The 49024-nt window shown below is 73.4% G+C and carries 39 protein-coding genes and 2 pseudogenes; 20 read left to right on the top strand and 21 right to left on the bottom strand.

Annotated features, from left to right (window positions below; all coding sequences use genetic code 11):
- The 8 genes and pseudogenes from BCD49_RS44150 to BCD49_RS19500 all read right to left on the bottom strand — a co-directional run.
- A pseudogene (locus BCD49_RS44150) lies at positions 1-423 on the bottom strand (hypothetical protein); the annotation flags it as partial.
- A gap of 3 nt (positions 424-426) precedes the next feature.
- The gene (locus BCD49_RS19530) at positions 427-1125 is read right to left on the bottom strand and encodes a molybdopterin-dependent oxidoreductase (RefSeq protein WP_007518364.1); all 699 of its coding nucleotides are present in this window, start codon (positions 1123-1125) and stop codon (positions 427-429) included.
- Positions 1126-1285: 160 nt separating this feature from the next.
- Positions 1286-2260, bottom strand: coding sequence for an ABC transporter permease subunit (locus tag BCD49_RS19525; RefSeq protein ID WP_007518366.1), 975 nt, complete (start codon positions 2258-2260; stop codon positions 1286-1288).
- Positions 2257-3384, bottom strand: a complete 1128-nt coding sequence (locus BCD49_RS19520; protein WP_007518368.1) for an ATP-binding cassette domain-containing protein — start codon at positions 3382-3384, stop codon at positions 2257-2259. Before BCD49_RS19520 ends, BCD49_RS19525 begins: the two co-directional genes overlap by 4 nt.
- 285 nt (positions 3385-3669) lie before the next feature.
- Positions 3670-4314 carry a response regulator gene (locus BCD49_RS19515; protein ID WP_007518370.1) on the bottom strand — a complete coding sequence of 215 codons (645 nt, stop codon included), beginning with the start codon at positions 4312-4314 and terminating at the stop codon, positions 3670-3672.
- Positions 4311-5675 carry a sensor histidine kinase gene (locus tag BCD49_RS19510; protein WP_071041758.1) on the bottom strand — a complete coding sequence of 455 codons (1365 nt, stop codon included), beginning with the start codon at positions 5673-5675 and terminating at the stop codon, positions 4311-4313. Before BCD49_RS19510 ends, BCD49_RS19515 begins: the two co-directional genes overlap by 4 nt.
- 153 nt (positions 5676-5828) lie before the next feature.
- On the bottom strand, positions 5829-6944 hold the full coding sequence (locus tag BCD49_RS19505; RefSeq protein WP_007518374.1) for an AAA family ATPase: 1116 nt from the start codon (positions 6942-6944) through the stop codon (positions 5829-5831).
- Positions 6941-7135: a hypothetical protein gene (locus BCD49_RS19500; protein WP_007518376.1), complete on the bottom strand. Its 195-nt coding sequence runs from the start codon at positions 7133-7135 to the stop codon at positions 6941-6943. The genes BCD49_RS19505 and BCD49_RS19500 overlap by 4 nt, the downstream gene beginning before the upstream one ends.
- Before the next feature lie 122 nt (positions 7136-7257).
- On the opposite strand from BCD49_RS19500, the gene BCD49_RS19495 reads away from it, so the two are divergent.
- Complete coding sequence (locus BCD49_RS19495) at positions 7258-7944, top strand: dTMP kinase (RefSeq protein ID WP_007518378.1); 687 nt, start codon at positions 7258-7260, stop codon at positions 7942-7944.
- A gap of 186 nt (positions 7945-8130) precedes the next feature.
- On the top strand, positions 8131-9591 hold the full coding sequence (locus BCD49_RS19490) for a glutamine synthetase family protein (protein ID WP_027140250.1): 1461 nt from the start codon (positions 8131-8133) through the stop codon (positions 9589-9591).
- Between the two features lie 74 nt (positions 9592-9665).
- On the opposite strand, the gene BCD49_RS19485 is transcribed toward BCD49_RS19490, so the two are convergent.
- Both BCD49_RS19485 and BCD49_RS19480 read right to left on the bottom strand, forming a co-directional pair.
- Complete coding sequence (locus tag BCD49_RS19485) at positions 9666-10079, bottom strand: hypothetical protein (protein WP_007518382.1); 414 nt, start codon at positions 10077-10079, stop codon at positions 9666-9668.
- Between the two features lie 164 nt (positions 10080-10243).
- Entirely contained in the window at positions 10244-11185 is a 942-nt protein-coding gene (locus tag BCD49_RS19480; protein WP_071041757.1) for an acyl-ACP desaturase, read from the bottom strand.
- Between the two features lie 401 nt (positions 11186-11586).
- On the opposite strand from BCD49_RS19480, the gene BCD49_RS45895 reads away from it, so the two are divergent.
- Positions 11587-13014, top strand: coding sequence for an amidohydrolase family protein (locus tag BCD49_RS45895; protein WP_007518385.1), 1428 nt, complete (start codon positions 11587-11589; stop codon positions 13012-13014).
- Positions 13015-13094: 80 nt separating this feature from the next.
- Here BCD49_RS45895 and BCD49_RS19470 read toward each other — a convergent pair whose 3' ends face one another.
- The 4 genes from BCD49_RS19470 to BCD49_RS43630 all read right to left on the bottom strand — a co-directional run bounded on the left by BCD49_RS19470 (position 13095) and on the right by BCD49_RS43630 (position 16405).
- Positions 13095-14237: an acyl-CoA dehydrogenase family protein gene (locus BCD49_RS19470; RefSeq protein WP_007518387.1), complete on the bottom strand. Its 1143-nt coding sequence runs from the start codon at positions 14235-14237 to the stop codon at positions 13095-13097.
- A 221-nt stretch (positions 14238-14458) separates the two neighbouring features.
- Positions 14459-15079: a TetR/AcrR family transcriptional regulator gene (locus BCD49_RS19465; RefSeq protein WP_007518389.1), complete on the bottom strand. Its 621-nt coding sequence runs from the start codon at positions 15077-15079 to the stop codon at positions 14459-14461.
- A 284-nt stretch (positions 15080-15363) separates the two neighbouring features.
- Positions 15364-16035 carry a hypothetical protein gene (locus BCD49_RS19460; RefSeq protein ID WP_232793918.1) on the bottom strand — a complete coding sequence of 224 codons (672 nt, stop codon included), beginning with the start codon at positions 16033-16035 and terminating at the stop codon, positions 15364-15366.
- 202 nt (positions 16036-16237) lie between these two features.
- Positions 16238-16405 (bottom strand): hypothetical protein, encoded by a 168-nt coding sequence (locus tag BCD49_RS43630; RefSeq protein WP_007520510.1) that lies wholly within the window; start codon positions 16403-16405, stop codon positions 16238-16240.
- 581 nt (positions 16406-16986) lie between these two features.
- Here BCD49_RS43630 and BCD49_RS46420 point away from each other — a divergent pair.
- The 3 genes and pseudogenes from BCD49_RS46420 to BCD49_RS19445 all read left to right on the top strand — a co-directional run.
- A pseudogene (locus tag BCD49_RS46420) lies at positions 16987-17655 on the top strand (ABC transporter ATP-binding protein); the annotation flags it as partial.
- Positions 17656-17695: 40 nt separating this feature from the next.
- Entirely contained in the window at positions 17696-19708 is a 2013-nt protein-coding gene (locus tag BCD49_RS19450) for a sensor histidine kinase (protein ID WP_007520514.1), read from the top strand.
- Between the two features lie 3 nt (positions 19709-19711).
- Positions 19712-22180, top strand: coding sequence for an FtsX-like permease family protein (locus BCD49_RS19445; RefSeq protein ID WP_241832360.1), 2469 nt, complete (start codon positions 19712-19714; stop codon positions 22178-22180).
- 159 nt (positions 22181-22339) lie between these two features.
- On the opposite strand, the gene BCD49_RS19440 is transcribed toward BCD49_RS19445, so the two are convergent.
- Together BCD49_RS19440 and BCD49_RS19435 are read right to left on the bottom strand one after the other, a co-directional pair.
- Positions 22340-22726 (bottom strand): response regulator transcription factor, encoded by a 387-nt coding sequence (locus BCD49_RS19440; RefSeq protein ID WP_007518162.1) that lies wholly within the window; start codon positions 22724-22726, stop codon positions 22340-22342.
- An 82-nt stretch (positions 22727-22808) separates the two neighbouring features.
- Positions 22809-23555: a response regulator transcription factor gene (locus BCD49_RS19435; protein WP_007518163.1), complete on the bottom strand. Its 747-nt coding sequence runs from the start codon at positions 23553-23555 to the stop codon at positions 22809-22811.
- Positions 23556-23877: 322 nt separating this feature from the next.
- Here BCD49_RS19435 and BCD49_RS19430 point away from each other — a divergent pair, with 322 nt between their 5' ends.
- The 3 genes from BCD49_RS19430 (at position 23878) to BCD49_RS45890 (ending at position 29538) form a co-directional block, all read left to right on the top strand.
- Positions 23878-24507 (top strand): DinB family protein, encoded by a 630-nt coding sequence (locus tag BCD49_RS19430; protein ID WP_007518165.1) that lies wholly within the window; start codon positions 23878-23880, stop codon positions 24505-24507.
- A 259-nt stretch (positions 24508-24766) separates the two neighbouring features.
- Complete coding sequence (locus tag BCD49_RS19425) at positions 24767-27163, top strand: glycosyltransferase family 39 protein (RefSeq protein WP_007518167.1); 2397 nt, start codon at positions 24767-24769, stop codon at positions 27161-27163.
- A gap of 368 nt (positions 27164-27531) precedes the next feature.
- Complete coding sequence (locus BCD49_RS45890; protein WP_071041756.1) at positions 27532-29538, top strand: serine/threonine-protein kinase; 2007 nt, start codon at positions 27532-27534, stop codon at positions 29536-29538.
- Positions 29539-29542: 4 nt separating this feature from the next.
- Here the strand turns inward: BCD49_RS45890 and BCD49_RS19415 are convergent, their stop codons facing one another.
- Both BCD49_RS19415 and BCD49_RS19410 read right to left on the bottom strand, forming a co-directional pair.
- Positions 29543-32959, bottom strand: a complete 3417-nt coding sequence (locus tag BCD49_RS19415) for a pyruvate carboxylase (RefSeq protein WP_007518170.1) — start codon at positions 32957-32959, stop codon at positions 29543-29545.
- Between the two features lie 302 nt (positions 32960-33261).
- Positions 33262-35634: an Hsp70 family protein gene (locus BCD49_RS19410; protein ID WP_071041755.1), complete on the bottom strand. Its 2373-nt coding sequence runs from the start codon at positions 35632-35634 to the stop codon at positions 33262-33264.
- A gap of 547 nt (positions 35635-36181) precedes the next feature.
- Here BCD49_RS19410 and BCD49_RS19405 point away from each other — a divergent pair.
- Together BCD49_RS19405 and BCD49_RS19400 are read left to right on the top strand one after the other, a co-directional pair.
- A complete protein-coding gene (locus BCD49_RS19405; RefSeq protein ID WP_007518174.1) occupies positions 36182-36460 on the top strand; it encodes a hypothetical protein in 279 nt (92 codons plus the stop codon).
- A 453-nt stretch (positions 36461-36913) separates the two neighbouring features.
- The gene (locus BCD49_RS19400; RefSeq protein ID WP_007518175.1) at positions 36914-37162 is read left to right on the top strand and encodes a DUF6158 family protein; all 249 of its coding nucleotides are present in this window, start codon (positions 36914-36916) and stop codon (positions 37160-37162) included.
- Here BCD49_RS19400 and BCD49_RS19395 read toward each other — a convergent pair.
- Positions 37159-37851, bottom strand: coding sequence for a nucleotidyltransferase family protein (locus BCD49_RS19395; protein ID WP_269799848.1), 693 nt, complete (start codon positions 37849-37851; stop codon positions 37159-37161). The two genes, BCD49_RS19400 and BCD49_RS19395, sit on opposite strands and share 4 nt — an antisense overlap.
- A 216-nt stretch (positions 37852-38067) precedes the next feature.
- On the opposite strand from BCD49_RS19395, the gene BCD49_RS19390 reads away from it, so the two are divergent.
- From BCD49_RS19390 to BCD49_RS19375, 4 genes are all read left to right on the top strand, one after another.
- On the top strand, positions 38068-39336 hold the full coding sequence (locus BCD49_RS19390) for an XdhC family protein (protein WP_027140245.1): 1269 nt from the start codon (positions 38068-38070) through the stop codon (positions 39334-39336).
- A gap of 240 nt (positions 39337-39576) precedes the next feature.
- Positions 39577-40842: a DUF3089 domain-containing protein gene (locus BCD49_RS19385; protein ID WP_007518182.1), complete on the top strand. Its 1266-nt coding sequence runs from the start codon at positions 39577-39579 to the stop codon at positions 40840-40842.
- 77 nt (positions 40843-40919) lie between these two features.
- Positions 40920-41579 carry a phosphoribosyltransferase gene (locus BCD49_RS19380; RefSeq protein WP_007518184.1) on the top strand — a complete coding sequence of 220 codons (660 nt, stop codon included), beginning with the start codon at positions 40920-40922 and terminating at the stop codon, positions 41577-41579.
- A 314-nt stretch (positions 41580-41893) separates the two neighbouring features.
- Positions 41894-42448 (top strand): DoxX family protein, encoded by a 555-nt coding sequence (locus BCD49_RS19375; protein WP_007518186.1) that lies wholly within the window; start codon positions 41894-41896, stop codon positions 42446-42448.
- 96 nt (positions 42449-42544) lie between these two features.
- Here the strand turns inward: BCD49_RS19375 and BCD49_RS19370 are convergent, their stop codons facing one another.
- Positions 42545-43042: a MarR family winged helix-turn-helix transcriptional regulator gene (locus BCD49_RS19370; RefSeq protein ID WP_007518188.1), complete on the bottom strand. Its 498-nt coding sequence runs from the start codon at positions 43040-43042 to the stop codon at positions 42545-42547.
- Positions 43043-43801: 759 nt separating this feature from the next.
- Between BCD49_RS19370 and BCD49_RS19365 the strand changes: the two genes are divergently transcribed.
- The 3 genes from BCD49_RS19365 (at position 43802) to BCD49_RS40815 (ending at position 45441) form a co-directional block, all read left to right on the top strand.
- Positions 43802-44218, top strand: a complete 417-nt coding sequence (locus tag BCD49_RS19365; RefSeq protein ID WP_007518190.1) for a DUF2795 domain-containing protein — start codon at positions 43802-43804, stop codon at positions 44216-44218.
- Between the two features lie 348 nt (positions 44219-44566).
- Positions 44567-45136 carry a hypothetical protein gene (locus BCD49_RS19360; RefSeq protein ID WP_007518191.1) on the top strand — a complete coding sequence of 190 codons (570 nt, stop codon included), beginning with the start codon at positions 44567-44569 and terminating at the stop codon, positions 45134-45136.
- A gap of 74 nt (positions 45137-45210) precedes the next feature.
- Positions 45211-45441, top strand: a complete 231-nt coding sequence (locus BCD49_RS40815) for a hypothetical protein (RefSeq protein WP_083401564.1) — start codon at positions 45211-45213, stop codon at positions 45439-45441.
- 276 nt (positions 45442-45717) lie between these two features.
- Here the strand turns inward: BCD49_RS40815 and BCD49_RS19355 are convergent, their stop codons facing one another.
- Positions 45718-47700, bottom strand: coding sequence for a CoA transferase (locus BCD49_RS19355; RefSeq protein ID WP_198535937.1), 1983 nt, complete (start codon positions 47698-47700; stop codon positions 45718-45720).
- Positions 47701-48007: 307 nt separating this feature from the next.
- Between BCD49_RS19355 and BCD49_RS19350 the strand changes: the two genes are divergently transcribed.
- Both BCD49_RS19350 and BCD49_RS19345 read left to right on the top strand, forming a co-directional pair.
- Entirely contained in the window at positions 48008-48622 is a 615-nt protein-coding gene (locus BCD49_RS19350; protein WP_007518195.1) for a J domain-containing protein, read from the top strand.
- 109 nt (positions 48623-48731) lie between these two features.
- Positions 48732-48962: an FmdB family zinc ribbon protein gene (locus tag BCD49_RS19345; RefSeq protein ID WP_007518197.1), complete on the top strand. Its 231-nt coding sequence runs from the start codon at positions 48732-48734 to the stop codon at positions 48960-48962.
- The last annotated feature ends 62 nt before the right edge of the window (positions 48963-49024 follow it).

Below are 49024 nucleotides of genomic sequence, written 5' to 3'. Positions count from 1 at the left end.
GGCTTCGCCATCGTCGCGCGGGCTTTGGCTGTGTCGGCTGAGTTGCCTCCGCCCGCGCGTGGCTTCGCCATCGTCGCGCGGGCTTTGGCTGTGTCCGCTGAGTTGCCTCCGCCCGTGCGAGGCTTCGCCGCGATGGCTGAGCAGCCAGCCGAGCAGGGGCGGGATGGGGAGTGCCAGGCCGCTGTAGAGATGGATGGTCATCACCAGTGCTCGCCGGCCGACCAGGATCGAAAGCTGTGGCAGGTAGAGGACGGCGRCCGTCGCGATGCACACGCCGAACAGGAACGCGGTCGTGCGGTGCACCCAGCGGGTGCTCGGCCCGAACCGCCGGATCTCTCCGTCGCGCGGCCCCGTCGCCGTTTCTCCATATCCCTGGGACACCTGGCGGTCCTGCTTGTCCCGGCCCTGCCGGGTGGCGTCCATGGCTCAGACCGGCTCGTCGTCGCGGCCGTTGGACTTGCCGATCCAGGCGTCGACGTCGTAACCGCGCACTTCCCACCAACCCGGCGTCACCTTGTCCACCAGCTCGATCTCGCCAAGCCACTTGATCGACTTGTAGCCGTACATCGGGGCGACGTAGAGCCGGACTGGCCCGCCGTGTTCGTAGCTGACCGGCTTGTCCAGCATGCGCAACGCCACGAGCACGTCCCGGCGACGGGCCTGCTCGATCGTGAGGCTCTCCTCGTAGAGGCCGTCGAACGAGCGGAAGGTGACGGCCCTGGCCGAGGACTGGGTCGCCACGTGGTCGAGCAGGTCGGGGAGCAGGATGCCGGACCAGTGAACGTCGCTGACCCGCCAGCCGGTCACGCACTGGAAGTCCTCGGTCATCGCGGTCTGCGGCATGGCCTCCAGCTCGGGGAGCGTGAGCGTCATCGGCCGGTTCACCAGGCCATGCACCTTGAGCTGGTAGTCGGCGGCGGTGAGCCGCGGCACCGACGACGCCACTGAGTAGATCTCGAAACCGGTGCCCGGGATGAGCTCGGTGAGACCGGTCGGGTCCCGTTGGCGCAGCGGCGCGGTGACCTTGTCGACGCCCTCCTCGACCTCCGCGCCGACGGCCACGCCGGCGGCACCCAGGGCGATCAGCCCCAGCACCACCCGGCGACCCACCGGCGCGCCCTGCACCACGGCTTCCAGTGAACACCGTCCCGGCGGCGCGGTGAACCCACCCGGCAATCCGTTCGACTTTCGTAATAGTCGGCGCGTGGGCGGTGGTCAGCCAGGCGACGGCGGCGGCGGGCCGGTGGCCGGGCGGCAGCCCGGCCCACCGGCCTGTCGGCTGGGACTACGCCGTGACGTCGCGCCGCGCCAGGCTGGTGATGCCGGCCGTGGCGAACGCGACCGCGTAGAGGATCCCGAGCAGGAGCGGGCCGCGGTAACCGGAGTCCGAGGTGCCGCCCGTGCTGATGTTGGCGAACACGAGACCAGGCAGGTACTTGATCGCATCCGGCCAGGCGTTCTCGATGATGTGCTCCAGCGGGCCCGTCCAGGCGAAGGCGATGAGCACGGCCGCCGTGGTCGAGCGGATGAGCAGGCTCAGCGCCGTGCCCGCGATCGCGAAGCAGGTCGTCCCGACCAGCACGTTGAGATAGTCCTTGCCGGCCCGGCGCAGCGCGTCGTCCGTCCACCACTGCCCGGTGTCCACTCCCCGGATCCGCGCCATCAGCACCGCCGTCGCCGCGCTGATCACGAACGCCCCGATGAGCGCCACCACGAGGACGGAGAGGAGAGCGCCCATCCTGCCGACGAGCCAGGAGACCCGCCGCGGCTCCCGCATGAAGATCATTCTGATCGTGCCCTGGCCGTACTCGGTCGCGATCATCGCCGCGCACAGCAGGAGCAGCAGCAGACCGGTGAAGGTCGAGCCGATCCGAAATCCCAGGACGAGCCCTGCCGGCGTGGCCAGGGCGGACAGTGGCGGCAGCAGCCCGTCCGAGCTGCCGAACGCGCTGGGCGGGCCGTCCTTGGCGAGTGCGAAGGTCAGGACGGTCGACAGGACGGACAACGCGGCGAGCGCGCCGACCGCCGCCACGGTCGTCGGACGGCGCAGCTTGTGCGCCTCTGACCGGTAGCTGCGGGCTATGGCGAGYAACGGGCCGCGATCCGCCGATCGGCTTCGGCCAGCGGCAGGTGGGGCACCGTCGGTCCGGGCGGCGCCCCGGCCGTTGTCGGCCTGGTCGTCGAATGCCCGGACGCCCGTGGTCCGCTCGGCGCCGGCCTGACCGTCGAGGGGTTGTGTGGTCAGATGCTGGGCGGTCATGCCGCGTCTCCCATCAGCCGGCCGGCACCCTGGGCGACCAGGCCGGTGTAGCGCTCCTCCAGGGTCACCCGGCTCGGGGCGATCTCGACCAGCGTGATCCCATGCGCGTGCGCGGCCCTGTTCAGGTCGCCGAGCAGCGCGTGCATCGCCTGCCGGGGATCGTCGAGCTCGCTGTCCGGCGTGCCCGGCGCCGGCGGCCGTGCCGATCGGCCCGGTGCCCCTTCGGCGGGCAGCACCGCCGTCACCAGGTCGCCGGCACGCTCGACCGTGAGACCAAGCCCCGCCGCGAGGTCGGCCAGCATGCCGAGGTCGTCCAGGTGCTCGGGACGCAGCGTCACCCGTGCCGCGCCGGCGGACAGCAGCCCGTCCGGCGGGCCCTGGTAAGCCAGCTCGCCCCGGTCGACGACGATGATCCAGTCGCAGATCTGCTCGACCTCGGCGAGCAGGTGGGACGAGACGATGACCGTTCGCGGCCGGGCGACAATGGCGGAGCCTCGCCCGGCCGCGGACCCGTCAGCCGATATGGTTCGCGGCCGGGCGACAATGGCGGAGCCTCGCCCGGCCGCGGACCCGTCAGCCGATATGGTTCGCGGCCGGTTGTCGCGGACCGCCAGGTCACGGATCAGCTCGCGCATCAGCCGGATGCCCATCGGGTCCAGGCCGTTCGTCGGCTCGTCGAGCACCAGCAGGTCCGGGTCGCCGAGCAGCGCGGCGGCGATCGCGAGCCGCTGCTTCATGCCGAGGGAGTACGACCGCACCTCGTCGTCGGCCCGCTCGGCGAGTCCCACCTCGTCGAGCACCTCCTCGATCCAGGCGGGGTGGTACTGGCCGGCGAGGATCGCCAGGGCCTCGAGGTTGCGGCGGGCCGACAGCCGCGGGTAAAGCGCCGGGCTCTCGATCAGCGCGCCGACCCGCGGCAGGTAGCCGGCCGGCTCCGTCAGCGGGCGGCCGAGCACGGTGCCCCGCCCCGTGGTCGGGCGGACCAGGCCGAGCAGCATGCGCAGGGTGGTCGTCTTCCCGGCCCCGTTCGGGCCGATGAAGCCGGCCACCGCGCCGACCGGGATGCGCAGGTCGAGGTCGTGGACGACGGTCCGCCGGCCGTACCGCTTCGACAGGCCGCGCACGTCGATCGCGGCGGGATGCGCGTCCTCGACAGGCGGCGCCTCGCCGAACGGTGGGCCGGGCCGCGCGGCGACCTGAGCCGGAGGCCCTGCGGGCGGCGAGGCGGGAGGCGAGACGGGCCGGCTCTCCCCGCGTCGTCGTTGATGCGTTGACTGGGTCATGCCGATCAGCGTGCGGCGCGCGCCAGCTCCCGTCGTCGCCCCAGCATCGGCATCCGCCCTACGCCCACCGCCGTACCCGACCTACCCGCCCTACCGCTCAGGCCGAACGGGCGACGAAGGAGGGGCTCAGACGAGGCCGGCCTGGTTGGCGAGGACGGCGAGTTGAGCGCGGTCCCGAGCGCCGAGCTTGACCATGACGCGGCTGACGTGGGTCCGGGCGGTGGCGGGACTGATCACCAGGCGGCCGGCGATCTCGTCGTTGGACAGGCCATGGCCGACGAGCCCCATCACCTCCCGCTCCCGGTCGGTCAGCCCGTCGAGGTCGGGGGCATTGGGCGCGACCGGCCGGCGCGCGAACGCCTCGATCACCCGCCTGGTGACGGCCGGCGAGAGCAGCGACTCGCCGGCGGCGACGACCCGGATCGCCCGCAGCAGGTCGGCCGGCTCGCTGTCCTTCAGCACGAAGCCGGAGGCGCCGCCGCGCAGCGCCTCGAACACGTACTCGTCGAGCTCGAAGGTCGTCACCATGACCACCCGGGTATGACTCAGCGCCGGATCGTCGGTGATCTCCCGCAGCGCCGCCAGCCCGTCGAGCACGGGCATCCGGATGTCGAGAAGCGCGACGTCCGGCCTCGCGCGCCGCACCAGCTCGACGGCGGCCCGGCCGTCCTCCGCCTCGCCGACGAGCTCGAGATCGTCCTCGGTCTCGACGAGCACCCGCAGCCCCAGCCGGATCAGCGGCTGGTCGTCGGCCACCACGACCCTGATCAACGTTTTCCTCCACTACGGCTGCCAGCGCCGCCGGGACTGCCGCCAGGACCGCCGACCGGTCGCGCCCGGGTGACCGGGAGCTGCGCGCGCACGCGCCAGCCACCGCCCGGGCAAGGGCCGGCGGTCAGGCGCCCGCCCAGTTCCTCGGCCCGCTCGCGCAGGCCGGTGAGCCCGTGGCCCGGGGGTACCACCGGCTGGGCGGCCGGCGGGTCCGGAGCGTCGGCGACGTCGATGGACACGGCGCCGCCGGAGACCGTCACCTCGATGGTGACCCGCGACGCGGCGGCGTGCCGGAGCACGTTCGTCAGCGACTCCTGCACGATCCGGTAGGCGGCCAGGTCGACGTCGGCGGGCAGCGTGTCGAGTGGCCCGCTGGTCGACGCCTCGACCGGGATTCCGCATAGCCGGACCTCGGCGAGGAGGCTGGGCAGCCTCCCGAGCCCCGTCAGCGGCGTCCGGTCGGCCRTCCGCTCGGCGGCCCGCTCGGTCGCCGAGGACGGCGGCGGCGGCGACACCGCTCGCGGGGCGGGCACGGCCTGGTCCGCGGGTGATGGCTCCGGGCGTGCTGGCTCCGCCAGCGGCGGCTCCAGCGGGGCCGAGCCGCGCATGAACTGGCCGGCGCGGGTCAGCGCGAGGGTGGCGCGCAGCTCGTCGAGCGCCTCGATCGCCGTCCGGCGGATCGCCTCCAGCGAGAGCTGCGCCTGCTCGGGCCGGCGGTCTAGGACGTGCAGCGCGACGCCGGCCTGCAACGAGATGATCGACAGGCTGTGCCCGACGACGTCGTGAACCTCGCGGGCCATGCGCAGCCGTTCGTCGTCCACGCGCCGGCGGGTCGTCTCCTCCTCCGCCTTGGCCCGCCAGGCCCGATGCTCCCGGAGCAGCACGCCGCCGACGACCGGGAGCACGCCGAACAGCAGAACCACCCCCAGCCCGACGGAGAGATCCCAGCCGCCGCCCGTGTATCCGCGCAAGAAGCTCGTCAGCTCGCCGGTCGCGATCAGGATGGTGGCGCAGATCGCGCCCGCGGCGGCCACTCGGCGCTGGCTCGTCCGGCCGACGGTGAGCCCGGTTATCGCCACCGCGAGGAAGTAAGGGCCGTGCGGGTAGCCCGCCGCGAGGAGGGCGCCGACGAGCAGGCTCTGCGCGCCGAGCACGTACAGCGGCAGCCAGCGGCGGACCAGCATCCCGGCCGCGATCGCGGCGAGCAGGGCGTACCCCGCCGCGTCGATGGCCTGGTGCGCGGGGACCTGCGTCTCGCTCCATCTGGGTGCGGTCAGGAAGAACAACATCGTGAACGCGGCGGTGACCAGCAGGTCCCTCAGCAGGAACCGAAGGTTCCGCCGAAGCCACGTTCCGTCCATCCCGGCGACGGTAACCCCCAAAGCCGCCCCTGACATCCGGTCCGGCGCGTATCCCGCGCTACGCGCCGGGCCGTATCCGTTCGCGCTCCCGCCGTCGATCACGGGACGCTCGCGGATGCCGACGAAGCCGGCCGGCTTCCGACCGCCCGGTGGCTACCCGGCCGGCGGGCCGAAGGTGGCGGCCCGAGCGAGCGCGGCGTCGACCGCGCGGATGGCGAGGTCGAGACGGTCTGGCAGCGGACCGGTCAGCGGGATCCAGGAGTGGCCGGCGACGGTCAGGGCGTCGATGAACCAGGTGGTCATCGTGGCGCGGATGTCAAGGTCTCCCTCGCGCATGCCGTCGTCCTCCCAGGGCACATCCCGGTGGTCCGTGACCAGGTACAGCGCACGCGGCGGGAGGTTCGTCGCCCACGGCCGCGGGGGCCGGGCGTCCGGGCCGAGGTAGCGACGTTCCCAGATCATGGTGGCGAACGCGTCGGTGTCGCAGACGAGCAGGGGCGAGCCAGCCAGCGCCGCCGCGTTCTCCCTGCGGGTCTGCTCGCCGCCGACCTCGTCGAAGTCGTCGGCGGTCCAGGTGATGTCGGCAAGCTCGGGCGGGCGTTCGCCGCGCTTGGCCGCCGCGGCTCGCTCGGCGGCCCACTTACGCTCGGTCAGCTCGCGCCCGAACTCCTCGACCCACCKGGTGCGCGCCCAGGCCCCGCCGCGGGCTCGGTAGTGCTCGGCGAGCGTCCGGGAGATCGTCGTCGTGCCGGTCGACTCGGCGCCGACCACGACGATCCGGCAGGTAAGGCCGGCCCGCACCGGGGGCTCGAGCAGATCCCAGCCGGCGGCGAGGTCCGCCCGTACCCGGGTCGCGGACACCGGTATCCGCTCCCGACCAGGGTCGACCGGCACGTGGGCGCGCGCCCCGAGCCGGGCCGCGAGCTCGTCGCCGTAGGCCTCCGAGGAGAGGACCGCGTCGATGGGCGGCCGGCCGTGCTGTCGCAACGCGGCCCGCATCACCTCGACCTGTGCCGTCCACACGGTCGGGTTGGCCATGTCCACCGGCACGTCGCAAGAAATCCCGATCACGGTCACGTGCGGCGTGTCGGCGTGCGTCTCACGGAGCCAGGCCATTCGATCGGCGAGCGGGATCGTCTCGGTCGCGCCGGCCTCGACCAGGACGGTGACCTCGTCGCAGGTCCGCGCCGCCGTGTCGATGAGCTGGCGGTGACCTTGGTGCGGTGGGTAGAACTTGCCGACGATGAAACCGTGCCGATAGCGCGTCACCGACCGTCCGCTCCCGTCGTGGGGGTGGGTCCGGTCCGCCAGGACGAGCCACCGTAGGGCGATCCGTCGGCCGCCGCCTCGACCGCCGCGGACGTGACCGCGGCCGAGGGTGCCGCCGCCCGCCGCCAGTCGCGCAGGCCGAGCACGCACAGGCCGAGGAACAGCGCATAGACGGCATGGGACCGGGCCATGGGGTGTGGCGCCGGACGAGCCGTTTCAGGCGCCCCAGGCGCTGAAGTTCGGTCTCCGTTAGCGCGCCGGTAGCGTGGACCTCTTTCCCGGACGTTCCCGGGGGAGTACAAGGGGGCCGCGCGTGATCGTCGCGATCGAGGGGATCGACGGGGCGGGTAAGAACACGCTGACCAGGGCGTTGGCCGCCGCGTTGACGGCGGCCGGGCGCCGGGTCGGCACACTCGGGTTCCCGCGTTACTCGGTCGCCCCACTCGGGCCGGTGGTGCGGGCGATGCTCACCGGCGACCCGGCGCTGGCACCCCTCGGGGCCTCGGCGCGCGCCGGCGCCCTGCTGTTCGCGCTCGACCGGGCGAACGCGCGAGCCGAGCTCGACGCGGCGGCGGCCGGTGACGGGGTGGTACTGGTGGACCGCTACGTCGCCTCGAACGCGGCCTACGGCGCCGCCCGGCTACCGGCCGAGGAACGCGCCGGCTTCCGCGACTGGGTCGCCGCGATCGAGCTGGGCGACCTGGCGCTTCCTCGTCCGGACCTGCAGGTGCTGCTGCGGGTGCCTGTCCAGGTCGCCCGAGCTCAGGCGCGTTCCCGCGCGGCGGCGGACGCTGGGCGCGGCGTCGACAGGTTCGAGGCGGACGACGCGCTGCAGGCCCGGGTCGCGCACGAGTACGACGAACTGGCCCGCTCCGGCTGGGTCGCGCCGTGGCTCACCGTCGACCGCGCCGAGACCGCGGGCGCCTCGGCGCCCGGTGTCGACGCCATGGCGGCCACCGTCGACGCCGCCGTCGGGAAAGTGCTGCACAACCTGCGCTGACGCGTGGGTTGTGCCCTCCGGCGGGCTGTCTCAACTCGGCCGCGCGGCCGCGATGGTCTCCACCCGTCGTCCGCGTGTTGGTGCGTTCGGTGGTCGTGGCGGCACACTGACGGAAGTGGCCCGCGCGCGCGGGCTTCTGTGTCACCCATCTGGCCATGAGGGGTGCCCGTGAGCGATGGCGTCGGCATGTCGGCGGATGAGGACAAGGCGGCGCATATCGCGGCGGATCTGCGTTCGCGCGGCGTCGCGGTGGTGGCGTTGACCTGGGTCGACAACAGCGGCATCACCCGGGTCAAGGGCGTGCCGGTCGGCAGACTGGAACGAGCCGTCCAGGCGGGCGTCGGGGTCTCACCGGTGTTCGACGCGTTCGGGCTGACCGACGGGATCGCGTCCGGCCGCTATGCCGGGGGCCCGGTCGGCGACCTGCGACTGCGCCCGGACCTGGACCGGCTGGTGCCGCTGGCCGCCCAGCCGGGCTGGGCCTGGGCGCCGGCCGACCGGTTCGACCAGCTCGGCCGGCCGCATCCCCAGGACGCCCGGGAGGTCCTGCGCCGCCAGATCGACGCGCTCGCCGGCCTCCACGGCGGCGACGGCTTCCAGGCGCGGGCGGGCATCGAGATCGAATGGAACGTCTACGCCGAGGGCTGGCAGCACCTCTCGGCGCCAGGCTCGATAGCCAGGGGGCCCGCCTACGGCATGGATCGGGTGATCGAGCTTTCCGACTACCTGCGCGATGTCGTCCAGGCGCTGACCGAGCAGGGGCTGGTGGTCGAGCAGATCCACCCTGAGTACGCGCCAGGTCAGTTCGAGGTGTCCGTCGCGGCCGAGGACCCGCTCGGGGCGGCCGACAGCAGCGTTCTGGTCCGCCAGACCGTGCGCGCGGTCGGCGCTCGGCACCAACTGCGTACCTCGTTCTCACCGGCGGTCGTCCCAAACGGCGTCGGTAACGGCGGGCATGTGCACCTGAGCCTCGGGATGGAGGACAACCCACGCTGGAACGTGCTCATCGACGGGAGAGGCCCGGCTGGACTGAGCCAGCTGGGCGAACGGTTCGCCGCCGGGATACTCGACCACCTGCCCGCGCTGCTGGCGGTCGGCGCGCCCAGCGTCGCCTCCTACCTGCGGCTCGCGCCGTCGCGCTGGTCGGGCGCGTTCGCCTGCTGGGGGGTGGAGAACCGAGAGGCCGCGCTGCGGCTGGTGACCGGCCTCGCGGTCGGCGGACGGTCGGTGCACTCGCCGGACGTGGAGGCCGAGCTGGGCGTCAAGCTCAGCCCCGAGCGATGGGCCGCCGCGTCCCCGAACCTCGAGGTCAAGTGCTTCGACCTGACCGCCAACCCGTACCTGCTGCTGGCGGGCCTGCTGGCCGCCGGGCGGTCAGGTGTCGCGGCCCGCGAAGCGCGCCTGCCCGAGCCGGTCGACGTCGACCCGGCCTCGCTGGCGGAGGACGAGCGAGCGCGGCGCGGCATAGTGCCGTTGCCGGCCCGGCTCGCCGACGCCGTGACGGCGTTCGAGGCGGACGCCGTCCTGCTCGATGCGTTCGGCCCCGAGCTGCACGACACGATTCTTCTCGTCCGTCGAGCGGAGATCGACCAGTTCGCGGACGCCACCCCTGACGAGGTCGTCGCCCAGACGCTCTGGCGGCACTGACCAGCCGGCCAGAGGCGCAGCCGAACCGGTGGGGGCTCGCGTAGCCGGACCGCACGCCGCCCAGTGGCAGCGGCTCAGTGGCAGCGGAGGCCGTGGTCGGTCTGCACGCAGGTGGGCAGGTCGATCGGGGGGAGCTGTATTCCGCCTCCGCCCCCTCCGCCGTCGCCTGGTCCGGTGTCCGGGTCAGGCGACGGGGACGGCGTGGCGGTCCGCCGCGGGGTGGCGCCGCCTGACGGGCGGGTGGCGGGCGACGCGGCCGGGCTCGCCGTCCCGGTCGAGGTCGCGTCGTCTGACGCGGTCGAGGACGACGTCGGCGTGTCGCGCGCCGAGAACGAGGACTCGCGAGCGGGCGAGACCGAGATCTTGGGTGAGGGGCTCGTCAGCAGCAGGTCGGTGTTCTCGCTGCCGCCACCCAGTCCGCCGAACATCAACCCGATGGCCAGGGCGACGACGCCGAAGGTCGCGACCACGACTGGGAATGTGGTCACGTGCCATTTCCGGCGGCGATGGCTGCCCACGAGGAGACACTATGGACTACCTCACGTACCCGGCCRCCGTTGGGGCCGGCACGACCGTTTGAGCTGGCACCGCGCACCGGTGGGCCGGTCGCCCTCCCCGCGGCTGCGGAGGGAGTGGCCAGATCCTGCCCGGCTCAGGCCTGGGCGGCGAGCTCGCCGGTGGCCCGGCCGGCTCGGGCGGCCCGGGCGGCGCGCTTCTCCTCCTGGAGGGTGGCGAAGGCGTCGAGTCCCTCGAGGAAGGTCGCGACCTCGGCCCTGGCCTGCTCGGCCTCGCCGCCCAGGCCCTCCAGCGCGAAGAACTGCCACTGCCGCAGCACTGGCGTCACCACCTCGTCGTGGTGGACGCGCAGGTTGTAGATGCCGGCGTCGGCGATCTGGCGGGCCTTGCTCTTGAAGTCGAGGATGCCGGTGCCGGGCATGTCGAAGTTGAGGACCTCGTCGCGGATGGCCAACACGGTCAGGTCCGGGGCGAGCTCCAGCGCGGCGGTGACGAGGTTCCGATAGAAGATCATGTGGAGGTTCTCGTCGGCGGCGATCCGGGCCAGCAGCTTCTCGGCCACCGGCTCCTGGGTGAACCGGCCGGTGTTGCGGTGACTGATCCGGGTGGCCAGCTCCTGGATGGTCACGTAGRCCATGACCCGCAGCGGGGTCTTGTTGCCGCTGTCGTAGCCGAGCTCCATCTGGTGCATCCGGCCGCGTTCCAGCGCCACCGGGTCGACGCCGCGGGTGACCATCAGGTAGTCCCGCATCGCGATCGCGTGCCGGCCCTCCTCGGCGGTCCACCGGCCGACCCAGGTGCCCCAGGCGCCGTCGCGGCCGTACGCCGAGGCGATCTCCCGGTGGTAGCTCGGCAGGTTGTCCTCGGTGAGCAGGTTGACCTCGAAGGCGATCTGGGCGACGTCGGACAGCGCCGACTGCTCCGGCTCCCACGGCAGGGTGTCGAAGTCACGCCCCAGACCCCACGGCACGTACTCGTGCGGCATCCACTCGGCGGCGAGACCCAGGTGCCGGTCGATGTTCGCCGCGGCGACCGGCTCCAGCTCGCGCAGCAGATCCAGTTCCGTGGGTGAGGTCATGAACTGACCATCGCAGCTGGATGCCGGCCCGGCCATGTCCCAGCGGAGTGGACTTTCCGRGGCTGAACTGTTCCCGGGGAACAGTTACCTTGGATTGGTGACGTTCAGCGGTAGGTGACCGTGTGGGCGCGGAGGTCCCTCGGGAGCGAAGCGAGTGAGGGGCCGGAGCGCGGTGCCCGCACGGAGCGAACCAGAGACACTGTCCACAGCCGTCCACAGGTGACGGGGCGTTGGAAACCCCTGCACAGAGGACGGTCGAAGCCGGTAAGCCCGGTAGCGGGAGGCCGGTCGGCCTACTTGTACACAGGCCACCCCCACTTCTCCACAGGTTATCCACAGGCTGAGCTCGTGCGGAGGGCCAGCCATGCTTGCGGCGTGGCGATCCGGGGGAAGCCCTCGGCGTGTCGGTGCCACGGATCGAGACGCTCGAAACGCTCCCGCTGGTCGACCACCACTGCCATGGGCTGGTGCGGCGCGAGCTGGACCGCCCGGACTTCGAACGGGTCATGACGGAGGCCGACCAGCCGGGCCCGCCGGGTACCTCGTTCTTCGACAGCCAGCTCGGCTTCGCGTTGCGGCGTTACTGCGCGCCGGTGCTCGACCTGCCCGCGCACGCCCGGCCGGACGACTACCTCGCCCGCCGGGCGGAGCTCGGCGCCGACGAGGTGGCTGCGCGGATGCTGCGGTCCGCCGGCATCGTCGACTTCTGCGTCGACACCGGGTTCGCCCCGGAGCGGCTCACCAGCGCCGCGGATCTCGCCGCGGCCGCGGGCGGCCGCGGGCACGACGTCGTCCGACTCGAGCCGCTCGCCGAGCAGGTGGCGCTCGACATCGTCACCGGCCAGGTGGGCGTGGCCCACTTCCCCGACCAGGTGCGTGCCCGCCTCGCGGCGCGGGCGGCGGCCGGCGGCGGGCCGGGGGCCCGCCCCGCCGCCGGTGACAGGGCTCCCGTCGTCGGGGTGAAGTCGGTGGCCGCGTACCGGGTGGGCCTGGAGCTGCCCGCCGAGCGTCCCACCGACCGGGTGGTGATCGCGGCGGTACGGTCCTGGGTGGGCCGGCTGCGCGCCGGCGCCCCGATCCGGCTCGCGGATCCGGTGCTGCACAGCTTCCTCATCTGGACGGGCGCCGACCTGGGTCTGCCGATACAGATCCACACCGGCTACGGGGACACCGACCTGCACCTGACGCGGGCCAACCCGCTGCTGCTCACCGAGCTACTCCGGGCGCTCGCAGCCACCGAGGCACCGGTGCTGCTGCTGCACTGCTACCCGTTCCACCGGGAGGCGGGCTACCTGGCGCAGGTGTTCCCGCATGTCTACCTGGACGTAGGCCTGGCGACCCACAACGTCGGGCGGGCGAGCGCGACCGTGCTCGCCGAGGCGCTGGAGCTTGCGCCGTTCGGCAAGTTGCTGTTCTCCACGGACGCGTTCGCTCTTGCCGAGCTGTACCTGCTGGGCGCGCGGCTGTTCCGCCGGGCCCTCACGGCCTTCCTGGCCGCGGGCATCGCGGACGGCGACTGGACGACCGACGACGCGGACCGCGTCGCCGTCATGGTGGGCGCGGGCAATGCGCGCCGGGTCTACGGCCTGGCGGAGCCGGCCGGCGAGCCGGCGGCGGTGAAGCGGCCAGCCGGCGCGGCGAGCAGGCGGGCCCCGGCCAAGCGGGCGCCGGCCAAGAAGGCGGGACCCGCGAAGCCGGCCGTGGCGAAGCGACCGGCGGGGCGGCCGAGCGCGGCCGAGCCGGCCAAGCGGGAACCGGCCAAGCGGGAACCCGCCAAGAAGCCAGCCGCTGCCAAGCGGTCGGCGAAACCGCCATCCGGCGCCGGCTGAGCTCGTGCCGGCCGAGCTCGTGCCGGCCGAGCTCGTGCCGGCCGAGCTCGTGCACGTGAGGGTCGTTCACACAGCGCGGGTCACACCCCGAGGCCGCGGCCGATGATCTCCTTCATGATCTCGGTGGTGCCGGCGTAGATGGTCTGCACCCTGGCGTCGAGGTAGGCGCGGGCGACCGGGTACTCCGTCATGTAGCCGTAGCCGCCGTGCAGCTGCAGGCAACGGTCGATGAGCTTGACCTGCAGCTCCGTCGACCACCACTTCGCCATCGCCGCGTCCTCGGCCGTCAGCTTGCCGGCGACCAGCTCCTCGATGCACCGATCGATGAAGGTGCGTACCACCTGGGTCTCGGTGGCGAGCTCGGCGAGCAGGAACCGGCTGTTCTGGAAGCTGCCGATCGACTGGCCAAAGGCCTTGCGGCTCTTGCAGTACTCGACGGTGTACTGGAGCACCGCCTCCATCGACGCGGCGGCGAGCACCGCGACCGAGAGTCTTTCCTGGGGCAGGTTGCCGACGAGGTGCAGGAATCCGGCCCCCTCCTCGCCGATCAGGTTCGCCGCCGGTACCCGGACGTCGTCGAAGAACAGCTCGGCGGTGTCCTGCGCCTTCATCCCGACCTTGTCGAGGTTGCGCCCGCGGGTGAAGCCGGGCATCCCGCGCTCCACCCCGAACAGCGAGAGCCCGCGGCCGCCCTTCAGCTCGGAGGTGCGCGCGGCGACGACCACGAGGTCGGCGTGAATGCCGTTGGTGATGAACGTCTTGGAGCCGGAGAGAAGCCAGTCGCTCCCGTCCCGGCGGGCCGAGGTCCGCATGCCGCGCAGGTCGCTGCCCGCGCCCGGCTCGGTCATCGCGATCGCGGTGACGATCTCGCCGGAGCAGAAGCCGGGCAGCCAGCGCCGCTTCTGCTCGTCGGTGCAGAGCTTGATGAGGTAGGGCGCCACGACGTCGTTGTGCAGCGCGTAGCCGAGGCCGGTGGTGCCCGCCCGCCCGCACTCCTCGGTGACGACGGCGTTGTAGCGGAAGTCGTCCTGCCCGCCGCCGCCGTACTCCTCGGGAACGTCGAATCCGAGGAAGCCCTGCTTGCCGGCCTCCGTCCAGACCGCCCGGTCGACGATCCCGGCCTTCTCCCAGTCGGCGTGGTACGGCGTCACGTGCTCGGCCAGGAAGGCGCGGAACGCATCCCGCAGGAGTAGGTGTTCCTCGCCGAACAGGGTGCGCCGCATGATTTCCTCCGAGTACCCGCCGGCCGCCGGAGCGCGGCGGCCGTCCGAGGCCGCGCGCCGCGTCGCGCCCGGCCTCGTTGGACAGTGGCGGACTAGACGATAGCTAACAACTGTTATGCGATTCTCGTGATCGGCTGATCGGCTGATCGGCGGGGGCACGCATGCCCCGGTTCCCGCCGGGCGCGAGGCGATCGGGAGGTCCGGGGCGCGAGGCGCTCGGCTCAGCTGGCCGCCGGCGGGATGCGCAGGCCGCTGACGACGGCCTCGAAGACCGCGCGCAGCTCGTCGAGATCGGGGCCGGCCAGTCCGGCGGCCCGGCCGGTGAGCAACCCGATCGGGGCCAGGTAGAGGAACCAGGCGACGGCGTCGGGGGAAAGATCGTCGCGTAACTCGCCGTCCTGGCGCGCCTGCTCGATGGCGCCGCGCACCAGCTCGAACCGCTCGCGCAGCACCTCGCCGAGCGCCTTGCGTAGCGTCGGCTCCCGGCGGGCGGCGACGATGGCCTCGAGCAGCAGCGCCTGCTCGCGGGACAGCCGACGGCCGGCCGCGGTCGACGTGGCGGCGGCCAGCAGCGCGTCGCCGAGCTCGCCGTGCCCGACGTGCGCGACCGCCTGCACGGCATGGTCGACGGCCCGTCCGGCGGCGTCGGCGAGCAGCGAGGCCATGTCCGGGTAGTGCGAGTAGATCGCGCCGGTGGTCACCCCCGCCCGGTCGGCGATGTCACGGACGCGAACGCCGTCATAACCCCGTTCGGCGAACAGGTCGACGGCGGCGGCGAGCAGCCGGTCCCGGGTGACCTCCGGCTGGCGACGGCGCCCGGCGGCGGGACTGCGCAATGCCATCAGCCCAGTCTGCCTGCCAAAACGCGCGTTCGTTGTGAGCGCGCACTGTTGGTCGTGGATCGGGCGGGCCTGGTAGTCATCCCGGGATGGAAATCCCGACACCGGTAACGATGGGTTGATCTCGGATGGCGCTGTGGCGTCGGGCCAAGGCCCTCGCCGGCCGAGGACGCCGCCGGCAGCCAGTGGACCAGACGTCAGGGGACCAGCCGTCAGGGGAACAGAGAATCGGCCGACCGGTCAGGTGACCGGTCGGCCGAGCCCCGTCGGCCTACGTGATGGCCGGCCTAGGCGCTGTAGGTCGTGGCCGAGGGCGGCGGGCAGTCGAGCGCCAGGTCGGCGCGGGCCTGGGGCGGCACGAGCGTGCAGCCGACCTCGAAGCTGCCGAGCTGCGCCAGCTGCCAGCCGGACGCGGTCCGACGCAGCACGCCGTAGGCGCGGTCGACGTCGGCGGTGACCGGCGTCAGCTCGGCCCGCGCCCAGTTCGGGTCGCTGCCGGCGATCTCGATGTCGGCGACCTCGTAGGAGGTCGGGGAGACCAGGCTGGTCAGCTCGCTCGACCGGATCGCGGCAGTGATCGCCGCCGCGTCCGCGGGCGACGGCGCGACCGCCGCGCCGGCGGTGGGCTGGGCCGCGCCCGAGGCGGCGCCGACGGCCCCCGCCGCCGGCGGCGCGCTGTTCGGGGCCGTCGCGCCGGTGGGCGCGTTGCTGATGGACGTGGTCGCGTGCGTGGCGTTGGTGGCGCCCTGCGAGCTGGTCGCGAAGGCGACGGCGCCGCCGATGGTGACCACGCTCGCGACCGCGACCGTGGCCGCGGGCATGGCGATGCGCCGCGCAACCACGGCCCGGGAGGTCGCCTGGGTCGCGGGGCGAGCCGCGTGCCGACCGCCGGAACGGCGGTGGGGCGCGGCGGTGGCTACCCGCGGGGCGGTCCGGGAGTCGACTCGGTGTCGGGCCATGGTTTGCACATCCCCAAGTGTGCTCGGCTCATTCAGGTGAATCGCGGCGAGAAACGGTCGGACTGCTGACAGACCACTCTGGTATTTGGCGCACGACTGTGTACGAAGCGTCGCGGATGCGGAATACCCGATCAATAGCCCGCTCGTGTCCCGGTGTGGGCGCCTCGATGCCGCGGCGCCCAGGAGTGCCCCTCGGACGTGGTCAGGCCGCGCGGCTGACGGCGTCGGCCGTGGTCCGGTCCGCGGCGTCGTCGGTGCTGACGTCCGCGCCCGCGGCCGAGGGGTCCTGGCCGGTCGAGGCGACCTTGCCCGCGGCGGGCACCGCGGTGACGTCGCCGTAGGGGAAGGTGGTCGGGCTGGTGCTGGTCATCGCGGTCTCCTCGTTGAGACGTCGGGGCGGAAGTCGCTGTGGTCCGTTCGTTGCCGGCCGTGCGCCGATGGGCTCAGCGGGCAGCGGGCAGCGGGACGACTGTGCGTCAGCGCGGCACCGCGGAGCGACGGTGCCAGCCAGCGAGCCGCCGGGGAGGCCAGCACCACCCAGGTGGGGCGGTTATCCCGCTTCCCCTCGGCGCGAGAACACGTTGGAATCCTGGTGTCCCCGAACTACGGGGTGATCCGCGCTGTCCGGACCAGGCCTGCCAGCCCGCCAGGGGCGCGATCATGCGGTTGGAAACACGCCCCCGGAGGCGGACGTCCTTGGGAACATGGGAACGCGACGCCGGCCGTCGCGAGGTGCGGGAGCTGGGCCGGGGAGACGGGGTGTGGATGCGTACCGCTGTCGGCGCGATCGCGACGGGCCAGGGCTCGGCCGGTCCAGGTGGCGCGGGCACGCCTGCCGCGCCCACGCCCGGTGAGGGCATCCCCGCCGAGCACACCCGCGCCGAGGGCGTCGCCGACGACCCGGCGGGCGGCCCCGAGCGGTGGGAGCCCTCGTCGGAGCCGGTCGTCGCCGTGGTCGGCGTGCACCGGACCTTCGACGCGGAGGTGGCCCCGGTCCAGGCGCTGCGCGGGGCGTCGCTCACGGTCTGGCCCGGTGAGTTCGTCGCCGTCACGGGTCCGTCCGGCAGCGGCAAGTCCACCCTGCTCAACGTCATCGCCGGGCTGGAGCGCGCGGACGACGGCTCCGTGGTCGTCGCCGGGCAGGCGCTCGGCGAGCTGTCCGAGACCAGGCTCGCCCGGCTGCGCCGCCGGYACGTGGGCATGGTGTTCCAGTTCTTCCACCTGCTGGAGAGCATGACGGCGGCCGACAACGTGGTGCTCGCCGCGCGGCTCGCCGGTCTCGGCCGGCGTGCCGCGATCCGCCGCGCGCAGGACCTCCTCGACGTGCTCGGCCTGCTGGAACGAGCCGAGGCGCTGCCCGCGACGCTGTCCGGTGGCCAGCGTCAGCGGCTCGCCATCGCCAGGGCGCTCGCAGGGAGCCCGACGCTGCTGCTCGCCGACGAGCCGACGGGCGCGCTGGACTCCGCCGGCGCCGCCGAGGTGCTCGACCTGTTCACCAGGCTGCACGCGCGGGGCCAGACCATCGTGATGGTCACCCACGACGCCGCGGTCGCGGCCGGCGCGCAGCGGATCGTGACCATGCGCGACGGCCAGGTCGAGAGCCCGTCCGTCCGCGAGGACCTGCCATKACCGGACGGCCTGGACGCGGCGAGGTGCGCCGGTGAGCCTGCTGCCGCCCGCCGCGGCGCCGGGCGCGCGCGAGACGACGCCGCGGCCGCGGCGCCTGCTGCTGATCGCCGCCGTGCTCGCCGCCGCCGGCATCGCCGCGCTGTGCGCCGTGCCGCGGCTGTTGGGCGCCGGCTACCCGCCCTGGTGGTTGCCGATCGCGGCGGCGGTGCTGCTGCCCGTCGCTGGCACGGTCGCCGGTTGGTTCGGCGGCCCACGGCGGCACGCGGAGCAGGTGCTGCTTCTCGGCGCTGACGTCGCCTCGTTCGCGCTGGTCGGGGCCGGTGCGCTCGCCGCCTCGGTGGTCGCGCTCGGCCGGATCCCCGCCGACAACGGGGCCGGCTTCCTCATGCCCGTCCTGGTGAGCGCGGCGACCGCGGCGACGCTCAGCGTCGCGCTGCGGATACCGGCCAGGCGCGCGGCCCGCCGAGCCGTGCGCGGCGGGCGATTCCGGCCCGACGACGTGCTGGCGACGTTCGGCGAGCAGACCAGCCGGGACGTGCCGCTGGAACAGGCGCTCGTGCAGCTCGCCGACGCGCTGCGCCGCACGCTGACGCTTCGCCGCGTCGAGATCTGGACCGGGGCCGGCGGACGGCTCACGGCCGCCGTCGTGCTGCCGGAGCCCCCGCCGCGCCGGTCCTTCGATCCGCCGCCGGCCACGCCCACACCCACGGCGGCCACGGCCACGGCGGCGGCGGCCAACCAGGGCAGCGGGTCCGAGCGCGTCGACAACGGCCTGGGCCGGGGCCGGCCGGGCGGCACGCTCACCCTGTCCGCCGGAGACCTGGTAGCCCTGTCGCGAGCCAGGGTGGCGGGTCCCGGCTGGCTGACGCTGTGGGTGCCACGGCTGGTCTGGGCGCGGCCGGGCACCCAGCTGCGCGTCGTCCCGGCGCGGGCCAGCGGCGCGCTGCTCGGCCTGCTCGTCGTCGAGCGGACGGTGGACGACCCGCGGTTCAGCGAGGCCGAGGACCGGCTGCTCGCCGAGCTCGGCACCCGGTTGGGCGCCGTGCTGCACAACCGGCAGCTCGACGCGAACCTGCGGGATGCGCTGGTCGACCTGCGCCGGGTGAACGACGAGCTGCGGGTGTCCCGGGCCCGGCTGGTCGCCGCCGCCGACGCCGAGCGGCGCCGGATCGAGCGGGACCTGCACGACGGCGCCCAGCAGCAGCTGGTATCGCTCGCGATCGGCCTGCGGCTGGTGCGCGACCTGGTCACCGAGGACGCCGAGGCCGCCGATGAGCTGATCGGCGAGATGGCCGAGCAGGTGAGCGCCGCGATCGCCGAGGTACGCAACCTCGCGCAGGGCATCTACCCGCCGTTGCTGCGCTCCTCCGGCCTGACCGAGGCGCTGCGGGCCGCGGCCGCTCGCTCCCCGCTGGGCGTGCGGCTGGCCACGGACGGCGTCGGCAGGCACGGGCCGGACGTCGAGGCGGCCGTCTACTTCTGCTGCCTGGAGGCACTGCAGAACGCCGCCAAGCACGCGCCCGGCAGCCAGGTGGAGATCGTCCTGACCGAGCGCGAGGACGCGCTGGCGTTCACGGTCGCCGACGATGGCCCCGGTTTCGACCCACGGCGGCGGCTCGCTGGCCAGGGCCTCACGAACATGCGCGACCGGATCGGCGCGATCGGCGGCTCGCTCGTGATCGAGTCGGCGCCGGCCGCGGGCGTGCGGCTGGACGGCGTCGTCCCGCTGGCCGACAACACGGGCAGCGTCGCCAGCGGCCTCGCCGCTCCTTCCACCGGTCGCGTGACCCCGTCCGCCAGTGCCAGCGTCAGTGCCGGTGCCGGTGCCGGTGTTGCCGGCCGTGGTGATGGCGCCCCGGACTCGGTCGCCGCGGTCGCGTCGGTGGCCGTCGCTCCTTCGGCGGCTGGCGGGGCGACAGCCGCTGGCGGGCCGGCGACCACAGGCGGCGGCGACGCGCTGACGGGCGGCGTTCCTGCCGGCGCGGCCGAGCCGGACGAGCGCGCGACGCCGGTGCCGGGCGAGCCCGGTCGGAACGGCGGCTGAGACATGGCAGCCCCGGTGTTCGGCGCCGTCCGCATGATCGCCCTCGGGCAGCTGCGGCGCCGCTGGCCCAGCCTGGTCGCCCTCGGGCTGCTCGTCGGGCTGGTCGGCGCGGTCGTCGGCGGCGCGGCCGCGCTGACCCGGCGCACCGGGACCGCGCCGGCTCGGCTCGAACGCGCGACCGCCGTGCCGGATCTGCAGATCACCGTGCCCGCCGGGCCGGGGCTCGCGGCCAGGGCCGCGGCGGTCGTACCCGGCCTGCAGTCCGTCTGGGTCACCGCGGCGTCCGMGGCCCGGGTGGAGAACCGGCCGGGCGTCGTGTACCTCGGGATGCTCGCCGGCCACCCGGTCGGCTCGGACGTCGGCGTGTACACGCCGGTCGTCGTGAAGGGCCGGAACTACGACCCGAACGCGGCGGAGGCGGTCCTCGACGAGCGGACCGCCAGGTCACTCGGGGTCAAGGTCGACGACGTCCTGACCCTGCGGGCGCTGACCAGGGACGACTACTTCAACTTCGACACCGGCTTCGGGACGCCGCACGGGGCACGGTTCACGGTGCGGGTGACCGGCCTTGTCCGGATGGCCGGCGCGACGGCCCAGCAGACACCGCTGCTGCTCTCGCCCGCCGTCGCCGGCGACATCGCCACCGTCGGCATCACCGTCATGATCAAGCTGGTGTCGGCGCCGGACGCGGTGGCCCGTGCCGACACGGCGCTCGCCCGCGCCGCGGCGACGGCCGGCGACGAGCAGGACCCCCAGGCGGCCGAGTTCCCGCTCCTGGAGGTGCAGCATCCGGCGACCGACTCGGACGCCCGGGTCGGGGCCACGACCCGGGTGCTGCTGACCGGCCTGGTCGCGTTCGCCGTCGTCGTCGGGGTGACCGGGCTCGCCACCGCCGCGGTGGCGTTCGGGCGCCATCACTACGCACGGCTGACCGAGCAGCGGATCGAGGCCGTGCTCGGCGTGACGCCGGCCGGCAGGGCGGCGGCGCGGGTGCTCGCGGCCGTCCCGGCGGCGGCGCTCGCCGGGCTGGTCGCGGCGACGGGGCCCCTGCTCGCCGGCCGGCTGGAACCGATCGGCCCGCTCGCCGACCTGGAACCCCATCCTGGCTACACGCCCAACCTCGCGGTCGCGGGGATCACCGCGGTGGCCGCCATCGGCGTCGTCCTGGCCCTCGCGGGCTGGTCGGCGGCGCGCGCCGGCCGCGGCCGGGCCGCCACCGGGGCCGCGCGCGCCGCCGGCCCGGTGCGGGCCAGCTGGCTGAGCCCCGGCCCGGCCTGGGCGGGCCCAGCCTGGCTGTGGGTGGGCACGCGGTTCGCGCTCACCGGACACCGGCCGTCGTCGGGCCGGCGCCCATCGGTCATCACCGCCATGATCTCGGTGGCCGCGCTGGTGGCGGCGGCGACGGTCGCGCACGGCATCGACCGGCTCATACGCGATCCCAGCCGTTACGGCTGGACCGCCGACCTCGACCTGCTGGATGCCCGGCCCGACATCGTCGCGCGGCTGAAGGTGGACCCCTGGATAGCCGCCGTCAGCCTGGTCGCCCGGTCGACGGTGCTGGCGGGCGACGGCTGCGACCCGGCGGATACCGCCGATGAGGGCCCCAGCAAGGGGAGCCGGGCGGCGCCCGCGGCGAGGCCGGGTCCCGGCTGCGTGGAGGTCACCGCGTACGCCGTCCACTCGGCCACCGGCCAGCAGGGCTGGACGATGCTCTCCGGGCGAACTGGCCGAGGCCCCGGCGAGGCGGTGGTCGGAACGCACGCCGCCCATGACCTCGGCGTCGAGGTCGGCGACGTCCTCAACCTCGCGCCCAGCCCAGGCGACGGCGACGGGGCACGGGTCACCGTGGTCGGCATCGGCCTCGGGCCGCCGGTCGGCGGCGAACGGCTCGGTGACAACCTGCTGCTCGACCCGGGCGTGCTGGAACGGACCCAACGGACGGCACCCTGGTGGGACGGCCTGGTCACCGCCGCCGACGGCGTGCCGGTGGCGTCGCTCGTCGGCGACCTCGGCGACGAGTACGAGGTGGCACCGCGGCAGCCGCCGACGGAGGTCGCGAACCTGGGCGGCATCGGCAGGCTGCCGGAGGTGCTCCAGATGGTGCTCGGCGGCCTCGCGGCCATCGCGCTGGTCCATTCGGTGACGACCAGCTGGCGCCGGCGCGCCGGCGAGGCCGGCGTCCTGCGCACGCTCGGGAGCACGCCGGCGCAGACGGCCGCGGCCGCGGTGACGGCGGCCTGCGTGACGGCGCTCGGCGCGGTCGGCGTCGGGATTCCCCTCGGCCTCGGGGTCGGGCGCCTGGTGTGGTGGGAGATCGCGAGCGCGACCGGTGTCGGGGGCGACGCCGCGTTCCCGGGCGGGCTGCTGCTGATGTTGCCGCCGGCGGCGCTGGTCATCGGAGCGCTCGCCGCTCTCGTCCCGGCTCCGCGCAATGCCTGGCTGCGGCCCTCGGTCCACTCGCGGTCCGGCTAGGCCAAAGGCCACGCGACGATGGCGGAGCCTCGCGTGGCCGGAGGCCGTCAGAGGCGACCTAGGAGGCGGTCGGAGGGCGGGGCGGCCGCGGCGCGGGCTGTCCGCCGGCGACAGGTGGCCGGTGGGCGGTAGCCGGTAACTGGTGGCTGCTGGCTGGGGTCAGTCGCCGTCGAAGGGGCGGCGTTCCCAGAGCGCGCGCAGGACGGCGGGCGCGAGATCCGCCTTGTGCAGGTAGTCCATGCCACTCTCGGCGACGGTGGCCGGGAGCTCGGTCTTGCCGTAGGTGGAACAGAGGATCACGACGGTATGCGGGTCGGCGTCGCGGATCCGGCTGCCGGCGGCGACGCCGTCGATGCCGGGCAGGTTCACGTCCATCAGGACGAGGTCCGGGCGTAGCGACTCGGCGGCGGCGACACCTGCCTCGCCCGTGTCCGCCTCGCCGGCCAGGACGAATCCCGGCGCGCGCCGGACGACGGCGCGTACCGCTAGGCGAAAGGGCCGCTGGTCGTCCACGACAAGGACCGAGACGGCGGAGGGGGAGGTCATGAATTCAGTGTGTCCGCCCGTCCCGTTCTAACCCAGGATGCGACCACCCAAGTCGAGGGGTGTGGCTAACCCCCCCGCTGCTTCAGCCGCCGCGGGCCGCGCGGCCGGCGCCGGGGCGCGTCTGGCGGGCGCTCGACGATCCGTCCGGGGCGTTGGCGGTGCTCTGCTGCCCCGAGTGCAGGTAGAGCAGGACGGCCTTGACGCGGCGGTTCAGGTCCGGCTCGTCGGTCAGACCCAGCTTGGCGAAGATCGAGTTGCTGTGCTTCTCGACCGCGCGCTCGGAGAGCACCAGGCTCGCGGCGATCGCCGCGTTGCTCCAGCCCTGGGCCATGTGGCTGAGCACCTCGCGCTCTCGCGGCGTCAGCCGGTCGAGCTCGGAATGGGTGCGCCGGGTGTTGGCGGCGACGAGGCCCTCGACGACGGCCGGGTCGATCACCGACTCGCCGGCCGCCACCGCGCGGATCGCCCGCAGCAGCTCGTCCAGCCCGGCGACGCGCTCCTTGAGCAGGTACGCCCGCCCGGCGGAGCCACCCTCCAGCAGCGCGAGCGCGTAGGTGGCCTCGGCGAACTGGCTGAGCACGACGACCCCGACGTGCGGATGCTCGCGGCGCAGCCAGGCGGCGACCTGGATGCCCTCGTCGGTACGCGTCGGCGGCATCCGGATGTCGGTGACGACGACGTCCGGGGACAGCTCGCGGACGGCCTGCTCCACCGACGGCCGGTCCGTGGCGGCGCCGGCCAGCTCCACCCCGTCGGTCCGCTCGATCAGGGTGGCGAGGCCATGCCGTAGCAGCGCATCGTCCTCGGCGAGCAGTACTCGGATGGCCACCGTCTAACCCTAAGCGCACGATCGCGTCGACGTGGCGGTCGCCCATGCGCGGACATATGTCTCGTCGGCGACGGAGCGCCGAAATCGGCCCAGGGGTGGTGTTGCTCCGGGTAGCGCGCGGGCCGGCGCGGCGGGATCTGGTCCGAAATCACGTCGCTCGAAAATCCCGGTCGATTGAGGACAGGATCTGGCCGCTATCGCTTCTAGCGTCGGTTCTGACGACGACGGCGGCGGAGCCCCCGGGCCTCGGGAACGTGCTGATCCCACGGCGTCGGACGTCATCTCCCGACAGGCGCAGGACATACAGGAAGGACCAGCGACGATGGCGACCATCACGAGCACCACCGCCGGCACCGCCACCCTCGAGGTCGGCGCCGCCGACCCCGCCGGCGCCGGCGAGGCCGCGACCGGTGAGGTCGGCGCGGTCGGTGAGGTCGGCGCGGTCGGTGTCGGCGCCCCCGCGCTCGCCGACGAGCGCACCGACCTGCTGGAGACGCTGGCGCGCCACCGGTTCTTCCTGCGCTTCACCACGAAGGACCTGACCGACGAGCAGGCCGCCGCCCGCACCACGGTGAGCCAGCTGACCCTCGGCGGTCTGGTCAAGCACGTCGCGCTCACCGAGAGGCGGTGGCTGGACTTCGTGCTGCGCGGCGCGGACGCGTTCGCGAACGGCTTCAGCGAGCGTGACACCGAGTTCCGCCTGGTGGAGGGCGAGACGCTCGCCGACGTCCTGGCGAGCTACGAGGAGGTCGCCCGGCGCACCGAGGAGATCATCGCCGGCATCCCGGACCTCGGGGCCGGCCACCGGCTGCCGGAGGCGCCCTGGTTCGAGCCGGGCGCGAGCTGGTCGGCCCGCCGCATGCTCCTGCACCTCATCGCCGAGACCTCCCAGCACGCCGGCCACGCCGACATCATCCGCGAGTCCCTCGACGGCGCCCGCACCATGGGCTGACCCCGGCGGGCCCCCGCCCGATCGCGCGGACCCCGGGAGGCGCCGATCCTTCGCGCGCCCCGGTGGACCCGCTCCATGATCTGGTGGGATCTTCGGCGCCAGAGGTCGGAAAATCTCACCGGATCATGGAGCGGCGTCGCGCGGGACCGGCGAGGGCGACGCCCGGGGCCGACGGACGGCACGCCGCGTCGCCCGGGCTGCTGGCAGCGTTTAGGAACTCGTTCAGCAAAACCACAGCCGCCCCGGCGACCCTGAACACATGACAACGCACGAGCCGATGTCGCGCGCCACCGCCATGGTCGCTCCGGCCATGCCGACGGGTCTGGACGAACCGGTCGGCCAGCCGGGAGCCGCGGATCAGGCCGATCGGGCGGGGCAGCCCGGCCTGAGAGACGGCGGCCAGGGGTGGCGAGGACGGCTCGCGCGGGTCGCTCGGGGGCGGCCGGACGACCCGCGGTGGGCCCGGCCGGCGTTGCTCGCGCTGCTGGCGGCGACGGCGGTGCTCTACCTGTGGGGGCTGGGCCGGTCCGGATGGGCGAACGCCTTCTACTCGGCGGCGGCGCAGGCGGGCGGGCAGAGCTGGAAGGCGCTTTTCTACGGGTCCTCGGACGCCGGCAACTCGATCACCGTCGACAAGCCGCCGGTCGCGATGTGGCTGATGAGCCTGTCGGTACGGATCTTCGGGCTGAGCTCGTGGAGCATCCTGGTGCCGGAGGCGCTGTGCGGCGTCGCCTCCGTCGGGTTGCTCTACGCGACCGTCCGGCGGGCCTTCAGCCCGGCCGCCGGCCTGATCGCCGGGCTCGTCCTCGCGACGACGCCGGTGGCCGTACTGATGTTCCGGTTCAACAACCCGGACGCGCTGCTGGTGCTGCTGCTCATCGGCGCCGCGTACGCCACGCTGCGGGCCGTCGAGCGGGCGAGCGCGCGCTGGCTCGCGCTCGCCGGCGTGCTGGTCGGGTTCGGCTTCCTGACCAAGATGCTGCAGGCGTTCCTGATCGTGCCGGTGCTCGCCGCGGTGTACCTGGTCGCGGCGCCGACGGGGATCGGCCGGCGGGTGCGCGACGTGCTGCTCTCCGGCCTCGCGCTGGTCGCCTCGGCCGGCTGGTACATCGCCGTCGTCGAGCTCGTTCCGGCGTCGGCCCGCCCGTACATCGGCGGCTCCCAGCACAACAGCATCCTGGAGCTGACCCTCGGCTACAACGGCTTCGGCCGGCTGACCGGCGACGAGACAGGCAGCGTGGGCGGGGGTCCCGGCGGCGGCGCCGGCGGCGCGGCCGGACGGGTGTTCGGCCCACCGACGGCCGGCGGCGGCTGGGGCCAGACCGGCTGGGGCCGGATGTTCAACAGCGAGATCGGCGGCCAGGTCGCCTGGCTGCTGCCGGCCGCGCTCGCGCTGCTCGTCGCCGGCCTGTGGGTGACGTGGCGGGCCACGCCGCCGTCGGTGCCCTCCGCGGCCGGCGACGAGGCTGCCCGGCAGCCGCGTTGGGCGCCCCGCACCGACCGGGCGCGCGCGGCGTTCCTGGTGTGGGGCGGCTGGCTGCTGGTGACGGGCATCGTCTTCAGCCAGATGCAGGGGATCTTCCACCCGTACTACACGGTCGCGCTCGCCCCGGCGATCGGCGCGCTGGTCGGCATGGGGTCGGTGGCGCTGTGGGAGCGCCGCGAGCACCTGGCGGCCGCCGGCACGCTCGCCGCTGTCACGGCCCTCACGGCGTGGTGGTGCGCCCACCTGCTCGGCCGCACCGCCGGCTGGCACGACTGGCTGCGCCCGGCCGTGCTCGTCGTGGGGCTCGCAGGCGCGGTGCTGCTCCTGGGCGTGTCCCGGATGCCGGCTCGCGCGGGTCTCGCCGTCGCGGGTCTGGCTCTGGTCGGCTGCCTGCTCGGTCCGACCAGCTACGCGCTGGCGACCGCGGATGCGCCGCACACCGGCGCGCTCCCGAGCGCGGGCCCGGCGGCCGGCGGCCGGAACGCTCGTCCCGCCGCCGGCGCCTTTCCCGGCGGCCAGGGCCAACTGGGCCAGGGTCAGGGGCAGCAAGGTCAGGGACAACAGGGGCAGGGCGGCTTCCCGTGGCAAGGCGGCACGGCACCCGGTGGCGGCTTCGGCCGTGGTCTCGGTGGCGGGACACCAGGCTTCCCTGGTGGCCAGGGCGGCACCGGTGGTCAGGGGGGTACCGGTGGTCAGGGGGGTACCGGTGGTCAGGGCGGCGGTGGGTTCCCCGGCGGGGGCGGCGGCATGGGCGGCCTGCTGGGCGCGACCGACCCGGGCGCGGACCTGGTGGCGTTGCTGAAGCAGAACAGCTCCGCGTACACCTGGTCCGCGGCCGCCGTCGGCTCGAACAACGCCGCCGGGTACCAGTTGGCGGCCGATGAGCCGGTCATGGCGATCGGTGGCTTCAATGGCACCGACCCGTCGCCCACACTCGCGCAGTTCCAGAAGTACGTCGCCGACGGAAAGATCCACTACTTCATCGGTGGTGGGCTTTCCGGGCGCGGGAACGGCGGTAGCCAGCAGGCCTCCGCGATCACCGCGTGGGTCCAGCAGAATTTCACCGCCTCCACGGTCGACGGCGTCACCGTCTATGACCTGACTACCAACCCTGACGGGGCGACGAGCAGCGGTGGCGGCACGGGCAACGGCGGAACGACGGTGACCTGAGGTCGGCGCTGAGGCCGGCCCGTGGCCCGTTGCCCATGGCTCTGGCTCTGACGCCGGCGTTCGGGCCGGTGCTGGCGCTGGCAGATCCGCGATGCCCGCCGTGCTCGTCCGGCCACGGCGGGCATCGCGGAACGTGGAGAATTAGGGGCACCTGGCGCATCGTGTCGGGTGAGAGACGGTTGATCCGGTCGAGCGGCGCGCGGGCGCGATGCTTGGGTGCGTCGAAGGCGGGCTTTCGGCCGAGCCGCCTCTCGCTCGCGATGGCGTCGGCTCTCGCCGGTCGTCGGCCGGCGAGGCGTGGTGCCTGTGGGGAGGCGCGGCGCCGGCGGGTGGGCGCGAGCCCCGGGAGATGGGAGACGTGTTCTTCCGTGATCGTGGATCGGACGCTCGTCGAGCGGGCCCTTCCGGGCTATGCGCTGGGCGCGCAGGTTGGTCGCGGCGGGGCCGGCACGGTGTTGGCGGCCAAGGACCGGCTGCGCCGCGACGTGGCCATAAAGGTGCTGCCGAGCGCTCCGGAATCGGGCACGCACCCCGAGGATGAGGCGCTCATTCTCACCAGGCTCGAGCATCCCCACATCGTGCGGGTGTACGACTTCGTACCCGCTGGCGAACTGGCCCTCATCGTCATGGAGCTGCTGGCGGACGGCGACCTCAAGGCCAAGCTGAGGCAGTCGCGGGCCGCGCCGGAATGGGCCTGCGCGGTGGTGCTCGCCGTGGCGGGAGCATTGGAGACGGCGCATCGGCGGGGGCTGCTGCACCGCGACGTGAAGCCGGCGAACGTACTGTTCACGGCGGACGGCCGGGCGAAGCTTACGGATTTCGGCATCGCGAAGGACATCGCTGGCACGGCGTCCGTCACCAGCTCCATCGTCGGGACGCCGCGTTACATGGCTCCAGAGCAGTTCCTGGGGCAGCCATTACGTCCCACCGTCGACGTGTACGCGCTCGCGGTCGTCGCCTACGAGATGGCCGCCGGCATGCCCCTGTTCGGTGGCGACACGGACAGCTACCTGAGGCTGCGCGATGCGCACCTGCACACCCCGCCCCCACCGCCGCCCGGCGTGCCGGCCCAGGTCAGCCAGGCACTGCTGACGGCCCTGGCCAAGGACCCGGCGCACCGCCAGCAGTCCGCCCGGGCGTTCGCGCTCGACCTCGCCGAGGCCGCCGCGGCCACTCTCGGGCCCGGCTGGATGGACCGAGCCCAGACCCCCGTCGACCTCGACGACGACGTCCGCGCCGCCGCGAGGGGTTCCTCCCGCCTGGCCATGCCAGCGGCTGGCCTGCCCGCGACACCAGCACCCGCGACACCAGCACCCGCGACGCCAGCACCCGCGACGCCAGCACCCGCGACGCCAGCACCCGCGACGCCAGCGCCAGCGGTGCCGGCACCTCCGATGCCGCAGCTTCCCGCGCTGCGGCCCTCCGTTCCGCCGCGCTCCACGCCGCTGCCCCCAATGCCGTCGCCCTCCCCGGTACCGCCCTCCCCATTTCCGCCGGTTCCGACCGGCCTCGCCCCGACCACCCCCTATCTCCCGGGCGTGGGATACGGAACGCCAGCCCACAACKCCGCGAACCGGCCGGCACCCGGCGGCGTCCGACAGATTCCGCCGGCGGGCTTCGGTGGCTATTCAGCGGGGCCTGGATACGGGAGCCAGCCGGCTTCCGGCCCGGGCGGATACCAGGGCGCTCCGCCTCCAACTCCGACGCCTCCGCCGCCGCCCGCGCGCGACAACAGCCGGCGCAACCTCATCATCGGCGGTGTCGCCATCGGTGCCGTACTGGTGGTTCTGATCGTCGTCCTGGTGATCGTGGCCAGGCCGAAGGACGACACCGGAACGGTGGTGAGCGGCGCGTCGCCGGGCGCGACCACGTCGGCGAGTCCTCCGCCCACGACGGCGCCGACAACTCCGGTCAAGGCTCCGCCCTCCGCCCCGCCGTCGACGCCGACCGCGGCGCTCAGCCTGGCGGAGCAGGCGCTCGTGGCCAAGCTGGACTCCGGCTCGCTGTCGGGTTGCAAGCCGGCGGCCAGCCAGGAGAACTTCACCGTCCAGGCCGCCGTCACCTGCATCTCGACGGGGGAGAAACACGCGGTCGCCGCGTTCAGCTTCTTCGACGCGGATTCACTGGCGCAGTTCACCAAGACCCGCGACGACGAGGTCACGGACTCCGGCTCCTGCAAGAACGGCAAGGACCACGTCGGCCGGTGGAACTACACCGGCGAGACCGCCGAGCAGGGCGCGCTGATCTGCGGCCACGAGAACGGTGACTTCTACATCTACTGGACCTACGACGCCGACCTGGTCGCGTTCATCACCTTCGACGAGGACGGCCGCGGCCTCTACGAGTGGTGGACCGACTTCGACGCCCTGCCCTGAGCCCCTAGGGTTGGATGACGGCCAACAGGTCGCCGACCTCGACGGAGTCGCCGGTGGTGTGGGCGAGTTCGGTGATGGTGCCGGAGATGGAACTGGTGACGGCGGCCTCCATTTTCATGGCTTCGACGACGGCGAGTCGGGCGCCCTTCTCGATGGTGTCGCCGACCTTGACGGCGTAGGTGACGATGCCGGGGAGGCCGGCGGCGATGTGGCCGGGGTCGTTCGGGTCGGCGCGGCGGGCGGCGGCGGAGACGGCGGTGATCGACTCGTCGCGGACGCGGACGGGCCTGGGCTGGCCGTTGACGCGCAGGTAGAGGGTGCGGATGCCGGCGCGGTCGGGTTCGCCAATGGTTTCGAGCTCGACGATGATCTCGACCCCGGGTTCGAGGAAGACGCTGGCGGGTTCGCCGGGCAGCAGGCCGTAGAGGAAGGCCTCGGTGGGGATGACGGAGCTGTCGCCGTACTGCTCGAAGGCCTTGTTGTAGTCGCGCCACGGTCCGGGGAACAGCAACCGGGACAGTGCGGCCCGCCGGTCCTCGCCGGCCAGCGCGGTCCGGTCGTCGGATGCGAGTTCGGCGTCCGGCGGGGCTGGGCGCCGGCCGGCGAGCGCCCGCTCGCGGAACGGCTCGGCGAAGCCGGCTGGCGGGGTGCCGAGCTCACCGGCGAGGTAGCCCAGCACGCTCGCGGGCAGGTCGAACTTCTCCGGTTCGGTGCGCAGGGTGTCCGGGTCGATGTTGCCGCCGGCGATGAACAGGGCGAGGTCGCCGACGACCTTGCTCGTCGGCGTCACCTTGATCGGCTTGCCGAGGAGCTCGTTCGCGATCGCGTAGCACTCGGTCACCTGTGTCCAGCGGTCGCCCAGACCCAGTGAGATGGCCTGCTGGCGCAGGTTCGTGAGCTGGCCGCCGGGGATCTCGTGGCGGTACACGGCGCCCGTCGGTGCGCGTAGGCCGGCTTCGAAGGGTGCGTAGAGGTCGCGGACCGCCTCCCAGTAGGCCTCCAGCGCCGACAGCGCGGCAAGCGGGATGCCGGTGGCGCGATCGGTGTGGTCGGTGGCGGCGACCAGCGCGGACATGTTCGGCTGGCTGGTGCCGCCGGACATCGGGGCCGCCGCGGCGTCCACCGCGTCGACGCCGGCGTTCGCGGCGGCGAGCAGGGTGGCGAGCTGGCCGCCGGCGGTGTCGTGGGTGTGCAGATGGACGGGGACGTCGAACCGCTCCCGCAACGCGGTGACGAGCCGGGTCGCCGCCGGTGGGCGCAGCAGCCCGGCCATGTCCTTGATCGCCAGCACGTGTACGCCGGCCTCGACCAACTGCTCGGCGAGGCGCAGGTAGTAGTCGAGGGTGTAGATCTGTTCGCCCGGGTCCGTGAGGTCCCCGGTGTAGCACAGGGTGCCCTCGACGATCGCGGCCGTGTCGTTCACGACGGCGTCGATGGCGGGGCGCATCTGCTCGATGTCGTTGAGCGCGTCGAAGATCCGGAACAGGTCGATGCCGGTGGCCGCCGCCTCCTGCACGAACGTCTCGACCATCTCGTCCGGGTAGGGCGTGTAGCCGACGGCGTTGCGGCCGCGCAGCAGCATCTGCAGGCAGATGTTCGGCGCCGCCTCCCGCAGCGCCGCCAAGCGGTCCCACGGGTCCTCGGACAGGAACCGCAGCGCCACGTCGTAGGTCGCCCCGCCCCAGCACTCCAGGCTGAGCAGGTTCGGGGTAAGCCGGGCGAACGCGGGGGCGGCGGCCAGGATGTCGAAGCTACGCAGCCGGGTCGCCAGCAACGACTGGTGCGCGTCCCGCAACGTCGTGTCCGTGACCGCCAACGCGGTCTGGGCCCGCAGCCGGGCCGCCCACTCGGTTGGTCCGACCTCGGCGAGCAGCTGACGCGACCCGGCCATCAGCCCGTCCAGCCCGTCCGAACCGTCCAGCCCGTCCGGGCCGTCGGTCGAGTCCAACGGCGGCAGCAGCCGGCGCGGGTCGGTGAACGCCGCGCCGACCGGCCGCTTGTGGCCGTTGACCGTCGCGTGCGCCAACCGGGCCAGCATCCGGCTGGTCTTGTCCGCCCCGCCATCCCCGGCCAGCAGCCACGGCCGTTCCTCGATGAACGACGTCGTCACGCCGCCTTCGAGGAACGACTCGTCGGCGAGCAGCCGGGACAGGAACTCGATGTTGGTCCGCACCCCGCGGATCCGGAACTCCCGCAACGCCCGCCGCGCCCGCCGAGACGCCTTCTCCACCGTGACGCCCCGGCACGTCAGCTTCACCAGCAGCGAGTCGAAGTACGGGCTGACCTCCGCGCCGGAATAGGTCGCCCCATCCAGACGTACCCCCGGACCGCCCGGCGACTGGTAGTACGAGATCGTCCCCGTGTCCGGCCGGAAGTCCTGCGCCGGGTCCTCGGTCGTGACCCGGCACTGGATCGCCACACCCCGGATCGTGATGTTGTCCTGGGACAGGTTGAGGTCCGCCAACGTCTCCCCGGCGGCGATCCGCAGCTGCGCACCGACCAGGTCGACGCCGGTGACCTCCTCGGTCACCGTGTGCTCGACCTGGATCCGCGGGTTCATCTCCATGAACGTGTACGTGCCGTCCGCGCTGACCAGGAACTCGACGGTGCCCGCGTTCACGTAGCCGACGTGCCGGGCGAACCGCACCGCCGCGTCGCACAGCCCGGCACGCACCGCCGGATCCAGCCGCGGCGCCGGCGCGATCTCCACGACCTTCTGGTGACGGCGCTGTACCGAACAGTCCCGCTCGAACAGATGGATGACCGCGCCCGTCGCGTCCCCGAAGACCTGMACCTCGATATGCCGCGGCCGGTCCACCGCCTGCTCCAGGAACACCGTCCCGTCGCCGAACGCCGCCGCCGCCTCCCGCACCGCCGAGGCCACCGCGTCCGCCAGGTCCGCGGACCGTTCCACCCGCCGCAGCCCGCGCCCGCCACCACCCGCCGACGCCTTCACGAACAGCGGGAACCCGACCTCCTCCGCGGCCGCGGCCGCCCCGGCGCCGTCCACCAGCGGAACCGACGCCCGCAACACCGGCAACCCCGCCGCGATCGCCGCGTTCCGCGCCGCGACCTTGTCACCCGTCAACCTCAACACCGCCGGCGGCGGCCCGACGAACGTCACCCCCGCCGCCGCGCACGCCTCCGCGAGCGCCGCCGACTCCGACAGGAACCCGTACCCCGGATGCAGCGCATCCGCCTCGGCGTGCTTGGCGACCCGCAGCAACTCCTCGATGTCCAGATAGCCGCGCACCGGATGCCCCGGCTCACCCAGCTCATAGGCCTCGTCGGCCTTCGTCCGGTGCAGTGACGACACGTCCTCGGGGGTGTACACGGCGACCGTGCGCAGACCCAGCTCATGGGCAGCACGTGACACCCGGACCGCGATCTCACTCCGATTGGCGACCAGGACCTTGTGCACGCGCGCTCCTCATCGGGCTTGGCGTCTCTGGCGCCCTGCGGGCGCCGGCGTCGGACAGACGGACGGGGAACCTGCGGTTAACGGCCCATTCTGGCCGGCGTCAGAAGGGGGGACCAGGGCAACGTGGGGTGACTCACCATGACGGGTCGACACACCACGTAGTCATTAGGCCACGCGGACGATTCCATGCGTGGTTCCGGGCGTCGAGAGCTGGCCATCGGAGCGTCAACGATCAGCCATCCGTCGGCTACGCGTCAAGCGACGCGGTACCCGACGGACGGCGTCCGGCGGCTGGACCGTGCCTAGCGGGTGTAGATGATCTCCCAGAGGCGGGCGGTGGCATCGGTGCTCGTCGTCGCCAGCAGCAGGCCGAACGGGGCGAACGCGCAGCTCATGACGGTGCCGCTGTGGCCGGACAGTGTTGCGACCTCGACTCCGGTGCTGACGTCCCAGAGGCGGGCGACGTCGTCGGTGCTCGCGGTCGCGAGCAGCTGGCCGTCCGGAGAGAACGCGCAGCTCTGCGCCGAACCACCGAGCGTCATCGTCGTCGTGCCGGTCGGGACGTCGGTCACCCGCGTGCCGTCGTTGCTGGTGGTCGCGAGCAGCAGGCCGTCGGGCGAGAAGGCGCACCCGTTCGCGAAGTTCGTGTGCCCGGGCACCTTCATGATGCTCTCGCCGAGCGCGACGTCCCAGAGGAAGATCGCCTCGGCGCCAGCCGAGACCAGCAGCCGCCCATCGGGGGAGAACGCGCAGCCGTAGATCGAGCCGCGGTGTTCGCCGGTGAGGCTGGCGATCTGTTTGCCGGTCGAGACCCCCCACAGCCTGACGGTCCGGTCGGTGCTGGTGGTGGCCAGCAGGGTCCCGTCGGGGGAGAAGGCGCAGCCGTAGACGGGGCCCTTGTGTCCGGAGAACGTCATCGTCTCGGCCCTGGTCGCCACGTCGAAGAGTCGAATGATCTTGTCGCTGCCGGTGATGGCGAGCAGTTTGCCATCGGGGGAGAACGCGCAGCTGTTCGGGATCGAGCTCTTGCGGCCGGGGACGACCAGCTCGTCCACCGACCGCCCGGTGGCCACGTCCCAGAGCTGGATGCCGTCCTTGCTGGTGGTGGCCAGCACCCGGCCGTCGGGAGAGAAGTCGCAGCTCGTGACGTCGCGTTCGTGGCCGGCCAGGGTTGCCCGCATGCTGACCTCGACGAGGTGCGCCGGCCGGTGYGAGCGCTCCATCGTCCCGCCGCGCAGGTCGGCGCCCCCGYGGTCGGCGCCACCGCCGCCGYCACCCCGCGACTGGCCGAGCGGCACCGGCGAGGTCGGCAGGGTGGTGGCGATCCAGTCGTGCTCGGTGATCGACATGCCCGGTCTGGCGTGCGTGTGCAGCAGGCTGCCGGACGCCTCCGCGGCCAGGTCGAACAGCGAGCCGTCGGTCAGCCGCACCCGGGCGAGCACCGTCCCCGCCTCGAACCGGGCGCCCGGCTCGGCGAGCCAGCGGACCATCGTCGCCGTGCCGCCCGGGATCTCCCAGCGGGCCGGCTGGACGACGGGGCTGGGCCGGGCCGCGACCGTGCGCCGGGTGGAGACCGACGCGGCCCAGGCCGCCGCGCCCCGTACGACCGCGAGTTCCGGGTCCGACGGGACGAACAGCTGCTGGGACGGCCAGTCGGTGGCGACGCCCAGCTTGCCGGACAGGATGTCCGCGACCACCGGCATCCGCGAGCCGCCGCCGACGAGCAGTACCCCGCCCAGCTTCTCCGCCGGGATGTCGGCGGCGTCGAGCAGGTGCTGGCAGCAGGCCATCGTGCGGGCCAGCGTCGGCGAGGCGAGCTGGACGAAGCGCTCACGGTCGATGCCGACGAGCAGCCCCGCCGGGCCGAACACGTCCTCGACCATCGGCACGTCGGTGAGCTGGTGCTTCAGCGTCCTGGCGAAGTCGATCAGTTCGTGGCGGGTGCGCCGGGCGGCTGTCTGGAAGACCTCGCCCGGGCCCGTCGGGTTGAGCAGCGGCTCGAGGCTCGGCCCGTGGATGCTGAGGATCTCGTCGAAGAGCAGCTGGTCGAGGTCGCGACCGCCGCAGTCGAAGAGCGAGGAGTGCCCGATCACCTCGTGCCGGCCGGATGAACCGACCGCGATCAACGCCGCGTCGAACGTGCCGCCGCCGAGGTCATAGACCAGCATCAGGTCGCCAGGGTGCGGGCGGCCCGCGCCCAGGGGCGCCCAGGCGGCGGCGACCGGCTCGGCGAGCAGGTCGACGTCGACGAACCCGGCGGCCTCGGCGGCACCGATCATGAGCCGGCGCAGCGGGCCGGTGGGGTCGTAGACCGCGGGAATGGTGACGACGGCGCGTGGCAGCGGCCCGCCGAGCTGCGCCTCCGCCTCGGTCTTCAGCGCGGCCATCGTCGCGGTGACCAGCCGGGCCGGCGGGTAGGTCCRCCCGTCGAGCACCACCGGTGCCTCACGGCGCAGGTCCCGCTTGACCTCGCCGCGGTACGCCGCGGGCCAGATCCGCTTGCKACGCTCGGCGAGCGTCCCGATGATCAGATTCTCGCCGTCCGCGAACACCGAGGACGGCCAGGACACCGCTCCGCTGGCGGACTCCCTGACCAGCTCGACCTGACCGTCGACCACGTACGCCGCGGACGCACGGAAGGTGCCGTAGTCGATCGCGAGGATCGGCTCAGCCACCGCGCCCTCCGTCTGTCTTGCCGGGCCTCGCGCGCGAGCCGCCGGTGCTCGAACAAATACCGCTGACCCGTTGCGTCTGCCGCCTGGTATCAGCGCGCCATCCGCTCCGGGCCGCTGTGTGCCCTCCACCCCGTCGCGGTTGGGGCTCCTTCCGAATCGGCTTCGCCGGTCCAGGTTGTCACCCATCACCGGCACAAGGCCGGCCCACCATCCGCTACGGGTGGCCCCCGTGGTCGTCGGCCAGCATCATCGCCAGGCGGTCGACTTGTCCGGCCGATCCTAGCCGAGTGCCGCATGGACGCCTTCGCGCGGGTAGTCACCCCCTTTTCGTGTTGGCCCCATCGCTCAGTGTGGCCGATTTGGGCCAGCGTTTGGCGAATGCTCCGGAACGGGCTCGGCCGCCGACGCCCGTGATCATCGGCGTCAGGTAGGGCGGGCGGAGCGCGGCCGGACCCCAAGCGCCGTATTTCGCTGTGTTGGTGGGCATGGGGGAGCGAGATCGGCGGTAGAAGGGTGACGTTGGGTAGGTGCAGTAGAGGAGGCCGATATGAGCTCCACAACACTCCCAAGCCGCACGAGGATGACGGCCCGGGCCGCGCGCCTGGCGCCGACGGCGCCGCCGCCGCGCCGCGCGGTGCTGCCGCCGCCGTCGCCCGGTCCGACGCCGGGCCCCGGCGAGCCGGTTCCCCCGGGGCCGGGCCCGGACCCCACGCTCCCGGTCCCCGATCCGGACCCGGTCCCGCCGTCACCGGCGCCGGACCCGTTCCCGCCGGTGCCAGGCCCCGACATTCCCGTTCCGCCGATCCCTACGCCGGAACCGCTGTGACATTGGTTCGCTCCGTGCGGGCGGCGCGCTCCGGCCCCGTACTCACGACCTCCGAAATCGGCTTCGCCGATTCCGCAGGGACCCCGTCGCTCCCACGGGACCTCCGCGCGCCGTCCTCCTCCGCTCATGGGCGCTGCGGCGACCTCGCTGCGGCCCAACCCCGTTCGCTTCGCTCCGGGGCCGGGCCTCCGCGAGGCGCGCCTCCGCGCCAGCACGGTCACCCACCGCTGAACGTCACCAAACCGAAGCCGCGACGCTCGCGGGGCCACCTCACGACCTGCGGAATCGGCTTCGCAGATTCCGCAGGGATCCCGTCGCTCGGGGCCGCGCCTGCGCCAGCTCGGGTGCGTCGCGGGTTCGGAGTCGCCGTGGTTGAAGGGTGATCTTGAGTACGGTTGGTGCTGGTTCATTGACAGGGGGTTGATGGGTTGGGGTGGGGGGTAGCTCTGGAGAATGAGCCACCGCCCAGACGGCATCCCCGGCCGCGAGCTGTCCGACGCGGCTCTGGTTCGTGAGGTGCGCCAGCTGCACCGGACCCGGCACGCGACGTTTCTCGAGGGCAGCGAGGACGCGTTCGAGACGCATACCCGGCGGATGATGGAGCTGGAGCGCGAGTATCTGCGCCGTTTCCCGGACGCGGCCAGCCCCGACCCGCGCCGCACCCGCGCCGGCCGGCGCCGCGCGGCGGGCCTTCCCGCCTAGCCCGGGCCCTCCCGCCGCTCGAGCTGGAGCCTGGTGTCCGCCGTCAGGCGGGTCAGGTCGGCGGCGGTGTCGATGTCGTCGGGACTGCCGACGTCCTCACAGGGCACCTGGAGCACGCGGTCCGGGTTGGCGCGCAGCCAGGCACGGGCGCCGACGTCACCGCGAGCCAGCTGGGCGACGTCCGGCCAGACCTCACGGCGCAGTAGCACCGGGGTGCGCGGCCGGCCCGCGTAGCCGGCGACGATCGCCGCCGGCCTCGGCCGCTCGCCGGCGCCCTCGGCGTCCGTACCCTCGGCGGCCGTGTTCGCCGCGCCGATGAGGCGGCGGATGAGCGCGGGGCTGACGAGCGGCTGGTCGACGAGCGCGACGACCACCGCGTCCACGTGATCCGCCGTGAACGCGGCGAGGCCCGCGCGCAGCGACGCACCCATGCCCTCGGCCCAGTCGTCCACCCGGACGACCCGTGCCGGCGCCACGGCCGGCGGGCCGCCGTCGGTGGCGCCCGCGCCGGCCAGGGCGGCGGCGACCTCCTCGGCCGCCGCCCCGACGGTCACCGCCAGCGGTGAACAGCCCCCGGCGGTCAGCAGGCGGGCGCCCCTCACCACCAGCGGCGTGCCGGCCCACGTCAGCAACCCCTTGGGCATCCCAAGGCGCCGGCCGGCTCCCGCCGCCAACAGAAGCCCCGCCACTCGCACAGGTGGTTCTTACCGGTCCGCGCCGCGACGGTCACTCCAAAACCTCGATACCGAGACCTCGATACCCGGGCCCATGGCGGCATGCCTCGCTAATGTTGGGCGATAGCCCAATGTGCCGAAGGCCGGCACGGAGGCGGATGCGTGTGTCCGGCGAGCGCGCAACCCTTGAGGCACCCGAGCGGGCTGGCGATGGCGGAGGGTGACGGCACGATGCGGGAGTTGACCGAGCAGCTGCGCGGCTGGCGCCGCGCCGGGACGTCGTTCGCGGTCGCGACGGTGGTGGGGGTGCGCGGCAGCGCCCCGCGCCAGCCCGGCGCGGCGATGGCCGTCGACGCGACGGGCGAGGCGCTCGGCAGCGTGTCGGGCGGGTGCGTGGAAGGCGCCGTCTACCAGGTGGCGACCGACGTGCTCGCCACCGGCACGGCCGTGCTCGAGACCTACGGCATCTCCGACGACGACGCCTTCGCCGTCGGCCTGACCTGCGGCGGCGTGATCGACGTGCTGGTCTCGCCGGCGGGCGAGCCGCTCTTCGAGGTGCTGGACGCGATCGCGGCCGACGTCCCGGTCGCCCTCGTCACCGTCCTCTCGGGCCCGGCCGACCCACCGACCAGCGCGGACCCATCGACCAGCGCGGAGCGGTCGACCAGCTCGATGCCGGTCGGCCGGCAGGTGGCCGTCTGGGCGGACCGGGTGGTGGGCAGCCTGGGCGCGCCGGGGCTCGACCACGCCGTCATCGACGACGCTCGTGGCATGCTCGCCGCCGGCCACACCGGCCTGCGCCACTACGGTCCCTCGGGACAGCGCTCCCCGGTGGACGCGGCCGCCACCACTCCCTCAGGTCCTGGCACCACCGGCGAGGAACGGGAGCCGCGGATCGCCGCCCCCGGCATCGCGGCCGAGGCGGCCGGCCTGCCGGCGGACGCGGTCACGGTGTTCGTGCAGTCGTTCGCGCCGCCGCCGCGGATGCTCGTGTTCGGCGCGATCGACTACGCCGCCGCGGTGGTCTCGCTGGGCCGCTTCCTCGGGTACCGGGTGACGGTCTGCGACGCGCGGCCGGTCTTCGCGACCACCCGGCGCTTCCCCGCCGCGCACGAGGTGGTCTGCGAATGGCCGGCGCGGTATTTCGCCCGGGTCCCGGTGGATGAGCGGACGGTGGTCTGCGTGCTGACGCACGACCCGAAATTCGACGTTCCGCTGCTGCGCGCGGCGCTGCGTTCGCCCGCGGGCTACGTCGGCGCGATGGGCTCCCGCAGGACGCACGAGGACCGGCTGCGTCGCCTGCGCGAGGACGGCCTCGCCGACCACGAGCTGGCCCGCCTGCGCTCTCCGATCGGCCTGGACATCGGCGGGCGAACCCCCGAGGAGACCGCGGTCTCGATCGCCGCCGAGATCATCCAGACGATGTGGGGCGGCACCGGTGCGCCGCTGGGCCGCACGGCGGGTCGCATCCACGGCGTCTCCGTCGACGTGGCGGGCTGAGACGCCCTTTCGGGGAAATGGGTTGAGGCGCCCCCACGAGGTGGTGGGTTGAGACGCCCCTTCGGGCGGCGGACCGGCATCCGGTCGAGAGCGACGGAACGGGCGGTGCATACTGTCCCGCAACGCGGTGATCTGTTCGGTAAAGCGGTGGCCGACGGACGGCCAAGGGCCGCCGGTTTTCTTTGTCGCCCGCCGCCGGCACCGGCACGATCGACCTTCGTCAACGATTCAGAGGTCTCGATGCGCCGCTGCTCGGCCCGTCCGCCCGCCGTCCTGACCCTGCTGCTGACCCTTCTGCTCGGTTCCGCCTGCGGCCGGACTCCGGCCTCGGACCCGGCGACCGCGCCGGCCTCGCCGACGAATCCCGCGATCGACACCGCCGACCTCACCGTCGCGCATCCGACCGTCTGGGTGTGCCGGCCGGGGACGGTCGACGACAACTGCGCCGCCGGGCTGGACGCCACCACCGTCGGCCCGGCCGGACCGATGGGCACGGAGCCATTCGGCCCGGCGGCGAACCCGGGCGCCGACTGTTTCTACCTGTACCCGACCGTCTCGCGGGTCGCGGCCGGCAACGCGCCGCTGAAGGCGACCGACACCGAGATCGCGGTGGTCCGGGCACAGGCGGCCCGGTTCGCGACGGTCTGCCGCGTGTTCGCGCCGGCCTACGAGCAGTACTCCGTGGTGTCCCGACTGCAGCCGGACGGGCCGTCCGACATCGCCCGCTCCATCGCCTTCTCCGACGTCCAGTCGGCCTGGAACGACTACCTGCTCAACGACAACCAGGGCCGGCCGGTGGTACTCGTCGGCGACGACCAGGGCGCGGAGATGCTGCTGCGGCTGCTTCAGGAGGAGATCGAGCCCGACGCCGGCCAGCGGGCGTTGCTCGTCTCGGCGCTGCTGGTCGGCGCGGACGTGCGGGTCGCGGCCGACGCGGGCGCGCTCACCGGCGGCGACCTGACGAAGATCCCTGCCTGCCAGCGGCACGACGAGTTCGGCTGCGTCGTCGCGTACTCGGCCTACGAGGGGGACGCGCCGGCCGACGCTCGGTTCGGCCTGCCCTCGGCGCCGTCGCGCGGCACCGCGGCCACGGCCGACCTCGAGGCCGCCCCCACCGACCTGCGGACGCTGTGCACCAACCCGGCGGCGCTCGGGGGCGGCAAGGCGGTGCTCGAGCCCTACCTGCCCACCGCCGCACTCATCGGCGCCTCCCTACCTGGGCTGTCGCCCGCGAACCTGCCGGCCGCCGGCACCGGTTTCGTCACCTATCCGGACTTCCTCACGGCCGAATGCCAGCAGGCGGGCGGGCGAGCCTGGCTCACGGTGACGCCCGAGCCGGCCCCGAACGGCGACACCCGGTCGCTGCCGGCCATCGAGTCGCCACCGTCCTGGGGTCTGCACTTCGACGAGTTCTCCCTGACGCTCGGGGACCTCGTCGAGCTCGCCGGCCGCCAGACCGCMGCCTACCTGGGCGCGCACCAGCCGCCGGCTGGCAACCACGGGTAGCGCGCGCAGCGAGTAGGCGGATCGGCGGGTAAGGGGATGGCGGATCGGGCAGATCGATCGGGGGGAGGGAGTTCGGCATGGCTGGCTATTCGGACCGGCGGGCGGCGGGGCTTGCCCTGGCCGACCGGGTGGCTCTCGTCGTCCCCGAGGGAGAGCCCGTGGTCGTGCTCGGCCTGCCGCGCGGTGGTGTTCCGGTGGCCGCCGAGGTCGCGCGTCGGCTGTCCGCGCCCCTGGATGCGTTCGGGGTGCGCAAGCTGGGTGCCCCCAGACAGCCGGAGTTCGCCCTCGGCGCGATCGCGACCGGCGGGATCAAGGTGGTCAACGAGACGATCGTCGGCCGGCTCGGTCTGACCGATGGCGAGGTGGAGGCGCTCGTTGTCCGGGAGGCGGCGGAACTCGCGCGCCGCGAGCACGCCTACCGGGACGGCCGCCCGCCGCCGGCGCTCGCCGGCCGGACGGTGGTGCTTGTCGATGACGGCCTGGCCACCGGCGCGACGATGGTCGCCGCGGCGCGTGCCGCCCGGGCGGCCGGGGTGAGTCGGCTCGTGGCGGCCGTTCCCGTCGCCTCACCCGAGGGTGCCGACGCGGTGCGCGCCGAGGTGGACGAGCTCGTCTGCCCGCTGTACCCACCCGACTTCCTGGCCGTCGGCCAGTTCTACGACGACTTCGCGGCCACGTCCGACGACGAGGTCCGTGACCTGCTCGGGGCTCTCATGCCCCACCGATCGGCCAGGTGACGGTCTGGCGCCCGCCGGGTTCGGTGGGGTCGGTTCGGAGATCCGCGATGGCTGGCGGCTGGTAGGCGCGCCGGACGCGTGACGTGTGCCAAGCTCCCGACTAGCCAATCGGCGGAGAAGGGGTGATACGGGCATGTCGTGCCCGGGTAAACCCGGCTTCGGCGAGCGAGTGAGCGCCCACAAACTATAGATTCCCGGCTGATGGGCTCGTGTTGTCGTGTTCGCTCCCCCCGGCGATGGCTCGCGCACCGGCAGGCGGCCGGCCGCGGCGGAGCCGGCGAGGCAGTTGACCACATAGGGAAGGAGAGATCCTCGTGACCGCAGCGGACACCGCGGACCTCGTGCTACGGGTCGTCGTCGGGCTGACGATCGTCGCGCACGGCTACAACCACATTTTCGGGCCGGGCGGCATCCAGGGCACCGCGGGTTGGTTCGCGAGCATGGGGCTCAAGCCTGGCATCATGCACGCCTGGGCGAGCGGCCTGATCGAGCTGGCCGCCGGTGTGGGTCTGGCCGTCGGGTTCCTCACGCCGGTCAGCGCCGGCGCGATCATCGGCATCATGGTCGTCGCCGGGATGACGGCGCACCGCAAGAACGGCTTCTTCATCTTCAAGCCGGGCCAGGGCTACGAGTACGTCCTGATGATCGCGGTCGTCTGCCTGGCCATCGCGACGTTCGGTCCCGGGTACGCCTCGCTCGACCACGCGATCACGATCGATGACAACGTCGACGGCTGGCTTGGCGGTTTGATCGCCCTGGTGCTGGGCGTGGTCGGCTCGGCCGGCCTGCTGATCACCTTCTGGCGCCCCGAGTCGCCGAAGCCGGCCCCCGTGGCCACCACGGACGCGCAGGCCAAGCAGGACGCGTAACGCGCGTATCGGCCGGGCCGTACGCACGTGGAGGCCCGAGCACGGAGAAGGGAGCTGTCGCGCCGAGGCCGGTGGGATGGCTCCCTTCCCCCGTTTCTACGTCTCGCCAGCGGGTTCCGCCGGCTGGGAGCCGGATCGGCTCATCGGATGCGCCTCGACGACCCGGCCCAGCAGGGACACGAGGGCAATCCGCTCCTCGCTGGCCAGCGGGGCCAGCAGCTGTTCGTTCATCGCCTCGGCGCGTTGGGCCACCTCCGTGTGGGTGTTCTCTCCGCGCACCGTCAGCCGAAGCACGTTGCGCCGGCCGTCGTGCGGGTCGCGCACGCGGCGGATCAGCCCGCGCTGGACGAGCCTGGCCACGACGTCGGCGACCGTGGAGCGGTCGAGGCAGGCACGCTCGCCGAGGGTCCGCTGGTCGATGTCGGGCGACGCCCGCAGGCTGTTGAGTACGACGAACTGCGGTGGAGTGGTCTCCGTGGAGACCGAGGCCGTCCACAGCTGGTGGATCACCTGCTGGAGGCGGCGGGCGAGGTGCCCTGGGTTGGCCGACAGGTCCGCCGCGCCGTCGACGGCGGTTCCGGACGGTTCCGACACGGTGGTCCGTCCACCATTCCCTGCCGAATGGTCGGGAAGCATCTGCGTGTTCAGGGTCTGCGTCCGTTCGCTTCGGGCACCTAGGACGGGGCGCGGGGAGCGCCTCGTCATCGGGCGCTTCGCGCCCCGGACCTACCAGGTCGGCTTCGCCGATCCGGCAGGAACCCCGGCGCGGTCTCGGGTTGAGGCATATAGCGGTCGGCGGTACTGGGCTCGGGCCGCTGAGGGCTGGGCTGATGGCGGTGCTTGGCCCGGCGGTCCCTAGTAGKGGCATATGACGGGCCGGACTCGCTCCGAGGGCTGCGATGTGGTTGGACAGGGTGCTTACGGGAAGTTGGTCGGTGTCGGGCCCGGCGGTCGGCGGCGCGCTGTGTTGATGGGTTGAGATCATAATCGTCCGCATCAGGTCGTGCTGTGGCGGAATCGCCGGAGAAGAGGGCCTCGACCCCAGAGAAGGTGGCGTGTCGGCCGAAAATGTACGAACATTCCGCTTTCAGTACCCAAGCGGAGTGGATGTCTCCAATTTGACACCGAGTGCCGCCCTCTTGGCGTCCAGGCGACAAGGCGACGATGCCTGATCGTCCTGACGGGGTGAGCCGCTCTGGGAACGTCGGCGCGAGCACCGGATCTACCGCCCAGCAGCACCGTCGACGACTCTTCCACGATTTGCCGATACCCGTCCGGGTAGATCCAGCTCGTGGCCTGGCAGCGGGCCGGGCCGAGGTAGTCGGCATCAGCCGGATGTGACGGGAGCAGCCGATGGATCGAGGCAGCGCCAAGCACGGCCCGCAGCTCGATGAGGCGATGGCCGGGGAGGTGCGTGGATATGTCCGGGCGCGGCGGGATCCTCGTGCGGTCGAGTGGAGGTCGCCCGAGCCGCCCACGGACGACGTGCCGGAGGCTCTCGATCGCCAGGACGGGATCGGTCGCGGGAGCGCGCCCTCCGGCATGACCCTCTCCGACGTCGAGGAGCGCTCGGAGCTGGCCCGATGGCTCGGTCGGGCGGTCTTCCCCGCCGACCGCGCCGAGGTGCTGGCGCATCTGCGCGGCCAGAACGCCCCGGACCACATCGTCGAGGAGATGCGGGCGGCACCGCCGGAGGCGCGGTTCGGGTCGCTTGGCGAGCTCTGGCGGGCACTGCACGACGGGGCGCACGTCGAGGCCAGACGCTACTGACTCCTTGGCTGGCCTCGGCTAGGTGAACCGTTGTTTCGTTCTACCTGTTTGATCTTTTATGTCAGCCTGTCGGCTCGTCTGTGGGGCCGTCGGCGCTCTGAAGCCGGCGACCCACGGGCGGGTCCGCGGCCGACTGTCGTCCGCTTCTGACCGCTTCTGACGGCTTCCAACTGCTTCATTGCCGAATCATCGAGAATGACGGCTGAGCATGGAGGGCACGGATGGGCGGGGCATCGAGCCGACCCGACCAACCGGTGGAGTGCGATCTGGTTTCGGCGGCGGCGGCAACATCGGGCCGAAGGTCCCTGTGTCGACATAGCGGGCGCGCCGCTGGGCAAGAGCGGTCACATGAAGCGATACGCGGGTGTGCGGGACCGGGCCACGGCCAGCCGCCGAGACGTCGGCCGGCTGGTGGTCGTGTGCCTGGTGCTCGGGGTGGTCATTCTCGTGCTGTCCGGGCTGGTCGGGGCGCTGGACCTGCTCGCGGTGGGCGCTGTCCTCGGCGTCTGGGCGCTGTGCGTGGCGGCCAGGCTGATCCTCGGGCGTTACGGCGAGGACTGGGCCCTGCCCGCCGACACCGGCGCCGCCGACCTGTGGCCTCGGCTTCGGGCCAGGGTGAGCCGGCGAGGGTCCGCGTCGCCGGCTGGGCCTGGCGCCGGCGGCCGTCTGCCCTGGGACAGGGCTCGGAGCTACCTGGATGCCCGCCGGGGCCGGCGCGCGGCGGCCCGCCTCCCGCTGCCCTCGCCGGCCTCCCCGTCTGGTGCCATGGGTCCTGGTGCGGTCCGGGCGGACGCGGCCCGGCCTGCCCGGCCCGGCGGCGCGGCGCGGGCCGGGGCCAGGAGGCCCGAGGCCGCCGTGGGCGCGTCGGCGGGGAAGCGGCCGGCGGTTCCCGACCGGAGTCCGTCGCGGCGACCATGAACCGACCTCGGCGACCATGAACCGTCCTCGGGCCCGGTGAATAGCCGTCGAATGACCCGGGTAGGTCCTCAGGTATGGGTGCGACGAGTGAATATGGCCGACGGCCGGCTTCTGATGGTTTGTTTCACACACTTGCGGCGGGGTTGGATCAGACGGAGCGGGAGCAGACCCTCAATCTGATCAGGCAGCGCCTTTATGCTGACCGTGCCGCCGCGGCGGCCGGGCAACGGGAGCGCCAGGTCGATGTCGGCACGCGCACGCGTGCGCGCCGCCGCCGCGACAACCCCGACGAACCCAAGCGCTGAACATGCGCCTGACATGCGCCTGCCAGCCGTCGGGCGCGGCGGGAGGTACCGCKGGGCATCGTTCCACCCCCAGGGCGGCGTGCATTTCTCGGGCTGATCCGCTTTTCCTGAGCCGTGGTTTGTCGAATGCCATGGCCTGGCTGCGTGATCGCCTTAGGTCAGGACTCCCGCCCACTCTGAGCGTGGGAAACCGCCGGCCTATGCGCTCACACACGCTGAAATGCCGATACGCCGCCTGGTGGACCTAATGGTCGAGAAGTGCGGCGTATCGGCATTTCAGCGGATGGGTGCCCAGCCCGCCTGATGCGCGCCGAGGGAGCTCGGCGGACGGTCGTAGCCATGAATCGCGCCGCCGACGGAGCCCGCGGGCGCAATGTAGGAGAGCTCTCCGAACTCGCTGCGCATCGTGCGCCGGTACGAGTCGAGGTCGCCGTCCTTGGGCTCGGCCAGGTCGAAGGTGTCGCGCTCACCCAGCGACGTGAGCCAGCGGGCGGTCTGCGCGAGCGAGACCCGCACATGCCAGCTGCCGCCCTCCCGCTCGCGGCGGGCGAGCGCGTCCAGCACGCCGTAGGCGGCCAGGTAGCCGGTGGCGTGGTCGAGCGTCTGCGCGGGCAGCGGCACCGGCCGGTCCGACCCGCTGGCGCGAGCCCCCGCCAGCGCGATGCCCGCCGCGGTCTGCACCAGGCTGTCGAAGCCGCGCAACCCGCTCCACGGGCCGACCCGGCCATAGGCGCTGATCGTCGCGCAGACGATGCCCGGCCGGATCCGGGCCAGCGCCTCCGGCCCGAACCCGAGCCGGTCGAGCGCCTTGGGCCGGTAGGCCTGCACCACGACGTCCGCCTGCGTGACCAGCTCCCGCAACCGGCGCGCGTCCGAGGCCACCCGCAGGTTGAGGAAGGCGCTCCGCTTGCCGAAGCCCGTGTCGATCACCAGTGCGCGCGCGTCCGGCAGGTGCGCGGCGCCGACCCGCAGCACGTCAGCCCCGAACGAGGCCAGTACCCGGGCGCACACCGGCCCGGCGATCACCCTCGTCATGTCCAGGACGCGCAGGCCGGCCGCCGGGCGGGCCGGCGACGGACGGGCCTGTGCCTGCGTGGACAGCGCCCGGGCGGGCGTGGCCGGCGCCCGCGTCCCCCTCGGCGGGCTCACGGCGGACGGCCCGCCGCGCGCGGCCGCGCTGTCGGCGATCTGCGAGGTCTCGGTGAGCGGCAGCTCGGCCACGGCCCGCCCGGCGGGGTGCGCCCACCAGTCCCGCTCCTCACGCGCCATGGCGGCACACATGCCCATCGCGTGGAGTTCGGCCTCCAGGTCGGCCGCGTTGTACCGGGCCACCGCCCGGGCGACCGCGGCCGGGTCCGCGCGGGTGTGGAGCAGGTCCAGCACCCCGGCCCGGTGGTGCGGCAGGTTGCAGTGCAACTGGACCCAGCGACCGTCGCCGGCCCGGTAGTAGCCGGAGAGCGCGTCCCACGGGCTCGGCGCGGGCCGCCCGCTGATCCGCAGCAGCCGCTCGCTGCGGAACGCGGCGGCGGCGTGCCGCGTGTCGATGCTGACCGGCAGGACGTCCTCGCCCGACCGCGCGGCCCACAGTTCGGCGGCGCCGTGCGCGGCCGCGGCGACGGAGATCGTGGCCGCGGCGGTCACCCGGTAGAGGCTCGGCAGGACGTCGACCGGCCCGGTGATCGTGAGGCGCGAGGCCGCTCGCGGGTCGCCGACGACCTCGGCGAACTCGGTCAGGATCCCGGCGGTCTCCCTGACCGTGTCGGGGTCCTCCTGCGCCTCCCGTGCCGTGCCTGCCGTCGCAACCGTGATCGCCGTGGCGGCCGCCGGGTCAGGAGCCGTCGCCGGCAACGTCTCGGCGTCGGCGTCCGCGCTCGGTTCGCCGTTCTCGCCCGTCTCGGCGGTCTCGTCCGCGCTGGTCGTCGCGAGCGCCTGATCCGTGGCGTCCGTCGCTGTGGCCGCGGGGTCGGTGCCGGCGGCCTCGCCGTCGACCACCGCTTCGGTCAGGTGGGCGTCCGCGCCGTCCGTCACGTCGGCGTCGCCCGCGCCGATGCCGTCGCCGTCGACCGGCTCGGCGCCACCTGCCAGGGTGTCGCCGTCAGCCGCGACCGCATCGTCCGTGACGGCTACATCCTCCGAGAGGTCGCCATCCGACCTGGTGGCGCCGTCGGAGACGGCCTCGTCGGTCGCCGTGGCGACGGCCGCTGGGGCAGGGCGAGCCGTGTCGCCCGACCGTGGTCGTTCATCCAGCTGGTCCGCCATCTCCCCATCCACCTCAGCGCCCGTCCGGATCACCGCTGTCTGTCCACACCTGATGTCCGACAGTGGGCGGTTCGCCACGTACAGCATCGCACCAGTCGTGACAGCATCCGGCGCAACCGCCCAACCAGGACCATCATGACTAGCGGAAGTGCCCCCGCGGCGCTCGGGGAGACCTGAGGCGTCAATTCGGGGAAAAGCCGGCCTGAGTGTTGGACGTGGAGGAACTTAGGGGGCGGGACCGGGGAGGCCGATCGAAGAGGTTCGGCCGACGGACGGGCGACGCGATGCGCGTGGGAGGGGATGGCGCATGGCCAGGCGGACGTCGTTGTACGACCTGCTCGGCGTGTCCCAGGCCGCGACTCTCGACGAGATCAGAGCGGCCTACCGGCGCGGCGCGCGCGTGCTGCACCCGGACGCCGGTGGCTCGGCGGCAGCCTTCGAACGGATCACCCTCGCCTACCAGATCCTCGCCGACCCCGCTCGCCGCTCCGCCTATGACCACTACGTCGCCGCCGGTGGCACCGTCACTGCCGGCGGAAGCACGACGGCGCCACGGCAGGGCTTCCCAGCAGGCTCGGACACGTCAGGCTGGCCCGGTGGCACGGCCGGCGGCGCGCCGGCCAGGGGAGACGCCGTCGGCCGGCACCGACCGTCGGGTGATCGTCCCGGCTCGCTGGGGGGCTTCCCCGGAGTGAGCCGGGCCGCGCGGCGCGGCTACCTGGCGATGATGGGCGTCGCTCTCACCCTGTTCATCCTGGCCGGCACGGTCGTGCGACCGGTCTCGGTACCGGCGGCGGTGGCCATGGCCCTGGTCGCGATGGTGATCCCCCCGATCGCGGCCATCGTGGTGAACCGTCCCCGCGCCCGGACGGCGGACCGCGCCGACGGGCGCACCACCGATCGCGGGACCGCCGGCAAATAGAGCCGTTGCCGTGCCGGCCCAGGATCCCCGCTGAAGCCGGGGGCGCCCTCCTCGGCCGGCGGGCGCCGTTTCGCCGCGTGACGGGGCGAGGACTTCTTATCCTCTGGCTATGCCGAGATACGACTACCGCTGCCGGGTCTGCGACACCTCCTTCGAGGTGCGGCGCGGCATCCACGAGGACGCGCCGGCCTCGGCCGTGTCCTGCCCCGCCGGTCACGCCGAGACCTCCCGTGTCTTCGCCGCGGTGGCGGTCTCCCGGGGCGTGTCCGCGCCCATGCGCGCTCCCATCCCCACCGCCGGCGGTGGGGGCTGCTGCGGCGGCGGCTGCGGCTGCCACTGATGGCGGCGGCGGGGATGGGCCAACGCGACCCGCCCCGCGTGACCCGCCCCGCGTGACCCGCC

The organism is Pseudofrankia sp. EUN1h, from assembly GCF_001854645.1.
GTDB classification, from domain to species: Bacteria; Actinomycetota; Actinomycetes; order Frankiales; family Frankiaceae; genus Pseudofrankia; species Pseudofrankia saprophytica.
This window is presented reverse-complemented; position numbering and strand designations above follow the sequence as displayed.

Coding starts and splice junctions, on each gene's coding strand:
- BCD49_RS19500 (WP_007518376.1), bottom strand. CDS start 7,135: ATGGCCCGGTCCCATGCCGTCTATGCGCTGTTCCTCGGCCTGTGCGTG.
- BCD49_RS19490 (WP_027140250.1), top strand. CDS start 8,131: ATGTCGGCGGATGAGGACAAGGCGGCGCATATCGCGGCGGATCTGCGT.
- BCD49_RS19470 (WP_007518387.1), bottom strand. CDS start 14,237: ATGCGGCGCACCCTGTTCGGCGAGGAACACCTACTCCTGCGGGATGCG.
- BCD49_RS19465 (WP_007518389.1), bottom strand. CDS start 15,079: ATGGCATTGCGCAGTCCCGCCGCCGGGCGCCGTCGCCAGCCGGAGGTC.
- BCD49_RS19460 (WP_232793918.1), bottom strand. CDS start 16,035: ATGGCCCGACACCGAGTCGACTCCCGGACCGCCCCGCGGGTAGCCACC.
- BCD49_RS43630 (WP_007520510.1), bottom strand. CDS start 16,405: ATGACCAGCACCAGCCCGACCACCTTCCCCTACGGCGACGTCACCGCG.
- BCD49_RS19440 (WP_007518162.1), bottom strand. CDS start 22,726: ATGACCTCCCCCTCCGCCGTCTCGGTCCTTGTCGTGGACGACCAGCGG.
- BCD49_RS19430 (WP_007518165.1), top strand. CDS start 23,878: ATGGCGACCATCACGAGCACCACCGCCGGCACCGCCACCCTCGAGGTC.
- BCD49_RS19425 (WP_007518167.1), top strand. CDS start 24,767: ATGACAACGCACGAGCCGATGTCGCGCGCCACCGCCATGGTCGCTCCG.
- BCD49_RS19405 (WP_007518174.1), top strand. CDS start 36,182: ATGAGCTCCACAACACTCCCAAGCCGCACGAGGATGACGGCCCGGGCC.
- BCD49_RS19400 (WP_007518175.1), top strand. CDS start 36,914: ATGAGCCACCGCCCAGACGGCATCCCCGGCCGCGAGCTGTCCGACGCG.
- BCD49_RS19390 (WP_027140245.1), top strand. CDS start 38,068: ATGCGGGAGTTGACCGAGCAGCTGCGCGGCTGGCGCCGCGCCGGGACG.
- BCD49_RS19380 (WP_007518184.1), top strand. CDS start 40,920: ATGGCTGGCTATTCGGACCGGCGGGCGGCGGGGCTTGCCCTGGCCGAC.
- BCD49_RS19365 (WP_007518190.1), top strand. CDS start 43,802: ATGGATCGAGGCAGCGCCAAGCACGGCCCGCAGCTCGATGAGGCGATG.
- BCD49_RS19360 (WP_007518191.1), top strand. CDS start 44,567: ATGAAGCGATACGCGGGTGTGCGGGACCGGGCCACGGCCAGCCGCCGA.
- BCD49_RS40815 (WP_083401564.1), top strand. CDS start 45,211: ATGGGTGCGACGAGTGAATATGGCCGACGGCCGGCTTCTGATGGTTTG.
- BCD49_RS19355 (WP_198535937.1), bottom strand. CDS start 47,700: ATGGCGGACCAGCTGGATGAACGACCACGGTCGGGCGACACGGCTCGC.
- BCD49_RS19350 (WP_007518195.1), top strand. CDS start 48,008: ATGGCCAGGCGGACGTCGTTGTACGACCTGCTCGGCGTGTCCCAGGCC.
- BCD49_RS19345 (WP_007518197.1), top strand. CDS start 48,732: ATGCCGAGATACGACTACCGCTGCCGGGTCTGCGACACCTCCTTCGAG.